Origin of the sequence: Tepidibacter sp. Z1-5 (genome assembly GCF_037844525.1) — a bacterium.
GTDB lineage: Bacteria > Bacillota > Clostridia > Peptostreptococcales > Peptostreptococcaceae > Tepidibacter_A.
On the sequence record NZ_JBBMMD010000038.1, the window covers coordinates 1 to 57,671 of the forward strand.

General features: G+C 28.4%; 44 protein-coding genes and 1 riboswitch (1 of these 45 running past the window's edge). Of the genes, 3 read left to right on the forward strand and 41 right to left on the reverse strand.

Annotated features, from left to right (window positions below):
• Positions 1–553: 553 nt before the first annotated feature.
• The 4 genes from WJW32_RS09745 to WJW32_RS09760 form a co-directional block, all read right to left on the reverse strand.
• On the reverse strand, positions 554–1,387 hold the full coding sequence (locus tag WJW32_RS09745; RefSeq protein ID WP_340257774.1) for a L,D-transpeptidase: 834 nt from the start codon (positions 1,385–1,387) through the stop codon (positions 554–556).
• An 82-nt stretch (positions 1,388–1,469) separates the two neighbouring features.
• On the reverse strand, positions 1,470–2,708 hold the full coding sequence (locus WJW32_RS09750; protein WP_340257775.1) for a DEAD/DEAH box helicase: 1,239 nt from the start codon (positions 2,706–2,708) through the stop codon (positions 1,470–1,472).
• A 192-nt stretch (positions 2,709–2,900) separates the two neighbouring features.
• Entirely contained in the window at positions 2,901–4,337 is a 1,437-nt protein-coding gene (locus WJW32_RS09755; protein ID WP_340257777.1) for a HAMP domain-containing sensor histidine kinase, read from the reverse strand.
• A complete protein-coding gene (locus WJW32_RS09760) occupies positions 4,337–5,014 on the reverse strand; it encodes a response regulator transcription factor (RefSeq protein ID WP_340257779.1) in 678 nt (225 codons plus the stop codon). The genes WJW32_RS09755 and WJW32_RS09760 overlap by 1 nt, the downstream gene beginning before the upstream one ends.
• 216 nt (positions 5,015–5,230) lie before the next feature.
• Between WJW32_RS09760 and WJW32_RS09765 the strand changes: the two genes are divergently transcribed.
• Positions 5,231–6,277 carry a YkvI family membrane protein gene (locus WJW32_RS09765; RefSeq protein WP_340257780.1) on the forward strand — a complete coding sequence of 349 codons (1,047 nt, stop codon included), beginning with the start codon at positions 5,231–5,233 and terminating at the stop codon, positions 6,275–6,277.
• Here the strand turns inward: WJW32_RS09765 and WJW32_RS09770 are convergent.
• From WJW32_RS09770 to WJW32_RS09905, 28 genes are all read right to left on the reverse strand, one after another.
• The gene (locus tag WJW32_RS09770; RefSeq protein WP_340257782.1) at positions 6,270–7,214 is read right to left on the reverse strand and encodes a DMT family transporter; all 945 of its coding nucleotides are present in this window, start codon (positions 7,212–7,214) and stop codon (positions 6,270–6,272) included. The genes WJW32_RS09765 and WJW32_RS09770 overlap by 8 nt on opposite strands.
• Before the next feature lie 322 nt (positions 7,215–7,536).
• Positions 7,537–9,012 carry a 4Fe-4S dicluster domain-containing protein gene (locus tag WJW32_RS09775; protein WP_340257783.1) on the reverse strand — a complete coding sequence of 492 codons (1,476 nt, stop codon included), beginning with the start codon at positions 9,010–9,012 and terminating at the stop codon, positions 7,537–7,539.
• Positions 9,013–9,192: 180 nt separating this feature from the next.
• Positions 9,193–10,545, reverse strand: coding sequence for a glucose-6-phosphate isomerase (locus tag WJW32_RS09780; protein ID WP_340257785.1), 1,353 nt, complete (start codon positions 10,543–10,545; stop codon positions 9,193–9,195).
• Positions 10,546–10,637: 92 nt separating this feature from the next.
• Positions 10,638–11,471: a carbon-nitrogen hydrolase family protein gene (locus WJW32_RS09785; RefSeq protein WP_340257787.1), complete on the reverse strand. Its 834-nt coding sequence runs from the start codon at positions 11,469–11,471 to the stop codon at positions 10,638–10,640.
• Between the two features lie 287 nt (positions 11,472–11,758).
• On the reverse strand, positions 11,759–13,387 hold the full coding sequence (locus WJW32_RS09790; RefSeq protein WP_340257789.1) for a Na/Pi cotransporter family protein: 1,629 nt from the start codon (positions 13,385–13,387) through the stop codon (positions 11,759–11,761).
• Between the two features lie 123 nt (positions 13,388–13,510).
• Positions 13,511–15,109, reverse strand: a complete 1,599-nt coding sequence (locus WJW32_RS09795) for an NAD(P)/FAD-dependent oxidoreductase (protein ID WP_340257790.1) — start codon at positions 15,107–15,109, stop codon at positions 13,511–13,513.
• A gap of 135 nt (positions 15,110–15,244) precedes the next feature.
• Positions 15,245–15,421, reverse strand: coding sequence for a Spo0E family sporulation regulatory protein-aspartic acid phosphatase (locus tag WJW32_RS09800; protein ID WP_340257792.1), 177 nt, complete (start codon positions 15,419–15,421; stop codon positions 15,245–15,247).
• 61 nt (positions 15,422–15,482) lie between these two features.
• The gene (locus tag WJW32_RS09805) at positions 15,483–15,809 is read right to left on the reverse strand and encodes a hypothetical protein (RefSeq protein WP_340257794.1); all 327 of its coding nucleotides are present in this window, start codon (positions 15,807–15,809) and stop codon (positions 15,483–15,485) included.
• Between the two features lie 211 nt (positions 15,810–16,020).
• A complete protein-coding gene (locus WJW32_RS09810) occupies positions 16,021–18,003 on the reverse strand; it encodes a methyl-accepting chemotaxis protein (protein WP_340257796.1) in 1,983 nt (660 codons plus the stop codon).
• 82 nt (positions 18,004–18,085) lie between these two features.
• On the reverse strand, positions 18,086–18,463 hold the full coding sequence (locus WJW32_RS09815) for a hypothetical protein (RefSeq protein ID WP_340257798.1): 378 nt from the start codon (positions 18,461–18,463) through the stop codon (positions 18,086–18,088).
• Between the two features lie 81 nt (positions 18,464–18,544).
• Positions 18,545–19,642, reverse strand: a complete 1,098-nt coding sequence (locus WJW32_RS09820; RefSeq protein ID WP_340257800.1) for a YecA family protein — start codon at positions 19,640–19,642, stop codon at positions 18,545–18,547.
• Positions 19,643–19,887: 245 nt separating this feature from the next.
• Positions 19,888–23,787, reverse strand: coding sequence for a carboxypeptidase regulatory-like domain-containing protein (locus WJW32_RS09825; RefSeq protein WP_340257802.1), 3,900 nt, complete (start codon positions 23,785–23,787; stop codon positions 19,888–19,890).
• A gap of 338 nt (positions 23,788–24,125) precedes the next feature.
• Complete coding sequence (locus WJW32_RS09830; RefSeq protein ID WP_340257804.1) at positions 24,126–24,671, reverse strand: PilW family protein; 546 nt, start codon at positions 24,669–24,671, stop codon at positions 24,126–24,128.
• Between the two features lie 14 nt (positions 24,672–24,685).
• Positions 24,686–26,842 carry a pilus assembly PilX N-terminal domain-containing protein gene (locus WJW32_RS09835; RefSeq protein ID WP_340257806.1) on the reverse strand — a complete coding sequence of 719 codons (2,157 nt, stop codon included), beginning with the start codon at positions 26,840–26,842 and terminating at the stop codon, positions 24,686–24,688.
• Positions 26,843–26,853: 11 nt separating this feature from the next.
• Positions 26,854–27,240 (reverse strand): type IV pilus modification PilV family protein, encoded by a 387-nt coding sequence (locus tag WJW32_RS09840; protein WP_340257808.1) that lies wholly within the window; start codon positions 27,238–27,240, stop codon positions 26,854–26,856.
• Complete coding sequence (locus tag WJW32_RS09845) at positions 27,237–28,466, reverse strand: hypothetical protein (RefSeq protein WP_340257810.1); 1,230 nt, start codon at positions 28,464–28,466, stop codon at positions 27,237–27,239. The genes WJW32_RS09840 and WJW32_RS09845 overlap by 4 nt, the downstream gene beginning before the upstream one ends.
• On the reverse strand, positions 28,466–29,026 hold the full coding sequence (locus tag WJW32_RS09850; protein ID WP_340257812.1) for a PilN domain-containing protein: 561 nt from the start codon (positions 29,024–29,026) through the stop codon (positions 28,466–28,468). Before WJW32_RS09850 ends, WJW32_RS09845 begins: the two co-directional genes overlap by 1 nt.
• A gap of 10 nt (positions 29,027–29,036) precedes the next feature.
• A complete protein-coding gene (gene pilM, locus WJW32_RS09855) occupies positions 29,037–30,095 on the reverse strand; it encodes a type IV pilus assembly protein PilM (protein WP_340257814.1) in 1,059 nt (352 codons plus the stop codon).
• A gap of 18 nt (positions 30,096–30,113) precedes the next feature.
• Positions 30,114–30,860, reverse strand: coding sequence for a prepilin peptidase (locus WJW32_RS09860; protein ID WP_340257816.1), 747 nt, complete (start codon positions 30,858–30,860; stop codon positions 30,114–30,116).
• 76 nt (positions 30,861–30,936) lie between these two features.
• Positions 30,937–31,371 carry a type II secretion system protein gene (locus WJW32_RS09865; protein WP_340257818.1) on the reverse strand — a complete coding sequence of 145 codons (435 nt, stop codon included), beginning with the start codon at positions 31,369–31,371 and terminating at the stop codon, positions 30,937–30,939.
• A 313-nt stretch (positions 31,372–31,684) separates the two neighbouring features.
• Positions 31,685–31,768, reverse strand: a riboswitch (cyclic di-GMP riboswitch).
• The gene (locus WJW32_RS09870; RefSeq protein ID WP_340257820.1) at positions 31,765–32,982 is read right to left on the reverse strand and encodes a type II secretion system F family protein; all 1,218 of its coding nucleotides are present in this window, start codon (positions 32,980–32,982) and stop codon (positions 31,765–31,767) included. Its footprint overlaps the riboswitch before it by 4 nt.
• Before the next feature lie 3 nt (positions 32,983–32,985).
• Entirely contained in the window at positions 32,986–34,035 is a 1,050-nt protein-coding gene (locus WJW32_RS09875; protein ID WP_340257822.1) for a type IV pilus twitching motility protein PilT, read from the reverse strand.
• 9 nt (positions 34,036–34,044) lie between these two features.
• Complete coding sequence (locus tag WJW32_RS09880; protein WP_340257824.1) at positions 34,045–35,727, reverse strand: GspE/PulE family protein; 1,683 nt, start codon at positions 35,725–35,727, stop codon at positions 34,045–34,047.
• 19 nt (positions 35,728–35,746) lie between these two features.
• Positions 35,747–36,430, reverse strand: coding sequence for a DUF881 domain-containing protein (locus WJW32_RS09885; RefSeq protein WP_340257826.1), 684 nt, complete (start codon positions 36,428–36,430; stop codon positions 35,747–35,749).
• 142 nt (positions 36,431–36,572) lie between these two features.
• The gene (locus WJW32_RS09890; protein WP_340257827.1) at positions 36,573–38,597 is read right to left on the reverse strand and encodes a methyl-accepting chemotaxis protein; all 2,025 of its coding nucleotides are present in this window, start codon (positions 38,595–38,597) and stop codon (positions 36,573–36,575) included.
• A 200-nt stretch (positions 38,598–38,797) separates the two neighbouring features.
• Positions 38,798–40,807, reverse strand: a complete 2,010-nt coding sequence (locus WJW32_RS09895; RefSeq protein WP_340257829.1) for a methyl-accepting chemotaxis protein — start codon at positions 40,805–40,807, stop codon at positions 38,798–38,800.
• A gap of 127 nt (positions 40,808–40,934) precedes the next feature.
• Positions 40,935–42,734, reverse strand: coding sequence for a heme NO-binding domain-containing protein (locus tag WJW32_RS09900; RefSeq protein WP_340257831.1), 1,800 nt, complete (start codon positions 42,732–42,734; stop codon positions 40,935–40,937).
• Positions 42,735–42,749: 15 nt separating this feature from the next.
• Positions 42,750–42,941, reverse strand: coding sequence for a hypothetical protein (locus WJW32_RS09905; RefSeq protein WP_340257833.1), 192 nt, complete (start codon positions 42,939–42,941; stop codon positions 42,750–42,752).
• A gap of 229 nt (positions 42,942–43,170) precedes the next feature.
• On the opposite strand from WJW32_RS09905, the gene WJW32_RS09910 reads away from it, so the two are divergent.
• On the forward strand, positions 43,171–43,653 hold the full coding sequence (locus tag WJW32_RS09910) for a hypothetical protein (RefSeq protein ID WP_340257835.1): 483 nt from the start codon (positions 43,171–43,173) through the stop codon (positions 43,651–43,653).
• A 118-nt stretch (positions 43,654–43,771) separates the two neighbouring features.
• Here WJW32_RS09910 and WJW32_RS09915 read toward each other — a convergent pair whose 3' ends face one another.
• The 3 genes from WJW32_RS09915 to WJW32_RS09925 all read right to left on the reverse strand — a co-directional run bounded on the left by WJW32_RS09915 (position 43,772) and on the right by WJW32_RS09925 (position 45,986).
• A complete protein-coding gene (locus tag WJW32_RS09915; RefSeq protein ID WP_340257837.1) occupies positions 43,772–44,422 on the reverse strand; it encodes a hypothetical protein in 651 nt (216 codons plus the stop codon).
• A 264-nt stretch (positions 44,423–44,686) separates the two neighbouring features.
• Positions 44,687–45,586: an Rpn family recombination-promoting nuclease/putative transposase gene (locus tag WJW32_RS09920; RefSeq protein WP_340257839.1), complete on the reverse strand. Its 900-nt coding sequence runs from the start codon at positions 45,584–45,586 to the stop codon at positions 44,687–44,689.
• Between the two features lie 229 nt (positions 45,587–45,815).
• Complete coding sequence (locus WJW32_RS09925; protein ID WP_340257841.1) at positions 45,816–45,986, reverse strand: hypothetical protein; 171 nt, start codon at positions 45,984–45,986, stop codon at positions 45,816–45,818.
• Positions 45,987–46,116: 130 nt separating this feature from the next.
• On the opposite strand from WJW32_RS09925, the gene WJW32_RS09930 reads away from it, so the two are divergent.
• Positions 46,117–47,751: a recombinase family protein gene (locus tag WJW32_RS09930; RefSeq protein ID WP_340257843.1), complete on the forward strand. Its 1,635-nt coding sequence runs from the start codon at positions 46,117–46,119 to the stop codon at positions 47,749–47,751.
• A 258-nt stretch (positions 47,752–48,009) separates the two neighbouring features.
• Here the strand turns inward: WJW32_RS09930 and WJW32_RS09935 are convergent, their stop codons facing one another.
• The 6 genes from WJW32_RS09935 to lon all read right to left on the reverse strand — a co-directional run.
• Positions 48,010–51,615: a DUF5057 domain-containing protein gene (locus WJW32_RS09935; protein WP_340257845.1), complete on the reverse strand. Its 3,606-nt coding sequence runs from the start codon at positions 51,613–51,615 to the stop codon at positions 48,010–48,012.
• Positions 51,616–52,026: 411 nt separating this feature from the next.
• The gene (locus WJW32_RS09940) at positions 52,027–53,724 is read right to left on the reverse strand and encodes a methyl-accepting chemotaxis protein (RefSeq protein ID WP_340257847.1); all 1,698 of its coding nucleotides are present in this window, start codon (positions 53,722–53,724) and stop codon (positions 52,027–52,029) included.
• A 179-nt stretch (positions 53,725–53,903) separates the two neighbouring features.
• Entirely contained in the window at positions 53,904–54,197 is a 294-nt protein-coding gene (locus tag WJW32_RS09945) for a hypothetical protein (RefSeq protein ID WP_340257849.1), read from the reverse strand.
• 130 nt (positions 54,198–54,327) lie between these two features.
• Positions 54,328–55,650, reverse strand: a complete 1,323-nt coding sequence (locus WJW32_RS09950; RefSeq protein ID WP_340257851.1) for an APC family permease — start codon at positions 55,648–55,650, stop codon at positions 54,328–54,330.
• Between the two features lie 146 nt (positions 55,651–55,796).
• Entirely contained in the window at positions 55,797–56,405 is a 609-nt protein-coding gene (gene yihA, locus WJW32_RS09955; RefSeq protein ID WP_340257853.1) for a ribosome biogenesis GTP-binding protein YihA/YsxC, read from the reverse strand.
• A gap of 1 nt (position 56,406) precedes the next feature.
• A protein-coding gene (gene lon, locus WJW32_RS09960; RefSeq protein ID WP_340257855.1) for an endopeptidase La crosses the window boundary here: on the reverse strand, positions 56,407–57,671 show its 3' portion. Its footprint extends 1,081 nt past the window's final position; the window shows 1,265 of its 2,346 coding nt (coding positions 1,082–2,346); its start codon lies beyond the right edge, outside the window — the gene reads right to left on this strand; it ends in the stop codon at positions 56,407–56,409.

Below are 57,671 nucleotides of genomic sequence, written 5' to 3' on the forward strand. Positions count from 1 at the left end.
AACTATTATAATCCTATTCCTAACAGTGTTTGGAATCTCATATACCCTAGCAGTTTTATCTGCTTGAGCATAATCTGATATGTCTATAGTTTTTGCAATGTTTTTGCTGTTTTAGAAGAGTATCCTTTTATAATGAATTTTAATTTTAATATAGAGGATACCATATCTATTATTTCCTCAGTTCCATATCCGCTATCTCCGCGTATGATTAACTTACCTATTTTCAATTGTTATCTATATTTTTCCAAAGAAGAATTTAGAAGGTCTTTGAATCTATGTGAGCAATGAACATTTCCAGAATTGAGATATATTTGTAGCATTCATTCGCCTTAAAAGAATATTAATTTGAGATTGGTCAGGGAAACTATCCATGTTAAATAAATTTGCTGATAGTTTTTCAGTTCCGAGCTTTTCATNTTTTATTCTATGGTAAAAATAGGGGATGAAGTTTTAATTTTTAATAACCAACAGACCCTAAAAAAATAACCCAGATTTCGTTTGTACGAAATCTAGGTAGCTAATTTTGATTAATATTTTATGCCTTTAAATTATTCTAACTTACATGAACAGCAGTTTTATCAGGTATATAATCATATATCCACTTTGCATCCTCAACACTAAGTCTTACACATCCATGAGATAAAGATTTTCCAAGTCTTGAATCTACTACTCTTGTTCCTTTTGAATCAAATAATATTGAATGAAAATAATAATTCCCGTAGAAGTTGACCTTGTATTTAGCTTTTACCTTTCCATTATACGAAGTTAGCCATGGGGCCCTCCCCTTAACAGTAAAATCACCCTTAACAGTCGGAGTAGAGTCTTTACCATCTGTACAAACCATCTTCTTTTCAAGCTTCCACTCTTTAGATTTACCTTTGAATATATATACCATATTTTTCGCAGTATCTACCCATATAAGTCTATCCGTTTGACTACTTAAATTCTTAGTATTATTTACATAGGCTTGTACATTTTCTATATCTATTTCTTCTGCTGTTTTAACCTTAGGAGGCTCTATAGGAGTCTCTATTTTTATTTTGTCTACCACACTTACCTTTTGAGATTCACAAGTTACAACATTTCCATCTCCATCTTTAATACTAACCCCTACATAATAAGTACCTTCAGATGTAACAGGATATTCAAATACATTGCTTTCACTATAATCTTTTGTATAAATAACACATGAGTCCTTTAATATACTCCACTTATATTGCATATTACTTCCTTCAGATAAGGCCTTAAACCTTAGTAAATTTCCTGTAAACTCTGTCTGTTTTTCAGTAACAATTTGAGCATTCGTGATAGGTTGTCCATAAGATGTTGAAGACAAAAAAAATATAAATACCAATAAATACAATACACATGATTTGAATTTAATCATTTCATTTCTCCCCTTCGTGAAAAAATCTATATTGTAAATATATGACATTTATATTTTTTTTATACCTGCTTTATTATTTTATTTATCTTTTAGGTCTTTTATTTTTATTAAATCCGCTACCTTTTTTCTTGAAGCCAGTGCCTTTTTTATGAAACTCTTTTTTCTTAGGTTTAAATGCTTTTTTAACCTCTACAAAAGAATTTTCACTACCTTCTTTTTCATATCTTTGTTTTTGTATCTTCATCTCTATTCCCTGCTCTATATCCGCAAGTAAATTTTGATCCTTAGGAGCAATGAAAGTAATAGCAACTCCATCTTTACCAGCACGACCAGTTCTTCCTATACGATGTATATAGCTCTCTGCATCCTCTGGTACATCATAATTAAATACATAACTCATCCCATCTATATCAAGCCCTCTAGCAGCTATATCAGTTGCTACTAAAAACTGTAATTTAAGATCTCTAAACTTCTTCATTACTCTTTGACGTTTTGGTTGAGTTAAATCACCATGAAGTTCGTCTGAATCATATCCTCTTTCATTTAAAGCTTCATTAAGGATTTGAGCACGACGCTTTGTACGACAGAATATTATAGCCATAAAAGGCTTATGCTCATCTATTGCATGGCAAAGTGCATCTTGCTTTAATCTGTCAGTAGTCTCAATAACTATCTGTTGTATTTCATCTAAAGTTACCTTTTGACTTTCAACCTTAATAAATTCAGGTTTTTTCATATATTTTCCTGATAAAGACTTTACTTTCTTAGTTAAAGTCGCTGAGAAAAATAATGTTTGTCTTGACTTGTTACTGTTATTGATTATTTCTTCAATCTCATGTATGAATCCCATATCTAATATTTGATCCGCCTCATCAAGTACAAGTGTTTTTAAATTTTTAAAGTTTATAGTCTTTCTTCTAAGATGATCTGCTAATCTTCCAGGAGTACCTATTACTAAATGAATGCCTCCCTTTAGCTTGTTAATTTGCTTTTCAACATCTTGTCCACCGTAAGCCGCAAGTATATTAATATTCTTTGCTTCTTGTAATTTTTTAGCTTCATTAGTAATCTGAATAGCAAGCTCTCTTGTAGGTGTAACTATTAAAGCTTGTACAGTACCTTTATTAGGATCCATCTTTTCTAATATAGGAAGTAAAAATGCTAGTGTCTTACCCGTTCCAGTTTGTGCTTGAGCCATAACATCCTTGCTTTTTAATATAACAGGTATAGTTTGTGCTTGAATAGGAGTAGGCTCCGTTATTCTGTTTTCTTGTAATACATTTTGTAACTCTTTACTTATTCCAAGATTTGAAAATTTCATAATAAATATCATTCCTCTTTTAATTTATATTTAAGTTCTTTTTTTATCAACGCTGATATCCCAATTTTTTTACATAGGATTTATTAAATATACTAAAGTAATTTATTTTATTCAAATTAACTTTAATATATAAATATAAACCCTATGTATGTTTTCAATGCCAAATTTTATTTTAACACATATTCACTTAGTTTATAAGCATTTATCTACATTAAACCAAAACTTAACTCCATTTTCGACATTTAAAACACCATATTCATTGTTGTGAAGCTCTTGAATTGCCCTAACTATAGATAGCCCAAGACCATATCCTCCATATTCTCTAGTCCTTGCCTTATCTACTTTATAAAAACTAGTCCATATCTTATCTATATCATTCTTAAATATAGGTTTTCCTGAATTAAATATAGATACACCTATTTTATCATTATTTTCGTATATACTTATTTTTATAATATTATTATCATCAACATAATCTATTGCATTATTAATAAAATTAACTAAAATCTGTTCTATTCTAATATTGTCTGCAAAAACATTTCCCATATAGTTTTTATCCAGTCTTAGATCTATATTCTTTTTATCAAATATGTTTTTATACTTAATAATAGTTTGATCTACCAAATCACATATCTTAAATTTCGTTTTTTCCAATTTGAAATATCCAGATTCTATCTGAGAAAGATTCAAAAGATCTTTAACCAATATATCCATCTTTTTAGCCTCATCTATTATTACATCACAGTAAAACTCCTTATCCTCCTCGTTGTCCATAACATTTTCCTTTAATCCTTCTGAGTATCCTTGTATTAAAGATATCGGGGTTTTAAGTTCATGTGATACACTAGATATAAATTCTTTCCTCATATTATCTATTTTTTTCTTTCTCTCTATATCCTCTTCAAGTTTTTGATTTTCTTGATACAGATTAGATATAGCCCTATCCAGTTCACCTGATAGATAATTTATATTATTTGCAAGCTGACCCACCTCATCGTCCGTATCAACTATGCATTTTTTAGAAAAATCTAAGTTTGCCATATTCTTAGTTATATCATTCAAATGAAGTACAGGTTCTGTAAACTTTTTGGAAAATATTAACGCCCATATCATTCCTATTATTATAGCCAATAGTCCCGTAAATATCATAAATTTATTAGCTATATTAGCGCTTTCAGATATAGCTATCATAGGAATTTTAAGTATTAATATGTCTTCATTATTTAAAATACTTGTAAGAGCTAAAAAATCTATATTTAGTTTTGAATCAGATTCTAGTGTGAATACATACTTTCTATTAATATTCATTATGCCCTTTGTATGCATAGAATTAAATGCTCTTTTTGCATACATTCCAACTGATGTATACTTAACATGTCTATTTGGACTTATTATAGCTATATTTGCGCCTATTGTATTTCTAATAATTTCAAGATCTATATATATATCTTCTATATTTCCAGTATATATAGAGTCTATTTCTTTACTAGCATTTATTAAAATATTTTTCTTTTGCTTTATATAGTATTTTTCTAAGTAAGTTGAATTAAGTCCCCATAAAAGAACTACAAATATAACCACTATACTGGTTATCCCTATGAATAATTTTGTTTTTATAGATTTTTTCACTATTTCTCTACCTCAAATCTATAGCCTATACCTCTTACCGTATGAATCAAATCACTTTGATTTTCAAGCTTTATTCTTAGTCTATTTATGTGAGTATCAACAGTTCTAAGTTCTCCAAAATAATCATATCCCCATACGTTATTAAGTATTTGCTCTCTACTAAGTGCAACCCCTTTATTATTTATCATATATAACAATAATTCATATTCTTTAGGACTTAACTCTGCGACCTCATCTTCTACATAAACTACTTTAGCATTATCATCGATTTTTAACTTTCCAAATACTTGAATATCTTCTTTTTCTTCTTTACTTCTTCTAAAAAGTGCATTTACCCTTGCTACAAGTATTTTAGGACTAAATGGTTTTTTTACATATTCATCAGCTCCCATTTCAAATCCAAATAATTCATCAAATTCCTCACTTCTAGCTGTAAGCATTATTATAGGTACTCTAGATGTTTTTCTTATATTCCTACAAACCATCCACCCATCGTATTTTGGCATCATAACATCTAGTATAACTACATCTATATCCTTTTCTTTTTCAAATAAATCAAGAGCTTCCTCGCCGTCATTAGCTTCTATTATAGAATATCCTTCTTTTTTTAAAAAATCTGATACTAACTTTCTCATTCTCTTTTCATCATCAGCTATTAATACTTTTTTAATATTCATAATATCCTCCTACAATTACAGTAAAACCAAATAACTTTTAGTTTTGGATAAATCTCTTATATAAATTATAACCTATAGTGCGTAGTATTAATATCTTTCTATTGAGCTCAAATATAAATATTATTGAAACACCTTCTATTTTTTGTTAATATTTTGCAATTATACTATTTTCTATACATACACTTAATATAAAAGCTTATATTACGGAGGGATACTATGAAAAACAACTCATATATCAAAATCGCAAGTATTTATGTGGGTACCATAATAGGTGCAGGATTTGCTTCAGGACAAGAGATTATGAACTTTTTTGGAAAGTTTGGAGTAAATGGTCTAATAGGTATAATAATCGCAACTGCTTTATTCTGTTTAATAGGAAGTATAATACTCGTAACTGCTCATACTAATGGAATAGCTAGTTATAATGAACTTTTAGAAAAGATATTCGGAAAAAGAATAAGTAAGATAATAGATTTTTTGATAATACTATTTCTAATAGCTGGCTATTGCATAATGTTAGCTGGAAGCGGTGCTATATTTGAGGAACAATACAATATAAATGCTAATATAGGTATACTATTTATGGCAGTAGCTACATTTATAACATTTATTTTCAGTGTAAAAGGTTTATCTGCTGTAAATACCGTAATAGTTCCGTTCTTATTGATATCAATAGTTTATATAGGGGCAAATGTTATTTTGCATGAAGATATCTGTATAAATACCTTAAAACAAATTAATACAACTGGAAATTACAAATTCATAATATCATCCGTAACTTACGTTGGATATAACATGATACCCGCTTTAGTAATACTTACATCTGTTGGTTCTCTAGTTGATAGTAAAAAAACTGCTATAAAAGGAGGAGTACTTGGTGGATTATTTCTTGGAATACTAGCTTTATTCATACTAATGCCATCTCTTATACTTTACAATGATATCTCTACCTTAGAACTTCCAATGTTAAATATATCAAGTTATTCAGATTCCAGAGGAAAATATTTATATTCTATAATACTTTGGTTTGCAATGTTTACAACTGCAATAGGAAATGGATTTGGAATTATAACTAGGGTAAAACCTATATTTAATCTAGAGCAAAAAAAACTATGCTTTTTATTTTGCTTACTATCTATATTTTTAGCCAAATTTGGATTCTCAAATTTGATTATGGTTCTATACCCTGTATTCGGATATATAAGCTTTTTGATAATAATATGTGCTTTCTTAAAGTTTGTATTTAAAAGGAACGCTATTTAAGCGTTCCTTTTTCTATTGTTTCTTCATCTATCTTTTCTTTTTTCTTAATATTAAGTATAACTATAGATCCTATAACCATAAACATACCTATTACCTGAAAGATTTCAAGGACTTCATTGAATACAAAGTATGCTACAATTGCTGCTACCACAAGTTCTAACGACACTATTATACTGCACACACTTGCTTCTATGTACTCAACCGCCTTTACATAAGATCCATTGGCTATTATAGTATTAAAAAAACCTATTACTATAATATTTTTTATTATAAAGTACATGTTATTTGTATTTTTAAATATACTTACAGTATTTTTAAAGTCTACAAAAAATATTAAAAATAAACTTCCAAATAAAAATGAATATGCCAAAAGACAATCTTTATCATATTTTTCATCAACTATTTTAGCAAGTATTCCTTGAAGTGCAAATGAAAATCCAGATATGAGTCCAAATACTACTCCCTTTAAGCTAAGTGAAAAATTACCGAATTCATATCCCTTTGCTATCATAAAACAGCCGAATAAATTTAATACTATAGCTATTATTTTGTTTTTATTTATATCTTCTCCAAATATAAAATGAGATAAAATTACTACCCAAATGGGACATGTAAACATCAAAACAGTTCCTATAGACACTGAAACATAATTTATGGATATATTGTATGATATAAATGTTAATGCAAATGCACTTATCCCATAAATCACAAAAAATATTATTCCTTTTGAATCAACCTTCAAGCTATTCGGTTTTTTCTTTAAACAGTATAAAAAATAGAATACTGCTGCAATTAGTGTTCTAAAAAAAGAAACTGCAAACGGATCAAAATTTAAATTTCCTAAATTTCTAGTAGGCACACCCATGTACCCCCAAAACACAGCCGCTATAATGACTAGTACAAATCCTTTTTTCTTGTTTTTATCTATATTCTCCATACTCCCTCACCTCATATTATGTTTTTGTGCACTATGATTATAACACCATTAAGGTATTTTGTGGAAAATTTTTCCCTAATCAAATTAATATAATACCAAAGAACTAATCAAAATTACCAATAAAACTAACTGGTTAGATACTGTCAACTTTCAAACAAGGATGTTTTTTGTAATAGTTATATTAATATTATTAGCTATATTATCTATAGTCAAAGAATCTAAAAAAAGATAAATAAAATTATAAAAAGAATAAGAACTAAATTAATATTCAGAATATTAATTTAGTTCTTATTCTTTTTATGTAAAACCAAAACCTTATTTTCTATTTTGTATAAGACTTTTTAAATTCTCTATCTAAGTTAACTTCACTAATATTTATATTTCTTATCGAATCATTGATTCCATATTTTACAGAACTTTGTCCATATTTTTCTACTTCCATTTTGTCCTTAGGGCTCTTATTCATCACTCCTGCGCCTCCAATACAACCTCCACTACATGCCATTCCTTCTATGAAATTTGCATTTAATTTATTTATATTGGCTATTTTTAAAGCTTTATCACACTCTTTTATTCCATCGCAAATTATTGGATTAAATTCAACATCTAATTTTTCTTCTTTAATTACTTGTTTTACAGCTTCTACCAGGCCACCTGTTCTAGCAAATATTCTTCCATAAAAAGAAGCATCTTCTAAAATTTCTTCTTCACTCTCATTAACATCTATATTCGCAGCATCTAACATAGCTTGTAATTCTTCAAATGTCAAAACATAATCTGTACTCCCTTTTACATCATCCTGCATAATTTCCATTTTTTTAGCAGTACACGGTCCTATAAAAATTACTTTAGCCTTAGCATCTTCATTTTTTATAATTCTTGACATAGCAATCATCGGAGAAACCGAATCCGAAATTTTATCTATAATATTTGGATAATTTTTAGTAATATATGAAACAAAAGCAGGACAACACGAACTAGTCATCAATCCATTTTTATCAATAGTATGAGCAAATTCGTTCCCTTCATGTAAAGCTACAGCATCTGCTCCAACAGCTGCTTCTAAAACATAATCAAACCCTAATTTTTTTATCGAATTAAATATTTTTCCAACCCCAACATCTTTTAATTGACTAGAAATAGCAGGTGCAACAACAGCATAAACATGAAAATTTTCTTCTTTTGATTTTTTTAGTATATTAATAACATCTACTATAAATGATTTATCCATAATTGCTCCAAAAGGACATGTGTATGTGCATGCACCACACTGTATACACTTATCATTATCGATAACTGCTTTTTTATTTTCATCAATAGACAATGCATTAGCACCACAAGATTTTCTACAAGGTCTCATTACATCCGAAATTGCATTATAAGGACATACATTTTTGCACTTTCCACATTCAATACACTTATTATTATCTATATATGCTCTGTGTTCAACATGATAAATAGCTCCTACAGGGCATACCTCTGAACATTTATGAGCAAGACACCCTCTACATGCTTCAGTAACTGTGAATCTATTTACAGGACACTCTTCACAAGCGCTATTTATAACCTCAATAATATTCTTATTTTTCTTATTTCCTCCCATTGCAAGTTTTACTCTTTCTTTTACTATTTCTTTTTCTTTATAAATACAACATCTTGTTATTGATTTAGGACCTTTAACTATTTTTTTATAAATAGTTCTATATTCTTTATCTAGGGTTCCTTTTATAGCAAGTGTTGCTACTTCTTTTAATATCTCATGTTTTATTATTTGAACTTGACTTTCAAATTTTTTCATTTTTATCCTCCTTTTATTACCATGTATAAATATCAATTATTTTAGTATAATTACATACTATCTAGTTATAATTATACTCCAGCCAACAAATTCTTTCAAATTTTTCTATAAATTAAAAATTATGTAAAAAAATAAAAGGTGCAATATTAACATTGCACCTTTTACCCCAAAATTATATTTCTATTTATTTAATCTTTTTTCTAATTCTTCTTTTTCTTTTTCATATCCAGGTTTGCCTAAAAGTGCAAACATGTTTCTCTTATAAGCTTCAACTCCTGGTTGATCAAAAGGATTAACTCCTAATATATATCCACTTATAGCACACGCCTTCTCAAAGAAGTACACTAAATATCCATAATTGTACTCATCAAGCTTAGGTATGTTTATGACTAAGTTAGGAACATTCCCATCAGCATGCGCAAGTACAGTTCCTTCAAAAGCCTTCTTATTTACAAAATCTATAGTCTTTCCTGATAAATAGTTAAGTCCATCTAAATCTTTATCATCTTCTTTTATAGTAGCTTCTCTTTTTGGAGTTTCTACATTAAATACCGTCTCAAATAAATCTCTTCTTCCATCTTGTACATATTGTCCCATAGAATGTAGGTCTGTTGAAAAATCAACTGAAGCTGGGAATATACCTTTTTGGTCTTTTCCTTCACTTTCTCCATAAAGTTGCTTCCACCATTCACCTATAAAGTGAAGTGCTGGTTCATAGTTTACCATAAGCTCTATATTTTTTCCTTTTCTGTGAAGAATATTTCTAACAGCAGCATATTGGTAACAATTATTATCTGCTAAGTTTTCATTGTCATAGTCAACACGAGCATCATTTGCACCTTTCATAATTTCATCTACATTTATTCCAGCTGCAGCTATTGGTAAAAGTCCTACTGCTGTTAATACAGAGAAACGTCCACCTACATCGTCTGGAATTACAAAAGTTTCATATCCTTCATTTTGTGCAAGTTGTCTTAATGCTCCTTTTTTAGTATCAGTTGTTGCAAATATTCTCTTTTTAGCTTCTTCTTTTCCATATTTATTCTCTAAATATTCTTTAAATATTCTAAAGCTTATAGCAGGCTCTGTTGTAGTACCAGATTTCGATATAACGTTTACAGATACATCCTTATCCTTTATAACATCCATTAAATCCATTATATATGTAGAACTTATATTATTACCTACAAAATATATTTCAGGATACTGTCTATCTTCCTTAGTTAAATTATTTCTAAAGGAATGGCCTAACATTTCAATAGCCGCTCTAGCCCCTAAATAAGATCCACCTATTCCTATTACTAGTAGTACATCTGAATTTTCTTTTATTCTGTTTGCTGCCTTTTTTATTCTATCAAATTCTTCTTTATCGTAATTCTGAGGAAGGTCTACCCATCCTAAGAATTCATTTCCCGGTCCTTTTTTAGTGTGTAACAAATCATGAGCCATTTTTATACTAGGCTGCATAAAATCGATTTCTTCTTGTCTTACAAAATCAAGTGCATTATTATAACCAAAACTTATTTTCTTCATATTGATACTCCCTTCGTAAATATTAATTCAAATTACATTATAATTATATATTAAATTCACAAAAATTTCTAATATAATTTATATCTTTTATTTTATTCTTTTGTATTAATATCATATACATCCAATCTTCTGTGTTTTAAAAGAGGTAATTCTGCCCTTACCTTATCTAAATACTTTAAATCTATATCAGAATACAATATATCTTCACTCTCATCTAATTGCCCTATAATTTCTCCAAATGGATTACAGACAGTACTATGTCCGTAAGCTAGATATGTCTCATCATAATTTCTCGCTGGACTTGCGGCTGCAAAATATATTTGATTATCTACAGATCTATTTCTGATTATAATATCCCAGTGAGCAGGCCCTGTAATATTGTTAAAAGCAGCTGGAACTATTACAAGTTTTACATCATTTTGAACCATAATTCTAAATATTTCTGGAAATCTCATATCATAACATATAGCAATCCCTACTTTACAATACTCTGTATCAAACATAGTTATGTTTTCTCCGTAAGAGAATGTATCAGATTCCTTCATATACACTCCACCCTTTATGTCTATATCAAATAAATGCATTTTTCTATGTTTAGTTATAATATTTCCATCTTTGCCTATAACATATGAAGTATTGTAATATTTATCTCCATCTTTTTCAGGAATAGAACCCGCCACTATATATACATTGTGTCTTTTTGCTATTTTTGATATAGATTTAAGCGTAATACTACTAGCTTCTTCTTCAGCATATTCTTTGAATACATCATTTCTATAAGGGCATATAAACATCTCACCTAAAGAAATAATATTTGCACCATTACTAGCTGCCTCTTCTATAAATTCTAAAGCTTTTTTTAAGTTGCAATCCTTGTCATCCTTTACCATAGTTTGACATAAAGCTATTTTAAAATTTTTAGACATATAAACTCCCCCTCTTATTTTATCTATAAAATTTTTTATTATGTATTCAATTAATTATAAACTAAAAAATGACGCTCATTGAAATGTTAGCTACTTTTTTGTTAATATTTTTCTATAAATCATTAGATTGTGATGTTTAAATATCCGTCAAGAAACTTCTTTGTCTGACCTTAAGGGAGTTTAAGAAGTTTTAGAATATCTAATAAGACACAATCTTTAATTTTATAAAAATATTGACTAAGTAGCGGTATTTCAATGAGCGTCATTTTTGACTTAACCACTATATCTTAATGTTGTTTTACAGTTTGAGCATCCACTACAGCTCTTGCTATATTAGATGAGTGATCTCCGATTCTTTCCATATTACTGATTATTTCCAAAAATATTATACCACTTTCTGGATTACATAAGCTATTATTCAATCTATATATATGCGTTGTTCTGCATGTTCTTTCCATTATATCTATTTGTTCTTCCATAGATATTACTTTGAACGCTAAATCTATATCATTAGTTTTCATACATTTTAACGAATTGCTATACGCTTCCATAACCTTATCAAACATGTTTTTAAGTTCTTCTATAGCTTCCTTAGAAAAAGGTATATCCTTTTCTATTCCATCAACAACTAACTCTGCAATATTATCAGCATGATCTCCTACTCTTTCAATATCATTTACAGTATTAAATAGTCCATCTACTATCTCTCTATTGTCTCTAGATATCGCTTTATTAGATAATTTAATTAAGTAATCTATAATTTCTCTTTGTAGAGCATTTATCTTTTTTTCTTTTTTAAATGTTTTTTTAGCTTCTTCTTTAGACCAGTTGAAAAGTCCATTCATAGCATTGTCTAAAGATTTTTTAGCTATATTCCCCATATGTAGACATTCTCTGATAGTATTTACAAGTGCTATAGATGGTGTTTCAAGTATTCTACTATCTAAATACTTAGTAACTTTATCGTTATTTTCATCTTCCGTCTCAGGTAATAACTTCATAGCGAACTTGACTATAAGTGGAGCAAACGGGAATAAAATAACAACATTTATAACGTTGAATAATGTATGTACATTTGCTATTTGTCTTGTTACATCAGTTGCATTCATTTTAGTTACAAGTGCAATTGTCGGTTTACTTAATATAATTGCGAATATTAGTGTTCCTAATATATTAAAAGTTAAGTGCATAATAGCTGCTCTTTTAGCATTTTTTGTTGCCCCTATACTCGATAGTATAGCAGTTATACACGTTCCTATGTTTTGTCCATATAATATAGGAAGTGCAGATGATAATGGTAATAATCCTTCTGATGAAAGTGCCAATAATATACCCATAGCAGCACTACTACTTTGAAGTATCACAGTCATTCCAAATCCCATAAAAACTCCTAAAAATGTGTTGCTTCCAAATCCAACTAGCATTTCTCTAAAAGCTGGGAACTCTCTTAAAGGCTTCACAGCATCCTTCATAAAGTCCATACCTATAAATAATATACCAAATCCTATTAATATTTCGGCTAATTGTTTGTTTTTTTCTTTAGATGCAAATAAATATATCACCATACCTATACCAACTGCGGCAGGTGCTAGCTGCGTTAACTCAAATGATACAAGCTGTGCTGTAACAGTAGTACCTATATTTGCCCCCATTATAACACCTATAGCTTGACTTAATTGCATTATACCCGCATTAACAAATCCAACTACCATAACAGTCGTTGCACTACTACTTTGTATAATACCTGTAACAAATACACCAACCAGTACTCCCATAAATCTATTACTAGTTAACATTTCTATTATTTTCTTCAGTTTCTCTCCAGCTGCTTTTTGAAGACCTTCTCCCATTAAATTCATTCCATACAAAAATAAACCTAATCCACCAAGTATACCTAGTGCTATATTTATAGCCATTATTAGTCCTCCTTGAATTTGTAATCTGTGTTTTTTACTGTCTAATTGTATCAAATTTTGAAAGGAGAAATGTTAAATCTACGTTAAAAATATTAATTTTGTATTAAAAATGTTAACTTTATATTAATTTTTTTGATATTTACTTATTATACTCTCAGCTACTTTGATTCCATCAACCGCAGCAGATACTATTCCTCCAGCATATCCAGCCCCTTCTCCAGCAGGATAAAGTCCATTTATGTTTACAGATTCAAAATTTTGTTCATCTCTTACTATTCTTATAGGGGATGATGATCTCGTTTCAACTCCTGTAAGTACCGCATCATTTAGTGCAAATCCATCTAGCTTTTTGTCAAGATTTATCAACCCTTCCTTCATTGCTTCAACTACAAAATTCGGAAGACACTTTCTTAGATCTGTTAATGTATATCCTGGCTTATAAGAAGGCTTTACACTTTTTATCTCAGTAGATTCTCTATCATTTAAAAAATCACCTACCAATTGAACTGGTGCTTTATAGTTTTTCCCTCCTAATTCAAATGCAAGCCTTTCATATTTTTGTTGGAAGTATACTCCTTCTAATGGATGATTGCTTCCAAAATCTTCAGGACCTACATTTACTAAAAGAGCACTATTTGCATTTTCCTTATTTCTTGAATGTTCACTCATTCCATTTGTGACAAGCTCTCCTTTAGATGACGATGATGCAATAACACTTCCACCAGGGCACATGCAAAATGTATATGTAGTTCTTCCTTCCTCGGTATGGTAAATAAGTCTATAATCGGCTGCTCCAAGTCTTGGATGATCGTAAAATTCTTTATACTGAGATTTATTTATCATTACCTGTTTATGTTCAATTCTTGCACCTATAGCAAATGGCTTTTGAATTATTTTTACATTTCTATTATTTAAAACCTCATAAGTATCTCTAGCACTATGTCCTATTGCTAATATAGCTATGCTAGTATCTATTATATATTCATCATTTACTTTAACACCAACTATCGCTTCGTTCTCAACTATAACATCTGTAACCTTCGAATTAAATCTAACCTCTCCACCAAGTTCTATTATTCTTTGTCTCATATTTTTTACAACTTCTTTTAATATATCTGTTCCCACATGTGGTTTATGAGAGTATAGTATTTCATCTGGTGCTCCTGATATAACTAATTCTTCAAGAACTTTTCTACATCTTAGATCTTTTATTCTAGTAGTCAATTTACCATCTGAAAAAGTACCAGCTCCTCCTTCTCCAAATTGAACGTTGGAGTCTTCATTTATTTTTCCCGTGTTCCAAAATAAACTTACATCTTCACTTCTTTTGTCAACATCCATTCCTCTTTCTAAAACTATAGGATTATAACCTCTTTGAGCAAGTATCAATGCTGCAAATAACCCAGCAGGTCCCATTCCTATTATAACAGGTCTTTCCTTTAATTCTTCATTTCCCATTTTCACATCTTTATACTGTAATTGTGGACTTAATCTCACATCGTTGCTCTTTACCTTTTTTAGTATATTATTTTCTTGTTTAACTTTAACATCTACTGTATATATAAAATTTATTTTTCCTATTTTTCTAGCATCTATTGACTCTTTAAATATTGTATATTCTATTAATTCTTCTTCTCTTATTCTGAGTTTTTTTAATATTTTCTTTTTAATATTATTTATATCCTCATCTATATCCATCTTTATATTCGATATTCTTATCATATTTATTGTCCTTTCTCATGTGTTTTTATTATTTTAAATTTTCAAAATTGAAAGTCCTATTTATAAATACCAGCCATATATTTATAAATAGGACTTTCAATTTTTATATGTAAATATGTCATGTTTTCGTTTATTTCATGATAATACACTATCCTTCTTTAATTTAACATAATTATCCAATAAAACATCCAATTCTTGACTTAAATCTATTATATCTTTATTAACAAGTTTAAAATTGTTGTTTTCTATCAATTTATTCAGTCTTTCTCTCATTACTTCTATATTCATCTGTAAATCCTTCATTTTTTCCATACAACCCCGCCCCCCTTTATAAATTTACACCATGATGAAGTAAAAATCAACAACATTCATTTTATTTATTTAGACTGAAAATTACATTTATAGACGATTCTTTTATGTTTATTAAGGGAATTTCTTGTATTATGAATTTTTTTATCTTTTCTTCAATATCTTGACGTGGTATTTTTACATTTTTACATAAATTCTCAACGACAGCATATCCTACTGTTTCGTCAATTCCTCTGTCCTTATACACAGGATTTATATTTAATTGTATAAATTTTAGATCACATATAAATTTCTCTTCATTCCCAAGTTCGATTACATCATCGTACTCAAATATTTTGTACTCATATATATTTTCATACGGTTGTATTTCTTCTATTCCTATAAAATCCATTTTGTTCACTCCTATTCATTATAAAAATTCGCTTCATGCTAACGTATGGCTTATGTAGCCAACGAGTCCTAATAGGCTTCGTTGCTCAAAGACAGTTGCAAATTTAGCTTTTTAATAAAACACTATATGTAGTTTATATCATATATATTATTATTTGCAAATAATCAAAAAGTCATGTTATTATTTTTTAATAATAACATGACTTTTTTATCTATCTTATTTTAAATTCCTTTATATTGTTAGTCAAATCATCAATGCTAGAATTAAGATTTTTAGCTAAACTATTCAATTTTTCTATATCTATTACTTGTTGCTCTGCATATGCAGATACTTGTTGCGTAGACGCCGCTGTTTCTTCCGTTACATATGCTATTTTTTCCATAGAGTCTACAAATTCTACCTTTCTTATATTTATATTGTTCAACATTTCTTTTATATCAATAGTTTTTTCTATCATTGAAAAAGTAATATCATCTATAACCTTAAATAGTTTTTCTGTTTTTTCTACAACTTCATTCTGCTCATCAATTATATAAGATGCATCATTCATAATCTTACTTGTCTCATTAGTCTCTATTTGAATGTTGTTTACTATTTCTGCAATTTCTTTTACTTGTTGGGTAGTAGCTTCTGATAATTTTCTGACCTCATCAGCTACAACTGCAAACCCTCTACCATGCTCACCAGCTCTTGCAGCCTCTATTGTTGCATTTAAAGCTAATAAGTTTGTCTGCTGTGCTATTTGTGTTATAGTTTCACTTATATTATTTATTTGCATAGATTTTGATAGTTGCTCTTTAAACTGGTTTTCAATACTTTTAACTATGTTTAATGTGTCTATATTTTTCTTTTTCAACAATACTATAGTCTGAATACCCATTTCATTAGAACTTTTAACTTTATCAGAATTAACAGCCATCTCTTCAGCTATATTAGATGCCTTATCTAGGAAGTTTCCAAGTTCCTTAATCTTTGATAACGATCCCTCCGTTTCACTAGCTTGCGAAGTTGCTCCTCTTGCTATTTCATCTATAGCTTGAGCTACTTCATTTACAGACATTGCCGTTGTTGAAGATATGTCTACTAAATCGGTAGATATACTATGTGTACTATTTGATATATGTTCAACATTTTTTATTAAATTTTTAATTTTTTCTATCATATTATTAAGACCTTTGGATATTAATTTTATTTCTGTCTTTGTCTTCAATTTATTTTTTATAGTAAAGTTACCCTTTCCAACTTCATCCATAGTCTCTACTATTTTATTTATAGGTTTAGTTATTCCAAATGATATATATATACTTATTATAATAGATACTATAGTTGTTAATATTCCTACGATTAAAGATATCTGGTAAATAGAATGAGTCTCACTTTCCATTATTTTTTTATCAAATACATTTATTATCTGCCACCCTATTGTATCGTTGTTATAAAATGTTATGTATTTTTTCCCTTTAAACATTTCTTTATCATCTTTTGATTCATACTCTATGCTTCCCTTTTTCTTATCATATATTTGTGCTCCCCATAGAGTTTGCTTTAAATCAACTCCAAGCTTAGATTCATCTTTATAAAATGCTATCTTGCCTTCATGATCTCCTATTATAATATCTGTCCCATTTCCTAAGTCTATGCTTTTTGTCAACTCCCCTATGCTATCAAGTAATATATCTACTGCCAAAACTCCTTTTACATTATCGTTACCATCGTATAATTTCACTGATAATGTTATTACATTTTTGTTTGTAATAGCATCTACATAAGTTTTTGACCAAACAGGCTTATCACTAGACATAGCGTCTATATACCATCCTCTTGTAGTAGGGTCAAATCCTTCTGGTAATTCAACATCAGGATAAGTCTTCATAACTTTATCAGGGCTTCCTATATAAACCATTAATATATCCTTATTATTATGACTAAATTCTTTGAATACTTCTAATACACCCTCGTCAGAAGTTTTTCTAACAGCTTGATTTAGCCCTTGAAATATCTTATACTTATTGTCTATTTCTAAATTTAAATTATCATTTAATTGTCTTATAGCAGTTCGACTCTTACTTAGTTCACTTTGAGTTATTATTTGAGCTGCTTTATCATATGAGAAATATCCAACTAGTATCATCGGAAGTAATATTAATAATACAGAAACAGAAATAAGCCTAACACTTATCTTATTGAAGTTCATCTAACTCCCCCCTTTAGTTACTATAATTATACCACTTTTGGTTAATTTTGAATATTCTGTTATTGCTAAATAAAAAAGAGGATTAACCTCTTTTAGTAGTTAATCCTCTTATAAATTTCATATTATCAAATAATTTTTCTACAAAGCTTTCAGCTTCTTCGTTATCTAATAAGAATATTTCAGTATTAGACTCTAAATCTTTTCCTTTTGATTCACAGTACTCTCTAGCTTTCTCAAGTAAAGCTTTTTTATCTTCTTGTGATAAAGTGTAATCTTTAAAATCTACTATTATGTATTCTTTTATTTTTTCATTTTCATTCTCATAAAAGCCTATTTCCATGTGATATATCATCCCAAATAAGTTTTCAAATGTTTCTTCTCCTCTATAAATAGGTACAGCAGGGTTTGATTTTATATAACTAGTTGAAACAGCTATTTCTTTTCCTAAAGTTAGACTCATTATTATCCCTCTTTCTACATATTTATCAAAACAATTACCATATATGAGTATTATATCACAGTGCTTATAATACAATCTATATTATATTTTATGGATTGATTTTATTTCTTTATATCTTTTACCTAGAGTACTTGGACTTACTTTGTATTTTTTAGCTATAGCACTTTGAGTTACATTTACACCATCTTCTTTTTTAGCATGGTATTCAACTGCTGAAGCCCATCCATTTTCAGTTCCTTTTACTTCATTATTATTCTTATACTCTTCCCATATAGTTAAAGCCACTTCTAAATAAGCATCTTCTATATTTTCTTTTATAAGATTTTTAACTTCACACTCTTCTTGTGAATCGTCTGTTTTTTTAGTATCTGCTTGTTTTTCTATATTATTCTCTTCTATATTATTCTCTTCTATATTTTTTTCTTCTGCATTAGAAGCTTTTTTCTTCTCTTTTAAATATGTTCCTATTTCAGGATCTATTAGTTGTTGTATATACTTGTAGAATATATTTGTATTATATATTAAGAATGTTTCCATATGTTTATAAACATCTTTATTCTTTTCATATATATTGTTAATATCCGCTACTATAACATCCTTAATTTTTTCAGATATAGATAGTACAGTATCTATAAACTTGTTAACTTCTACAACATTAGCCATTCTACCTATTATTAATTCTCCAACTTTTAAATCCTTTAATACATTGATATCTTCTATGTACATTTCTTTATCAAGTATTAAGTCTTTAAGTACAGCTTTATCTTCTTCTATGTTTAATATTTTATATATAGTTATATAAGACTTTAATTTGCTCTTTAATATATTCTTTTCTATTACATTTAATTTATTTTTATTTTCTTCAAAGAATGATATAGCTATAGTTTTATTATCGCTAGTTATATAATCTTGAAGATAGTATGTATTAAAGAATGAATTGAATTTAGAATTTATTTCTTTATCGTCTACTATATAGAATTTATGTTGTGCATTAATATATTCATCATAGAATTTATCTTTTCTAGAATAAGCATATAATTTTTGAGTTATACTTATATCGTGCTTTTGTGAAAAATCAACTTTTTGTTTTAGCATAGAATTTTTTTTATCTTTATTTAAACAGCATTTTTTATATTTTTTCCCACTATTACATGGACATAAATCATTTCTTCCTACCAAGTTGTGTTTCCTCCTTCATATTTTATTCATTTGTTTTTGTTAATATACAATATTGTATTATATCATTGTTTGTTAAAACATTCTACAAAATCACTTTATATTTTTGTTATATTATTAATATTCCTTAGTATATATTTCTATAAGTGAATGTTAATATCCTTTTATTGTTTACTGTAGATAAAAAAGAATAAAGAGTAGACATGGATTTTGTCTACTCTTTATTTTTTTAAATATTATGTTACAATTCACTCTAAATTAGGCAATGGTACAATTTTGATTTTATGTGTTGCTTTTTCTGAATTCACTTTTATATCAACCTCCGCAGAACCTATAGATGAGTCTTTAAGTGCCTCTACATTGTATATAACCGTATAATTCTTTCTTTGTTTTATCTTTGAAGTTTCAATTTTTATTATTTTTCCTTCTGTTGTAATATTAATATTAGAAAGTGAATTGCTAAAATCAATGTTATTTTCATCTATGCCTTCATATATTTTTACTTTGTCTTTAGATATATTTATTGTATCTTTATCTTTATCTTGAATTTCTAAAACTATATCCTGATTTTTAACATTTTCAATTTCTGCACCTAGACCTATTTCGAATCCTTTTACCAAATCAATCTCATTATTTAGTTGGAATTGTCCATTTATAAACATTCCTGTTGTTATTTCAACTTTACTTTCTGCTGTAATTATATCTACCTCATCTATATTCTTAGATACTGTACTTTTATCTACATCTTCATAAATTATTGTTGCATTTTCTAAATTATAAGTTCCTTCCTCTTCTGCTGAAGCTATTACTTTAATTTCAAATTTTTTATCTTCAATAGATGGTACATACTTAGTTTTATCTGCACTTAATTTATAAGTAATAGAACCAATATTCCAAGTTATCGTATTATCTATAGCAGTAACTCCGCTCGGAAGGTTATCTTTATCTATTTTTATTCCTTCAGGTAAAGTTTCTGTAAATGTAATATTATTAATTACATTTTCATCTGATAAATTTGAAATAGATGAATCTATATTTTCAATGTCTTTAGGTTTTATGTTATAAGTTATCTCAAACTTTTCATCAACCTCAACATTATTCTTACTTATTGTTCTATCAAACTTAAATTCTGCTTGTTTTCTTTTAACAACAGTTATATTAATTGGATTAAATTCCTGTTCTCTATTTGCTTTTCCATCAAAATCAGTAAAAGTCACTTTTGATTTACCGTCTTCACTCAAAACATAATTTCCTGGTTTTGTAGTGCTTAAATTAACCTCAACTTTTATTGAACCTCCTGAATATTTATACACAGTTTCACCATTTTTTATAACTTTAGTATATTCTATACTAGGAATATATTTTATAATTTTTTGCCCTGAAATAAAGTCATTTTTCACATATTCAGGATACTCGTCTGTTATTTGTATATTAGTTAAAGATATCTTATCCTTATATTCTTCGTCTTTCTTGTAAGTGCCTATAGCTGGTATTTCTGATGGTGGTTCAATTATATATTCTATCGTAAAATCATTGTTTTCTAGTACTTTATCTCCTTCAATAATACGCTTAGATATTGTAAGTTCTGTTTTTGCTTCAACTGTAAATGCTCCATATATACCTTCTCTAGTAACCTTACCATCTTTTCCTGTTCTAAACGCAATATAGTAATCACCTGTTTCAGATGGGAATTTAACTCCCTTATTTCCAGTGAATATAGTTTTAGTATATTCTCCAGGCGAATTATCTTTAGATGGATAGAACCAGTTTGCTTCAACTTTTTGAGAACTATCATTAACTAATCCATTGTCACTATAAACCATTTCAAATTGAGCTCTTCCACCCCAATTGAAATACTCTAGATAAATAGGATAATATTTATCTGCTTTTAAATTATATTTATTTGCTTTAGTTCCAAAAGTTGAACTTTGTACTTTTAGCATATCTACAAAAGCCGTTGTTTCTCCATCAACCGTTATATAACCTTTACATCCATCGTCTGATTTTACTCCAAAACCATATTCACCATCTTTTGGAACTTTGATGTACCCCCAGAATTTTGATGCTTCTTTATAGTCTAAATTTTCATTTCCGCTAGACCAAGCCACATCCATATTATTCATGAATATAGAATTCGTATCCCATCTTTTACTTTTAGTTCCATCTTTCTTTGTATATTCTTCCCATTTACCATATTCTGATGAATTTGATGAATATGTTGCAGGTTTATAAGTTGTTCCATCAAACGGAGCTTTAAAAACCAAATCTGGCTTATTCCAATCTGATTCATTCTGCATAGCCTTCATATGGCTTACATCATAGCTTCTTTTATTTAAATAACCTTGCTTTTCTTTAATTACATCTTCATTAATAGTTTCTTTATTTAAGTCAATGTCAATCCATCCATCCGGTGGCATATCTTGAGGTTTTTCTGATGTTTTTATAAATTGATATTCAAAGAAATTTACATCTTCTCCTTTAACATTTATATCAGCATAAGCATCTCCTTGAAGTATTATAGATAAATCTTTTTTATTAACTGTTTTATATGGATTTTGAGAATTAATATCAAGTTCATCTCTAACTCCGGAAGTATCTCTCACTTTTATATTAACTTGTGGTAAATTTTTATTTATATTATTAACAACAGCTATAGCAGTTCCTGTATTCCCTGCTATATCTCTAAATTCAAATGTAAAGCTTCCGTTTTCTGTGAATGTATAAGTCAATAAACCATTATTATTAGTAACTGTAACATTCTCACTTGGTACAAGTGTTGCTATAACACTTTCGATCGTCGGATCTGTTGTGCTATAATTAATCGTTGCTGTTGGAGGCGTCTTATCTATATTATTTATCTCTAATCTTCCTATATCTGATTCATTTTCATACCCCTCATATACATCTTTTCCTCTTGCTTCAATAGTGTTATTTTCAGTTATCGCAACTGGACCATTATATGTTTGCCATAATCCATCTTTACCAACTCTATATTCTTTTATCTTAGGATTATCTTGATAGTTAATAGTTACTGTTACATTCCCATTAGTTGGTGTTTGAGGTGTGTATCTAAAAGTAGGTGTACTAAGCTTTGTAATCTCTTTCAATCTAAAGTTCACATTGGTATATCCTCCCCCTACAACTACATTTTTTGCTATAGTTTGAGATCTATACCCTGGTTTAAAAGCTGTAATCTGTGCCTGACCTGCCGGAATACCTTCTAATCTATATCTACCATCGTTATCTGTAAATGCAATTGCAATACCTTCTCCTGCTGATACCTTTGCTCCCGCTAATATATTTCCATTGGTATCACTTACTTGCCCTTCTATTGTAGCTGTGCTAGAGAATTCCTTAAAGTTAATCAGTAATTTTACAAAGTCAATTGCATAGCCATCTCCTGTTCTACCATTCCTATCATCATCTATTTTTACAGATAAACTTCCATTTGATACCAACCCCAAGTATCTATCTGGAATTTTAAAAGTAATCATTTTCCCTCTTGGTCCAGATTGATCTAGGGCATTGATTATCTTTTGTAGTTCTGGAATCTCTATATCATTTAACCAAACCTTATAATTAATATTTCCACCACTAATTCCTTTTGCATTTCCAGGCTGAATATCGTCTACAAACATTTGCAAAACAGCACTTCTAACAACCATTCCATTTAAGTAATTATCATAATTTAAATTTATTGATTGTACTTTATTAGGTTTTATATAGATTTTATTCTTTTTTCTACCAACATAGTTACCATTTCTACTTGTTTTTTCAGTATATCCATCTCTATTAACTCCAGTAGACTTATACCTGCTATTATAATCGTATCCAGATACTACCATAATTTTATCTAATCCATCTGGTTCATCATTTGGTGTAGCCCACGGAAAACTATGAACAGATGTGTCTTTTCCAGAGAAAGGATTGAAGTTCAAATCCCAACCAAATCCAAAATTATCAATATCACCTGCTCTGATCATTAATTGAGCTTCATCAGTATCTCTCTTAACAGCTTTCTCTAAGCTCCAATCACCATTTTTATCATCATATTGAGCATAAGAAGTTTTCGGAAAGATTATAAATAAACTTATTATTATATTAAAAATTAAAATAACACTTGTTATTTTATTAAGCTTTCTTTTCACATATGCCCCCCCCCTTAAATAAAATTAGTATTAAAATAAATCTTTCAAATTACATTTTCATCCATTTATTTAATTATATGTAAAAGAAATTGCAAATACAATAAATGAATAAAAAAAACTCAGAGATTTAAATCTCTGAGTTTTTTTATTCATTTTTAATTATTCTAATTGTAAGCGTAAAGAATAGACGGATACGTATCTGTAACTTTCATTGTAATTCTTGACACTCCATCTATTTGTGCATAAGATGAAAAAACTCCTAATTGACTTAATGTAAGTATAAATACTCATGCTAAACTAAGTATTCTTTTCTTTTTCATAAATGCTCTCACCCTTTCTTATTTTGGGTAATTTCTAAAATAAACTTCATCTTCGATAGTAACATTATATTTATCTCTTCCTATTTTTTCACCATTAATTATCACTCTAATTCCTTTACAATCTTTATAACTATTAGAAATAGGCTCTATTTCAAAAGATTTTATATTTATATTTTGTGTTAGAGGTGAGTTTCCGAAGTACAATGTTTTATATTGAGATTTATCTAATTCTGGATACTCTTTAAATTCAAAAACTAAATCCTTTGTTCCATTTTCAAATTCAATATGCTTTACCTCATTTTTTTTATCATCTTCTAATATACATGAATTATCTTTACCTTTTATACTATTTATACCCTGACTTCCTCTAGCTTTATCTATAAATATATTCATAGCATTTTGAATTTCATCTTGAACCGTTATTTGATTATCTGCCCTAAAGAATGTTTTATAGTTTGATATAAAAAATAAATTTATTGCTCCAATTACTATTGAAGTTATAGCTAATACAATTAGTAATTCTATTAATGTAAATCCTTTTTTATTTTTTAAGATATATCTCATTTTGCAACCTTTCTTTATTTTATCTTTTCCCACTCACTAACTTTTATAAATTTTGATAATGAAATTTGATCTTTACTCTCTTTTAAATTGCATAAAACCTTTATTTTTTTCTTTCCCTCTTGATCAAATAAATTTTTTAATTCTTCATCTTGAGATAATTTATTTAGTATATAACTATTTAATTTATTTCTTCCATAATCATTACTAAATTTTTTAGATTTATCATCTTGTATACAAATATTTCCTTTAGCAATTATAATTCCTTCAAAATCAACATTTCCTGATATATTAATATCTCCACCTGCTATTATTATTCCTTTTATTTTTTTATTTCCACCATTTAATGTATATCCTTTATTTAAATCAATATAAATTATTTCTCTATAATCTTCTTTTTCATCTTCTTTTTCATCATGGCTTTTAGGCTTTAACATTTTATCTATAGCTATTTTAGGAAAAGTATAGTTTTCATTACTGTCTAAAATTGTTTTTATATCTTCTTGTGGATTTCCCATTGCATTCACATAATAATCATACTCTATTTGATTCTTCTTAAACCTAGAATCATAAGTAGTTGGATTATCCTTATCACCCTTAATATTTTCTTTATCTATATATGCTCCAATACTATATTTAACATCTTCAATATTTATCTTGCCATTACCAAGATTTAAAATATTGTTTCCTGCATTAGCTTCACTTATTAACATTAAGTATTTTTTTCTTTGTTTGTATAAAGGATTAGAGTCATTCTCCACTTTATCCATCAAAAGCAATGGTGAAAAATACTCGAATTTAATAATATTTGGATCATATTTTGCATGTATATTCTCGTCATAATATACATCTGAATAAGCTTTATAATTTCCTTTTACAGATACACTTTCTCCAGTTTGATAGTATTCATCTCCAATCTCTATATATGAAGTTCCTGCTATAAATGTTCCTTTATATTGGGGATCATACCACTTACCATTTCCTTTTCCAGTTATTTCAATAGTAGAACTATCCGTTCCTATACTATCATTATTTATAACTATACCACTGCTTTTGTCATGAGTTGTCTTTTCATTACTTCCATCATTAAATCCATAATAACTACCATCAATATTTATAGTTGCATCTTTTCCATTTAGTTCTATATCATCATAGGTATTTACATCTCCATTTATAGTTATATTAGAACCTGTATTTCCATCAGGAATAGACAAACTATTGCAAAATATTTCTCCATTATTTACAACATTTATAGTGGAATTATCTTCTCCAGTTTGAAGATATGCTCCTGTTATTATTTTTCCATCTACATTTAAATTTCCTGACTTATTGTCATATCCTACTTTAATTCCTTTAGTTTTAATATTAGGATTTTCTTCATTTCCATATGCATATATGTCACCTTTTACTTCTACTTGTTCTCCTTTTACTTTTATATCTTTATCTGATAATAAGGCTTTTGTCCAAAGCACATTTTCCGTAAATTCTTCTATTTTTTTATTTGAATAATCTTTATAATAATCAGGTATTTCTATAGAAAATTTACTTTTAACTCTTTTTTCAATACTATCTTTGACACTAGTGGATTCTAGAACGAGTTCAAATATATTATTACCTTCACTTATATTATCAGATTTACTATATGGAGTTTCACTATTTATACTTACAGAAGATGTATGAAAACTTTGAGAATCTTTTAATTTTATAAGATGATTATTTATATAATCTTTGTAACCTTGTTTATCATCATAGCCTTCTGCAAACCAAAACTGCATATCCTTCTTAAATTCTTCTTCATTATTTATACTTCCATCCCTATTTACATGTGTACTGATTTCTTTAATTTCTTCATATTTGGTGTCCCGCATATCTTTATCTTCGATTTCACTCATTTCATTTACAAGTTGTTCTATTTTATTTAGTTTTTCATCTACTCTTTTTTTACCTTCCGTAACACCTTTTTGTACTACATCTTCTATAACAGCATAGGCTTCTTCAAGTCCTGATTCAGCTAAATAAAAAGATTGTTTTGATTTCATATCAATTTTTTTCATTCTTAAATTCATGATACTTGCGGATAATATAGCAGTACCTAAAATACTAAGTACTGAAAATGTCATTAATACCATTATTAAGGTAGACCCTTTTTTATTATTTAAAGTTTTTCTTATCATAATATCTACCCCTAATCTATTTTTCTTAATCCTACTAGCTCAACTAAATCATGATTATCATTTTTCTTTTTAACTTTTATTGTAATCTTAACAAGCTTGTTATTTTGTTCATATTCCTGAACTATTTTTTTTATTTCAAAACTCTTATAATTATCATCTTCTATTATTTCTTCATCTGGAAGCACTATATTTTCCGAATCCGAATTATCCAAATCAGAAAATTTAACCCGCTCCATATACTTTTGTGCTAACTGATTTGCAATCATCTGGTTTTCTGAACTCTTATTTACTTTTATTGTATTTACAAAAAAAGACGATAATGGAACCAAAATGATTCCAAGTATCGCTAAACTGACAATAAGTTCAACCAATGTCAAGCCCTTATTAGATTTTATCATTTTATCACCTTAACAGATCCATGCTTATTAACTACTTTTACTCTAGGATTTTTAGTATCTTCATAATCAACATTTACATTTAATTTTAAATTTGTTTTGTTAATTAAAGATAGATTTATACCACTAGTATCTTCAGTGCTATTCCTTTTATTACTTATAATATTAAGATTTACAGTAGTTCCCTGTGGATCAAATTCTATCATATCATTTTCATAATCTTTAGGATAAGATTCTCCTTGTGTTTTATATTTGTAATAATATTTTTTATCAACTTGAATTATTTGGAATTCTACATTTTCAAAGTTTTGATTATCTGCGTATACATAGCTTCTACCTAACTTATCCATAGCCCTTCCCATTATCACAGTAGGTAAATCTGAAGATATAGGCTTTACAGTCATAATAAAGTCATTATTTACAACATTATCATTTTCATTATATTCAGAATATCCACTAAAAGGAACAAACGGATCATCTTTTCCATATCCATTATCAAAATCCCACGTTAAATACTCTTCGTCCTGTTCATGAATTTTGGGAACAGAGTAAAAATCTAATGCAATACTTCCTGTTATGCTATTTTCCTTAGTTACAATTCCTTCTTCATCTGTATTGTTTTCTTTGGATTTAGATACTGAAATATTATTTATAAGTATCTTTTTATCGTAGGTTTCTATTCTTTCTAAAAAACTGATTAAATCTTTATATTTACCTTTATAACTAATTGTTGCAGTCATTTTTTCAGTTTCGTTTGAATTTTCTTCTTGATCTTCATTATTTGCTTCATCATTCTTTACTTTTTTATTACCTTTATATTCTTCTGATAGACTTTTGATTAAATAATCTTTATCTTTTTTTTCTTCTTTTTTTACATCAATTTCATTAATATCTATCTCAGAAAAACTAATCGAATTCCCTTCTAAGTTCGATTCTTTAAGCATTTCATCTAGAATCACTATTATTTTTTCTTGATTTATACTTGGGAATAAAGGTTTTGTCATAGACTTTATCTTAGCATTTATAATTTTAAAGTTTTTATATACTGGATTGTTCTTAGATATTTCTAATTTGACTCTTTCAACCTCAGCTTTTTTATCTATTACCTCTTGCTCAATATTATCAAGCTTTGTAAAATGTGGGCTTAATATAAATTTATAATATCCTCCTATAATAAGCATTAACCCTAACACTATTAACATAATTTTTTCTCTTTTACTTAATTTCACTACCTTTCACCGCCTTTCAAGGTGCACTTTAAGGCAAATGTGAAGTTCTCAGATTCATCCGATTCTTTGCTTATATTAGATATATGTACAGAATTAAATATATCTAATTGCTTTAAATTATATTCAAGCTCTCCTATAGATGTTCTATTCATTCCTACTCCCTGTATATTTACATTTATTCCATCTACACTCATAGACTTTAAAAATAAATCTGTAGGTAGTTTTGAAGATATCCTATCCATTAACATAGTATTGATTTTATCTGCCTTATTCATTTCTATGTTAATATCACTTACTTCATTATAGTATTTTTTCATGATTTCTGTTTTTGTTTTTTTCTCATTCACTTTAGCTAGCTCTTTAACTACTTTTTCTGAATTTAAATAATCTTCATACTTTGATTTTTCTTTTTCTAATTTTTTAATTTTCATATTTGTATATACCGTAAATCCACCCATAGATATAATTAATATAATTATGCTTGAAATTATTAATATATTATTATTCTTTGATTTTTTATTTTGATTTATATATGGTGAAAAAAAGTTAAAATCTCTCATAACCATCTACCTACTTTCGTATAATTGATCCTATGCAGTTTAAATATTGATTCAGATTTATATCTTCTGCTTCTTTACCAAGCTTTATATTAGACATTTTTTCTATTTTTACAGCTTCAATATTTAATTCTTTTTTAAAGTGATCTTCTAATCCTTTAATCTCCGATCCTCCACCATATAAATATATTTCTTCTATTTTATTTTCTCTTTTTGTATTTTCATAATATCTAAATAATCTTCTAATTTCTTGTATCCAATTATTAACAGAGTCTTTTACTACATCATTTAACATTTCTAATGAAATAAGACTATTGTTATTGTTTAAATTAGAATTTTCTATTTTTCTTTTTTCAGCTTCTTCTAAAGATATATTAAGCATATTTGCAATATTTATATCTATTTCATTACTTCCAACAGGTATAACTCTACTAAATTCTAATATCCCGTTAGAAATCATATTTAAATTCATGTGATTATGTCCTATATCTATAACAGCAACAGTTTTATCTAAACTGGAATTTTCATCATTAATAGTAACCTTAGATTTACATAATTTAGATACAGCATTTGAATTCATATCTAAAGCTACAGGAGTTAAATTTAATTCTTTTATCAACTTCAAATAATCTTCTGCTATTGTTTTCGGAAGTGCCGCAACAATTATTCTTCCTTTTTTAATATCTTCTTCCATAAAAGTCTCTAAGATTTTGTATTCTATTATATAATCATCAAACATAATAGGTAAATACTGTTCTATCTCAAACTTTACCATTGTATCCATTTCTTCTTCTTTTTTAGCAACAGGTAGTGTTATTTCTCTATTGATGATTGATGTACTCTGAACTGTACAAATTGTCTTTTTAGTTTTTATTTTTTCACTATGTATATATTTATTTATCACTGACTTTAAATTTTCTATATCAAATATCTTTCCATCTCTATACGAGTTAGAGGGAGTTTCTATTTCCATAGCTTTTTCAACTGATACATTATTTTTACTTTGTTTTCCTACTACTATTCTTATATTTTTACTTCCTATATCTATAGACAACACTTTATCATTAAACAAGTTATTCCCCCCATTAATCTAGCTTATTGTTTTGAGTATATACCAATTTATGATTTCATCTCCATAACAGATTGTTATAAAAGCTGCCATGGCTATAAAAGGCCCAAATGGAATGAAATCTTTTCTACTTTTTATTTTAAGATATATTAATATCAATGAAACAACTGCCCCTATAATAAAAGATAACAAAGTTATTAAAAGAATATATTTATATCCCAAACTAAATCCTAACATCCCCATGAGCTTAATATCACCACCACCCATAGCGTTAGTTATTAATGCAATAATTAAAAACAATCCCCCACCTATAATTAGTCCTATTAATCCATTCAAAGAATCACCTTTAAAATTATGTACTATATGTATAATAAAACTCGATATAATTCCAAATATTACAATTTCATCAGGTATAATCTGATGATCATAATCTATAAAGCTTATAACTATAAGAATACTTGAAAGAATTGCATATTTTATAAATAAAATGGACATACTAAATTTTAGATATAATATTAAATAAATTAAAGCATTTAGTAATTCAACAGTAGGATATCTCCTAGATATTTTTTCACTACAATATCTACATTTACCTCTTGTCCATATAAAGCTTATTACTGGGATTAAGTCGATGGGCTTTAGATTAGTACTGCATCTTGGACAGTGAGATGGTGGAAATGAAATTGATTCTTTTATTGGTATTCTATATATACATACATTTAAAAATGAGCCTATAAGAAGGCCTAGGGTTAAAATTATGAAGTTCATAAGTTTCTCCTTTAAAAATAATAGGAAGTGATTAGCCATGGGCTAATCACTATTATAAAATATTAATATTGTTATATTAATTTGCAAATATTCCTGCTGGTGTTGGGAAAGCAACATTTGCAGCTGTTCCATCAGTTACAGTAATATCTCCAGCAGTGCTTATCGTAACTACAAAATTCGCACCTGCATTAGACATCTGTGGTGTAGGTACAGTTTGAAGATAATTTTCTAACTCCGCTTGATCCCCAGCAGGGCTAGCTGCACCTACTGTAATAGTAGATGCTGTTGCTGCAGGTACATCTATTTCTCCCTGTGCTATCAATACAGCAACTGAATCTGCTATTGTTTTAGCATTAGTAATATCAGCCTGTCTTCTTGCATCATTTGTTATCCCTCCAAGCCTTGGCATTGCTAAAGCTGCTAAAATTCCTAATATTGCAATAACTATAATTAACTCTATTAAAGTAAAACCTTTTTTATTCTTTAATTTCTTTTGAATAGCTCTTAACATATTTTCACCTCCTTTCAAATAAAATTATTATATTTTCATCTACCACAACTCCTAAAAATGAGACTTATTAAAATGTTAGCTACTTTTGGGTTAATATTTTACTATGATACTTAGGTTGAGACGTTGAAATATATGTTAAAAACTTCTTTTGTCTGACCGTAAGGGAGTTTAAGAAGTTTTAATATATTTCATAAGGCTCAGCCTTAGTATTATTAAAACATTGACTAAGTAGCGGTATTTTAATAAGGTTCATTTTTCGATTAACCTCTCTCTAGATAAAACTAAAGCCAAATAATCAAACAATTTCTGCTCAATACTTGGCGGTCGGTTGCACCACTAACTCCATATCTTCCAGGTGCCCAACTACAGAAAATACTTCACAGTTCCCATATATTATTGTATCGTATTCATCATATCAAACATAGGCATTATCATAGCTATAACTATAAATCCAACTATACCACCCATAACAACAATCATAATCGGCTCAATCAACGTCGTTATTTGCCCCAATGCTGTTTCTAGTTCTTCATCATAAAAATCAGCTGTCTTCTCAAGTATTTCATCAAGCGAGCCTGATTCTTCTCCTATTTTTATCATAGAAGTAACCATCGGTGGAAATACTCCTATCTTCTCAAGAGGACTTGCAAGGTCTATACCTTTTCTAACCTCTTCTTTAGCTTCAAGTATTCCTTTTTCTACAATTATATTTCCTACAATCTTTGCTACAATCTCAAGTGCCTGTATTAAAGGTACTCCACTTGATAATAATGTAGATAATGTTCTTGTAAATCTTGATGTAATTATCTTTTGTGTTACTCCTTTAACTATAGGTATTCTGAAATTTATAATCCCTATTAACATTTTCCCACTTTCACTTTTAGCATACTTTATTATACCATATATTCCGACAAAAAGTGTCAACAAATAAATATACCAATAGTTTTTTATACCATTACTTATGCTAAGAAGTATTCTAGTTGGAAGAGGTAGTTCAACTCCACTACTTTCAAACATTCCTACAAAAGTCGGCATAACAAATGTTAATAAAAATGTTACTACCCCAACTGCTACTATACTTAATATTATAGGATATGCCATAGCACCCTTTATCTTGTTATTAATTTTATTTTCTTTTTCATAATGAAAAGACATTCTTTCCATTATTACATCTAAGTTACCACTTACTTCCCCGGCTTCTACCATATTAATAAGTAGTTCTGGGAATACATCCTTTTGTTTTTTAAGACTTTCGGAGAATGTAAGTCCCTTTTGAACATCATCATGAACATCTCCAATAACTTTTGCTAATTTTTTATTTTCAGTTTGAAGTTTCAAAATATCTAAACAACTTATTATTGTAATACCTGCATTTAATAGTGTATAAAACTGTCTACAAAAAATCGCTATATCCTTCGTTTTTATTTTTTTAAAATAATCTCCAATTCTTATCTCTTTACTTCCTTTATCTTCTTCTACTTTCATAGGATAGTAATTATTTTGCCTTAGCATTGACAAAACTTCTTCTTTTGAATTCGCTGTATACTTTCCCTCAATCTTCTTACCCGATTTATCTATAGCACTGTATTTATAATTGGGCAATATATTCACCCCCTATATATATCTACTGACCATATCCTTATCTACTGCATAAGTTAATAATGATTCTTTCGATATAATTCCTTTCAAATATAAGTTCCTTAGTTCATTATCCATAGTCTGCATTCCAAATTTTGTCCCTGTTTGTATGGATGTTTGTATTTGATGTGTTTTACCTTCTCTTATAAGATTTCTTATTGCCGTAGTTGCTATCATCACCTCAAGAGCTGCAATCCTTCCACTGCCATCCTCTTTTTGAATCAATTGTTGAGATACAACCCCTTCAAGAACTGCAGATAATTGTACTAATATTTGATCCTGTTGATGTGATGGAAAAACATCTATTATTCTATCTATAGTTTTAGCAGCACCTATAGTATGAAGTGTTGAAAATACTAAGTGTCCTGTTTCTGCTGCTGTTAGAGCTATTGATATTGTTTCTAAATCTCTCATCTCTCCAACTAATATTACATCAGGATCCTGTCTTAAAGATGCTCTTAAAGCATCTGAAAACGACTTAGAATCGGTACCTATTTCTCTTTGATTAACTATACTTTTATCATGTCTGTGAAGATATTCTATAGGATCTTCTAATGTCAATATGTGAGCACTTTTGTTTTTATTTATGTAATCAATAATTGATGCTAGTGTTGTTGACTTTCCACTACCTGTAGGTCCTGTTACAAGTACAAGACCTCTTTGTTTTTTAGCTAGTTCTTTTATAACAGGTGGAAGACCTAATTTTTCCATACTTGGTATTTCTAAAGCTACAGATCTTATAGCCATGCAATATGTTCCTCTTTGTTTAAATATATTTACTCTGAATCTTCCTAATTTATGATATGAAACTGATGTATCTAATTCTCCTCTCTCTTCTAATTTTTGAAATTTTTCTTCATCTAATATTTGCTTTACTAAATTCAAATTATCATCTGGTAACAATATCTCTTCACCATACTTACTAAGTTCTCCATTTATCCTCATAACAGGTTGAAATCCAACCGTTATATGAAGATCTGATGCACCTAATTCTATTGTTTTTTGAAGTAAATCATATATATTCATATCTATCACCTAATTATTATTATTGTATGCAACTGTCATAAATTCTTCAAATGTAGTTGTTCCATTGAGTACAAGTTCTTTACAATTATCTCTAAGATTAACCATGCCCTCATCCATTGCTACTTTTCTTAATTTATCTATACCTTCATTATTATCTATTGATTCTCTTATATTTTTACTCATATTCATTATTTCATGAATTGAAGTTCTTCCTTTGTACCCTGTATTATAGCATTGTGCACACCCTTCACCTCTATAAAGGTTAGTGTTATCTCCTATATTAAGTATCTCTTTTTCTTTTTCACTAGGAGTATATGCTTTTCTGCAGTTAATACATATTTTTCTAACAAGTCTTTGAGCTATCGAGCCAACTACAGATGCTGATATAAGGTACGGTTGTATTCCCATATCTATAAGTCTAGTTATTGTAGATGGAGCATCATTAGTATGCATTGTGCTTATAACAAGATGTCCTGTTATTGCTGCTCTTGCTGCAATTTGAGCAGTTTCTGCATCTCTTATTTCTCCTATCATTACAATATCCGGGTCTTGTCTAAGTATTGATCTAAGTCCATTTGCAAAAGTTAATCCCGCTTTATTATTTACTTGAACCTGATTTATACCATGAAGCTTATATTCTACAGGGTCCTCTACTGTAATTATATTCTTATTTATTTGATTTAATTCTCTTAATATTGTATATAATGTAGTAGTTTTACCACTTCCTGTAGGACCAGTAATTAATATAATCCCATTAGGATTATCAATCAATTTATAAAATCTCCCTAAATTCCCCTCAGTAAAACCTAGCTGACTCTTTGAAAGTAAGAATGAACTTCTGTCCAAAAGTCTTATAACTATTTTTTCTCCAAATACAGTGGGTAGCACCGATATACGAAGATCTACTTCTTTTCCATCTATACTGATCTCTATTCTACCATCTTGCGGAACTCTTTTTTCTGCAATATCCATTTTTCCCATTATTTTTATTCTTGTGACTATTGCTGAATGAGTAGTTTTTGCAGAATTCATAATTTCCTGAAGCTGTCCGTCTACTCTAAATCTTATTCGAACATTTTCTTCGAATGGTTCAATATGTATATCACTTGCTTTCGCTTTTATTGCCTGCTTTATTATAGAATTTACAAGCCTAACAACAGGGGCATTATTTATATCATTTAATATTGCTTCATCTAAATCATTTATGTTATCTACCTCATATTGTTTTTTAAAATCTTCTATTGCCTTTTCAGCTATTTCTTTTCCATAACATCTATCTATTGCATTTAATATATCATGTTGTGAGCATATACAAGGCTCAATATCCATACTTGTAGCTATTTTGACATCATCTATTGCAAATATATTAAGAGGATCTACCATAGCTACCATAAGCTTACCTCTTTGTTTTCTTATAGGAATTAACTTATACCTTCTTGCTAAGCTTTCTGATATTAATAACGGAACTTCTTCATCTATTACAAAGTTCTCTAAATTAATATGTGGTATTCCCAATTGAAACTCTAGTATTTCTATCATATCTTGTTCTGTTATGATGTTATTGTCTATTAATATTTGCCCTAATTTTTTTTTAGAACTTTTTTGTTCTTCTAAAGCTTTTTCCAATTGTTCTTGCGTTATCTTTCCTGCCGATATTAGAATTTCTCCTAATTTAATTTTTTTGTATTCCATAACCAAGTCTCCTTGTTATTTAATCTATATTTATCTGCTTTAACTCTTTTTCTCGTGGCATTCCTTCAATAATTAACATATCATGTGACTTAATATCTATATCCAATCCATAGCTTCTCATATACTCGATTTCTGCATTTGGATCATTTACATACTTATTTAAAGTATCAGTATTTCCTATAATCTTTATTTCATAAGGCTGAACTATAGGCGTAAAATTTACGTTTATATGTCTTCCTGCTAAAGCAATAGCACTATATTGACTAACTCTTTGATTATTTATGGATATAACTTCTCCACCATGCTTTTTTATTTGATTGATCAATCTGACAAAAAAATTATTTGTTTCCATCAAATCTCCTAAATTTATATCTTCTTTTGTATCTATTTTTATTATCATACCCGAGCCTTGAACATCCTTATATCCTAAAGTCATTTTTAGATTATCTATATTTTCTTTCATACTTTTCCCTAATGGGTCATCTATTTTATTTTCTTCTAATATCTCCAGTTGATTGTTTAACTGCTCCTTCTTAACTATTAACTTTTTATTTTCCTGTTTAACTCTATTCACCTTATCTATTATCTGTTTATCAAAGAAAGAAAGTTCTCCAACTGTATTGTAATTACTTTTAAATTGAATTCCAACTCCCATTCCCAACACTAAAGAAAGTATTAATATATGTATATAGGATTTTTTCATAATTTTAACTCCTCAAATTTGATTTACTATTCAATATTATAATACATCAAATTCTCTTTAATTTATACAAAAACTTAACAAAATTAACACATTATAATAAAAAACTTGTAAGTATATAAATATACTCACAAGTTCTTTTATATTAATTTAGTTTAAATTGTTTTGTTACTTCCTCAAGTTCTATAGCCATATTTGATAATTGTTCAGCAGATCTTGTTATTTCATTTATTGTAGCAGATTGCTCTTGACTAGAAGCTGCTACCTCTTCTGTATTAGCAACCGCATCCATTGAGATACCTTCTATTTCTCTAGCAAATTCCATAACCTTCTGAGATTTTTCAGTCGAATTCCCTATATTTTCGCTAGTTATAAGTAGCTTTTCCTTTGTTAAATCAAATCCATCTAGTATATGTACTAAATAATCTGATACCTCTGTTACTATAGCTTCTCCTTTTTGTGTTTCTTCAGCCCCTTTATTTATGGCTACACTAGCTCTTTGAGTATTTTCTTGAGTAGCTATTATTAAATCCTTTATCTTATCAGATGATTTCATAGATTCCTCTGCAAGCTTTCTTATTTCATCTGCAACAACAGCGAACCCTCTTCCACTCTCTCCAGCTCTAGCCGCTTCAATAGCAGCGTTTAAAGCTAATAAGTTAGTTTGATCTGCTATATTGTTTATAACCTCTAATATATCTCCTATCTCTTTTGACGCTTTATCCAAACCAGTCATAACATCAGATGTATACCCAACACTTTCTTTTATAACATCCATTTGTGTTATCATGTCCTTCATCTTTTCTCTACCTTGAAGCGCTAATTTACTAGTTTCATTAGCATTGTCAACCACATCTACAATCTCATTTTTTATGTAATCCATAGATGTTCCAACTTCTTGTATATTATTCAATACATTATTAGTAGCCAAAGATTGTTGTTCTGAACCCTGAGCTATATCTTGAGTTGATAAAGCTATCTGTTCAGAAACCATAGCTGCTTGCTCTGTTGAAGCTAATAATTCTTGCGAAAAAGATGATACACTAAGCGTAACCTCTTGGATTTTATTAGTTATTCCGCTCAAATTATCTATCATATTATTAAATCCTTCAGTTAATACTCCAATTTCATCATTAGATTTTATATCTATTTTTTCAGTTAAATCTCCATCTGATACTTTTTTAGATACTCGAACTACTTTTTGAATAGGATCTATCATTTTTCCAAGCATAAATATTATTATAAATGAACTCAGAACAAATGTTATTATAGCTACAATTATAGATTTTATCATTGTACTTCTAATAGCAGCATGTACATTTGTCATAGATATACCTATATCTACCGCACCTATATGCTCTCCATTATTATATACAGGCATCAATACATCGTACACTGGTATAGTATCTTTATACATAAACTCCGATGTATATTGCTCTCCATTTTTAGCAGCTTGTATACTTCCCTCATCGGATAGTTGCATTCCTATTCTATCTTTTTCACTATGTGCCGTAGCCTTTAAGTTTTTATCTATAAAAAGTGCAAATACTATGTTATCTTGTTTTACAATTTTATCTATTCCATTTTGTACATCCATAGATTTTTGTATTTTTTCGATATTATTGGCTATTATACCAACTTGAACTATGCCTCCGTTTGATAATCTAGTCGCTCCATATTTATAATAGTCATCAGAAACCTCACTTTTTCTTATATCCTCTACAACTCTATCTGTGCTTCCATCAAGTAAAGGTTTAACTGCATGAGTATCAGGATATTTATAACCTATATTTTCAATTAAATTTGAGTATATTATAACCCCATCCTCATTAGTTACATCAATTTCAGAAACTCCTGTCTTTTCACATACTTGTTTTAAATATTCATTTGATATATCATTCTTGCTTCCAATTATATAAGCCACTGATACTATTGTATTTCCTAACAATTTATCAATCTGTTCTGTTGCATTACTATTTCGTTCTAATTGAGAAGTTATTTCTTTTACTAACCCTAGTCCATCTTCTTTCAACTGTTTTTTCATAGATTCATCTATTGTTTGAATAGACAAATAGGTACTTATAGTTAATATTGTCATTATAACTAATAATATAATTGCTGTTATCTTTGTTTTAATTGAATTCAAGTTAAAATTAAATTTAATTTTCATAAATCCTCCTTCAATCTTATTATTTTAGTACATTTTTTAACAAATTCATTCATTTTACTCCATTATTATAACACATTTCTCCATTTTATTTATTTTTTACTTATTCAAATTATACATATTTTTACTTAAATTTTCAAAACAGTACTATAGTCATACTAAAAAAACACCCTTTTAGGACTTTTGTCCCAAAAGAGTGTTTTTTAAACTCTAAATTGCTCAACCATAAGTTCAAGTTCTCTAGTCCTACAAGAAAGTTCTTGTACTGAAGCTGATATTTCTTGTATACTTGCTGATTGTTGTTCACTAGATGCAGCAACTTCTTCAGTGCTAGCAACCGAATCCATTGCTATAGCTTCTATTTCATGTGTCACACTTTCTATATTTTTAACTTTTTCATTTGATAGATTGATACTTTTATTAGTCTTGTATAATTTTTGTTTTGTTATTTCAAATCCATTTAATATACCTTTTAAGTAATCCCCTACTTGAGTTACTATAATTTCTCCTTTATTTGTTTCTTCTAATCCTTGTTGTATAACTTCAATAGCCCTCTTAGTATTTTCTTGATTTGATAATATTAACGTTTGTATCTTATCTGCTGATTTAGTTGACTCATCTGCAAGTTTTCTTATTTCATCAGAAACCACAGCAAATCCTCTGCCACTTTCTCCTGCTCTGGCTGCCTCTATAGCTGCATTTAAAGCCAACAGATTCGTTTCATCTGCTATATTATTTATAACCTGTAATATCCCTTCAATTTCTTTTGAAGCTTTTTCAAGATCCTCCATCACACTAGATGTATATCCAACATTTTCTTTTATTGTATTCATTTGATTCACCATATCTACCATTTTTTCTCTTCCTCGAATAGCTAATTCACTTGTATGATCAGCATTATCTACGATATCTTTAACCTCATTCTTTATATTATCCATCCCACTTGCAACTTCTTTTATATTGTTTAATACCTTTTCAGTAGATTGAGATTGTTTTTCTGAACCAGATGCTATACTTTGAGTAGATATAGCTATTTGTTCCGATACAACCGTAGCTTGTTCAGTTGATAAAAGAAGTTCTTGAGAAAAATCTGTTATATTAGATGTAGTTTCTTTTATTTTTGTAGTCATAGTTCTTAAGTTATTGGTCATCTTATTAAAGCTAGATGCAAGCATTCCTATCTCATTACTACTATTTATATCTATAACTTTAGTCAAATCTCCATCTGCTACCTCATTAGATACTTTCATAACTTTGTTTAATGGTTTTAACAGTCTATTTAACAATAAAATTATTATTCCCGCACTAAGTACAAATGCAATACAAGCTACTATAATAGTATTCATAACCATCTGTTTCTTTACACTTTCTAAATTCTTCATAGATATTCCTATGTCAACAGCGCCTATATGTTTCCCTTTATTATAAAGAGGTACTAATACATCATATACCCAAAGTCCTGGTTTATACTCAAACTCCGAAGCGTGTTCATTTCCGTTTTTTGCGGCTTCCTCGCTTCCTTTATCAGTGAATACTTCTCCTATTATTTCTTTATCACTATGAGCTATAGCTGTCAATTTTTTGTCTATTATAGTTATATATTCTATTCCTTCTTGTTTTGCTATTTTTTCTATTATTTTCTGATTAGACACCGAATCTTTTATATATTCTATTTCATTGGCTAGTATACCTATTTGAAGTATATTTCCATTTTCAAGCTTTATAGCTGAATACTTGTAATAATCATTTGAAACTGAGCTTTTTCTTATTTTTTCCACAATTTGATGTTCACTACCATTAATTAACTTAGAAACAACATGATCCTTTGGATATACAAATCCTAAATTTTCATCTAAATTAGAATATATTATAACACCATCTTGATTTGCTAAGTTTATTTCAGAAACATTGCTGCTTTTAGCCAATTCAACTAAATAATCATTAGATATCAATTCACTCTTGGCAATTATATTACAAATAGACATCATATTGTTTTCCAATAATTTATCTATACTATTTATAGTTTCATTATTATTTTCTATTTGTAATATTATCTCTTTAGCAAGCTGCGTTCCATCTTGTTGTAATTGCTGTTTAATAGATTTTTGTGTAGTTCTTATAGATACAAAACTTAACATTGCTATTATTATAAGTACTATTATTAATAAAGCGCTTATAAATTTAAACTTTATAGAACTGCATTTGATTTTCAATTAAATCCCCCCCAATTCCCATTTAATTATCTATATTCTAACATTCTTTGTATTAATTGTCATTGTTTGAGATTTATTATAATTGAACCTAAAAAAATACACCTTTTATATAAAAGGTGTATTTTCTTTATATTTTATATATATTTATATCTTCACCAAAATTATCTACAATTTCATTAAATTCAGAAACACTCTTAGTAAGATTCTTTATTTCTTCTGTATAAGTTGTTACACTAGAGCTCACTTCTTGAGATGATGCTGAATTTTCTTCTGCTATTGCTGCTAATGATTCCATATTTTCAAAAATTGACGATATAGAATCCGTCTCTTTTTGAAGATGTTCAGATGTTTTTATCATTTTCTTAGCTACATCCTTTATTTTATTGTTAGCAATACTACTCTCTGATACAGCCATATTTAATTTATGGTTTTCTTCTTCAAGAACCTCAAACTCAGTTCCAACATCCAATACCAACTTTTCTATTTCTCCCATAAACATAGATAAATTAGAATTTATATTACTTACTGCGTCTTGAGATTGCTCTGCAAGTTTTCTAACCTCTTCTGCTACAACAGCAAATCCTTTTCCCATTTCCCCAGCCCTTGCAGCCTCTATAGAAGCATTAAGTGCCAATAGATTAGTCTGATATGCAATTGACGCCACTATAGATACTATATCAGTTATATTCTCTGCTTTCTTTTGAAGATTAACACTATTTTCCTTAACCATTTCAAAGCTTTTTAATATGTCATTTAATTTATCAGTAGTTGATTTAACATGAACATATCCTTGTTCTATTCTCTCAACAGACTTTTCTAACTCTTCTTTATTCTCATTCTCCATCTCAGATATATTTTTTATACCCATTATATTATCATTTAATAAGCTCACCGCATTCTCAGTTTCTTCGGCTTGAGTTATAGCTGCCGTTGCAACTTGTTCAACAATTCCAGATATTTCTTCTGAAGTATAGTCCATCTTATTAGCTATAGAAGTCAACGTTTTGCTAAAAGTATTCATTTCATCAGTAACACCTTTAAAGCCTACAAAATCTTTTCTTATTATGTCCTTGTACTCATTAAATATATCATATACATCTTCATACATATCATTTGATATGATTTTTCCACCTTCTGCATAGTTATGCTCCTTAAGATTTTCAAATTCATCTAATATAAATTGCATAGGCTTATTCATAATTTTAGATCCTACTGTAAAACTTAGAAATGCTATAAAAGGATATATATATGTTCCTATATTTTTAAACATTATATTAACAGGCATGCTAAGCAATATAAATATTAAAAGAGATAACAAAGAGGTTTTTATATGTATATCTTTTATAAATCCAAAAGACATCAATTTATTTATTTTATAAGTCTTTTTAAAATGTATATTTTCTTGAAATACTATCTTAATTTTAATCTCAGATGAACTTTTTTCAACTTCTTCTATCTGTATTTTTTCATTATAATACTTTGCTGCTCCTTCAAGTAATCCTAAGAAGTAATCAAACATACCTCTCTTTGATCTATAAACAAATATAGCTTCATTCTTTGATATGGGTGTTAAATCAAGTCCTGGTGGCTTAGCTCCTGGGATTCTCTTTACAACTATTTTATGTACATCGTTCATAGACTTTAAAAACTGATATAATGTATCATGTCTAAAAAAAGCTGGATAGTCATTAGTAAAAGTAACAATATTATCTATACCTATGCTCTTCCATATACTTTTTTCATCTAAATTAACCTCTTTAGCTATATTCTTAACTATATTAAATACAATAGAATCATCAACATCTTCAATAGGTGAAAATGTCTTTGTGCTGCTCACATTGCAATCCTGCATCGCTTTATCCACAATATCGTCATTATACATTTTTCTGCATGTCTTAAGCCAAGTTGATACAACCGTCCCCTTCATACAATATCCCTCCATTTACTCCGAATCATTTATATAATCTTCAAGTTCTTTTACTCTTTTCTCGAGTAAAACTATCCTTACTAGTAATTCATCTTTATTTTCCTCTTTATTTTTTAAAAACTTTATTGCATAATACCCAACCGCAACAGGAATAATCATTATTATCAATAATATAATTATGTTTATACCGCTAAACAATAATGCCATACCATTTTTCTCCTATTCAAACTGTATTTTGAATATAATTTTATCATTTTTTTAGCAAATTGTATATCTTATAATCCTTTTATTAAACTTAATTATATTTTTATACAATTATGTGTGATTTTTTCATTTTTTGAAATATAATAAATATAATAAGTATTATAAACGTTTTATATATTTAGAGTTATAAATTTAAATACATAATTTTATTATTTAAAAGGAGGCTTTTATTATGAAACAAGCTTATCTTAAAACAGAAATGTCCCAACACGAGATGATTCTAAATCAAATGGGCGGTCATGTAAAGATAATAAAAGGTATAATGTGTTATGTTAAATTCAATGTAAAAGATATTGATGTTGAATACGTATATCATATAAATAACGTAAACAACTACTTTCTGCAAAGAATTTCGCCATATCCTATGAATATAGGAACATACGCAAATAAAGATGAGATACTAACTGTTATAAAACACGATATAACACAGTTTGAAAATGCATCAAATTCTACAATTTTTGAAAAATTTATAAATACAAACAAAAGATTTGCCGATACAGGAAGGCATTTTGAGGATTTGTACCTTTACTACAACATCCCCCACGAAATGTTCAAAAAATTAAATGATAGTTTAGATGAAATAGACGATTATATTAAAAATCATACAATTCAAAGTAAGAGAATCTATTTTGAAAAAGATCCAGATACTCTATAACAAAGTCTTTCTTTGAAAATTTTTTAATGTAGGCTTTTTTGAAATTCGTAACAAAAATTTATAATTATCTACTCATTATAGAAAAATACCTCCTTACTAATCTAAGGAGGTATTTTTCCTATTTAAACTCAAGTATTCTTTCTTTTATCTTAACCTTTAATTTTTCTATCTTATCGAAATCCATATTAGTGATATAATATTTTTCCATTAAATCATGTTCTTTTTTAGCTCTTTTTATATTCTCTATACCATCTTCTAATAGTTTTTCTATCAATTCCTTATCATATGCTAACTCATCTTTATACTTATCCAATATATCATGATTTACACACTTATCTAAATCAACTAACTTATGATTATTTTCTTTAAACATCTCGCTTACAGTAAGAGCTACATCGATATCTTTAATCCATATAGTCTCAATTTTGTCTTTGATTAAAGGCGTATGATAAACTTCTACATCAAGACCTTTCAGTATAGCATTTTTATATACTTTCTCAAGTAGTGTAGATTTTCCCGTTCCCATATCTCCTTTTATATAATACACATTAGTTGCATCATTAAATAATGTATCAGTATGTTCTATAACACCATTAGGAGTTATGGCAGTTCCAAATAAATGTCTTTCGTATCCCGCCTTTTCTTTAAACTCCACATTTCCTAATATCTCATCAAGTAACTCTAAAGTTATGCCATTAACCTTTCCAAAATCCATGGCTTCTTTATACTTAACAACTACGTCTTTAAGTATACTCTCTGCCGCCTTCAAAAACTTGTATGATCTTGTGAATAATCTTCCAACTTCTTTATTAGTATTTAGTATGTCTTCTCTATTTTCCTTTATCTTTTCAAGATCCCAATACTCCCCTAGATTTATAATTTCATCTACTGCACCGGGATTTTTAGGGTCTACTATGTGAGGAGCAGTTGCATCTCATATGTAAAAGCAAATTTTACCACTAATTATGCCAACTGCGCTAACCCTATAATATACTATTTATATAATCAAACTTCATTTAATTTTGTGATTTATCTAATTATTTTTTTCTAATATTTCCTTTATATTAATTATTTCTCCTTCAGATAATTTTGTAGCCTCTTTTACCAAAGATATATCCATACCAAGCTTTAATAAATTCTTAGCAGTTTCCATTATGCCTTGCTGTAATCCTTGTTCTAATCCTTGTTGTATCCCTTGCTGTATACCTTGCTGTATACCTTGTTGTATTCCTTCCGTTTTAGCTTTGTTAAGTGCACTGACCTTGTCTTTTAAGATTTTAGATCTCATCTCGTATATCATTCTTTGTTCATCATCATTACTAATCCTTACAAGTTCATCTTTTGCTTCTTTTATTTCTTCTATACTCATCTCTAATTTTCTAACCTTTTCACTTTCAGGATTCTTTAAAAATTCAGTCCAAGCAACCAACATATCCTTTTCATCACTATTTTCCTCAAGCTTTGGTATTTCTATAAAATGTATCTCCATTATGTCCGTTAGTTCTTCGTTAGTTTCCTTTTCTTTTAATAAGTATCCATTATGAAATCTACTATTTTTAAGGTATTTGAAATTTAAGATATTTATACATATAGTTCTTGATAAAGTAGAATAATTATCACCTTCACCAAGTTGTTCTTCATACAACTTGCTCCAATAATAAAGGCTTCTTTTTATCATGTTGTATTCATTCTTTAACTGTATCTCTATATTTATTATTTCATTATTACTTGTTGTAGCCTTTACATCAAGTCTTGAAAATTTATCTTCTACAAAGTGTTTTTCTAAATCTGTATTTTGTATTTCAACATCTTTTATTAAATGCTTTGGTTTAAGTATCGCATTTAAAAATGATATTAGTATTTTGGGATGTTTACTTGATCCGAATATATTTTTAAATACGAAATCTATTTTAGGGTCTAATAAGCCTTTCATAAACACACCTCCAATTTATCTATTTATTAATATTATATACTATAAGTATGTATCTTCGTATAAAAACACTTCATATTTCAATAAGTGTTTGTAATTATATGAGGATGTTGACTTTATAAAATATGAAGAATATCAAACAAAACAAGATATCTATACATTAAAAAGAAATTTACATACATTTAAACAAGGATAATTTAAAAGACTGAAAAATTTATCAGTCTTTTTTGTTTTAAAGAGATTTTTTTAATCTTTCTAAAATCTCATCATATATATACCCCCTATTTCCTTCTGGAAATTTATTCATTCTATCTACAATAATTTGGACCAAACTATCTTCCATTAATTCTCTAACTTTTTCTTTATCTTCATAATTTAATACAACCTCAATATTCTTACTCATATAACTCACTCCTATCTCTAAAAGCTATTAATAAAAACACTTGTCCTATTCAACTAATCATAAAAAACTAATCATATTTTTCTAAGTTTCGTAATATTTCATTTAATATAAGTTTTTTATATCAAATGAGGTGATTAACCTGTATAAAGTTGCTATTTATTCTCGCAAGTCAAAACTTACCGAAAAAGGAGATTCTATCCAAAATCAAATAGATTTATGTAAGCAGCATATTAATAATAAATTTAATACTTGTGAGTTTATTATTTATGAAGATGAAGGCTATTCAGGAGGAAATTCTAATAGACCAAAATTTCAATTGATGATTGAAGATGCAAAAAAAAATAAGTTCGATATATTAATATGCTATAGATTAGACCGTGTAAGTAGAAATATATGTGATTTTTCTGGTATTATAGAACTTCTTAATAACCATAATATATCTTTTATCTCTGTTAAAGAACAGTTCGATACTTCAACTCCAATGGGAAGAGCTATGATGTATATAGCGTCTGTTTTCGCTCAACTAGAGAGGGAAACTATAGCAGAAAGAATTAGAGATAACATGCTAGCTCTTTCAAGATCAGGAAGATGGCTAGGAGGTCAAACTCCTACTGGATTTAAGAGTGAATCTATAGTTTACTATGATCTAGATATGAATAAAAAGAAAATGTATAAGCTATCCCCTATAGAAGATGAATTAAATATGGTTAAGAATTTATATAATAAATATATTGAATTAAAAAGCTTAAGTAAACTAGAAAGCTTTACACTACAGAATAATATAAAAACAAAGAATAATAAAAATTTTGATAAGAGCTCTCTTAAATCAATACTTACTAATGCCGTATATGTTGTAGCTGATGAATTGGTATATGATTACTTTAAGGAAAATGATTGTGATATAGCTTCTCCTAAATCAGACTTTAATGGGAAATATTCAATACTTACCTACAATAAACAAACTAAAAATAAAAAAAGTTCAACTATAAGAAGAGATAAATCAGATTGGATTATTGCTATAGGAAAACATAAGGGTGTAATTCCATCTAATGATTGGGTCAAAGTTCAGTATTTATTAGAAGAAAACTCAAAAAAAGCTCCTCGTTTAAACACAGGCAGCGTTGGTTTGATAACACCTTTATTGATATGTAAAGAATGTGGCTCAAAAATGAGAGTAAGTGTATATAGAAGAAAAGCAGGTACCTACTATTATTACAGATGTCTGATGAAAGAAAGGTCAAAAGGTACTAGGTGTAATGTAGCTAATTTGCTAGGCTCTATGGCTGATGAAATGGTTATAGATAAGATAAAGAATATATCACTAAACCAAAGTAACCTCTATAACAAATTAAATCATCATAAACAGAGTATTAATAGTGTTTACAAAGAAAATGTAAATAAAAAAGATGACTTAGAAAAAGAGTTGAAATTATATGAACACAATATATCTAACCTAACCTTACAAATCTCACAAAATCAAAATTCTTCAGCCAGTAAGTACCTGATTAATCAAATTGAGGAGTTTGATAAGAAAATAAATCAAATAAAAAAAGAACTTGCTTCTATAACAGAAAACAAAGAGATTACATTATTGAAAAAAATCAATATAGATTCATATGTACAGTTATTAACAGATTTTTCATCTAATGTTGATATTCTAAGCTTCGAAGAAAAAAAACGATTTTTAAATGAATTAATAGATAAGATAACTTGGGATGGTAAAAAACTAGAAATATATTTACCCAAGAGTAAAAACACAAAATAAGAAATCAACCGGAGTATGTAATTAAATGTGTGTAAACTTCATATTTAAGTTTAAATTTTAAAATATTGTTTTAAGTGTATCTCAGGGTTATGTTTTTCTCTGAAAAACTAGTCCTTTTAATATTATTTACTTTTATTCAGCATAAAAAGTGTGCACCTTCCTTTATAGTAACAATTTTAAATCTTACATTATCACCATTTTGAGGAATTTTGCACACTTTAAATTATATATCCAACTAGTCTATCTGCTCATGCACCTTTACTCTAATATAGGTACTTCCACTACTTTCAAATCATAATTATTTTCTTCTAAATTATTTATTTTAACAGTACTTCTTAAAACAGAACTAACTGAAGCCTTTTGATCTATATTATATTCTAAAATATAGTGATTTTCAAAAGTAGTGCTTTCAGGTATTTGAATTTTTAATTTCTTTTGACCTGATATACTTCTTAGATCTACAATAGTCTTAATTTCTTTTACTGATTTGTTTAAAAGACTTTTGAAATCTTCTTTTCCATCACTATCATACTGAACTTCATATACCTTAATATCACCACTTACTGGAGAAAGTATATCACTGTTACTGTCAACTTTATAAAGAGTAAATTCAGCCTTGTCAACATACTGATCTAAAGTTAATCTAATGTCTGGATTTTTATCATAGATTTTAAAATCAATTGCTGAATCAACTGAAAAACCTTCTGCTATATATAAATTTTTCTGTATTTCTTTATTTACAAACATTCCATGCTTGAATATACGAGCACTTTGACCTAATTTAAATTCTACGGTTTGCTTAGGATTATCAAAATTCAACTCAAAATTTCTAGTATTACTGCCGTTAGCAATAAATCCACTTGGATATTGTACTGAAACTTCATATTGTCCTGAAGGACAAGCTTCTAATGATATAAATCCATCTGTATCAGTATTAAAGCTTCCATATGGTTTCCCATCTTTAGTGACCGTTACTGCAGCCGTTCCAAAAGATGTTTCATCATTATTCAATACTTTAACATCAATTATTCCTAACCTTACTGAAATAGGATAGCTATAATCAACCTTTTGAGTTTCTAAATTACTAAAGTTAGAAATCTTATAGCTTAAAATATTATTCACAATATGATTTCCTTTTTCTTTCAATTTAAACTTAAAGCTGTTCTTTTGCACCTCGGGCTTTGGATCTGGACTAAATATAATATCTTTTAAACTCCAACTATCACTGCCATCTATTTGTATAGCATTTTGATCATAGTTCATAGAAAAGTTTATATCTTTAATTCCAGTATCTAAATTGTCACTTGTTTTTTTCGTAGCAGCTTGTAATTCAACTGAAGCTATATCCCCAACTAAATATTTTTGTTCCTTATCAATACTTAGATTCAATGCAGGAATTTCTAGATACTTCAGTGTACGTCTTTCTTCAGCTATAGCTCCCTTAGAATCTTTAACTACAATCTTAATTGTAAATCTCTCTTTATTTCCTATTAAGCTTTGTAATTGTTCTTTAGTTATTACTACATTTACTGGTTTATTATTCTCAATATTTCTATCTTGAACTGAATAATTTTTAACCTTTTTATCATTTATATATACATCGCCACTTAAAAGGTTCCCATCTATATCATCTGCAATAAAACTAAATTTAAGTTTTTCTTGAGATTTAGATATGATTTTATCTTCCTCAATATTTATAACTCTTAAAGTTGGCGCATGATTTGCACCTTTTGATGCTTTAAATATAGTATTAAGAAATAATCTTTGTTCTTCTTCTCCTCCAGGCTTACTGTGACCAGTACCTGAATAAGTTATATTGCCTTTTGAAAAAGTATAATAATAATTTCTAGGATGATATCGTCTAGAATAAAGAGTATACCAAGGCACAACATCCTCATCTTCTAAATCTAACTGCCAATATTGGTCATGAGTTTCTGCAATTACTAGTTTTTCTTTCAGTTTATAAGGATATTCTGTTATTAAACCTTTATTAAATTGATAAGTTAATTTTGTCCCCCATGCTCCCCAATCAATATCTGCATTTCTTCCCCTCATTTTAGTTTTTCCTGATAATGTACGAATATTATTAAATCCTATATCATCTTTGAAATTTTCTGTTATATTCGGAGCAAAATCCAAATCTCTACCATCTTTTGACATTATTCCTGTTGTATCATGAGTAAACATTACACTTTGACCAGTATTGATAAATTCTCTTACACCATCAATAGCAGGTTGATTATATAAATCTTTCCAGTTGTACTTATCTGCAAATCCAAATATAATCATATCATAATTACCGTTCAATTGAGTTTCTCTTCCATCGGGAAGTTTATTTGGATAGTATTGATTAAATAGACTTACAGGCATTTCTGTTACATCAACATCATAAACATCAGTATTTAAAGGTGGTTCGAATTGCTTATTATTTTTTATACTCAACAAATTCGTTTTATTAGTAAACTGATGATGAACAGGAATAATCTGTAATACTCTAATCTTAATCTTGTCTCCTTTATAAGCAGGATAACCTATTTTATAAGCCTTAGCTTTTGTTATATCATCCTCAACCTCAAGCTTCCACGGCATTAATCCAGTAAATTTTTCAGATAAACGGTAATCTAGTATAAACCCTTTCCCGTTTAATTTTGGTTCTGATTTCTTAACCATTTCATCTTGTTTAAATAATCCATCACCATTTATATCTAAATACAGTTTTACTGTCATAGAGTTAGGATTATTATCTGTTATATTCAAATTTTCTAAATTATATTTAAATTTCATAACTTTAGTATCATTATAACTATCAGGATCTTGATGATCTCCACCATATTCTTTTGGTTTATCTATAATTCTAAAAATAGGTTTTTTTGTACAACTATTATATAAATCTTTTATGTTTTCTTTTGCTATATTTGAAGTAAGATGAACATTCTTTCTTCCTGTATTTGTTTTTAAATTGTTATATAGTTTTGTATTTTTTAATGAGTTAGTTGAAAATATGTTATCTTTTATAATAATAAGTTGCCCTGAATCTATAAATTCAATAAGCTCTTTTGCTCTTTTATCTGTAATATCATTATTTCCATCCCCACCCTCATTTTCAGTATACGTTGGGGTTCCATTATTTCCTATATAAATCATATCGTATTTACCATTTATTTTATCTACCTTACCTATAAACTCACGTATTGACATTTGTTCAATATTAATTTTTTCAGAAATCATAGTGAACATATTTGGGGTTAATTCAAATTTTCTATTAGGCTGAATTTCTAGAACATTAAACTTTTTAGTATTTGCAGTAATCACACGAGCATCTGCCCAATCTGACCAGTCAAAATAATTATCATCAACATCATCTACAACTAACTTCAATTCTTTTATTCCACGAACATCAAGATCAATATCTTCATGTTGTGTACCACATCTAAATACTCCACTTTCATAAATTTTGTTTTCATCTCCATATACACTAAATCTAATTGATCCCCTTGGATTTCCCCATTTGTCTCTTCCTGCCCCATCATCTAATCCTATTGTTGCTTTAAATCTTTTGCATTCACTATTTAAATCATATATAATTGTTGAATTAGCATGTGTCCCTATTCCTTTTTCATAAGTTTTTCCGTTTAATTTAATTGGATTTCCTATAATATTTTTATTTTTCTGTACAGTCCTACTTCCTGTAGTTGCAGATTTCCAATTCATATCACTTAAATAGGTTATAATTTCATCATCAGAACCAACGGATAAGTTATGAGTGTTATCACTTAAAGGTTCAGTTTCTCCATAGATTTGCATATTTGAAGTACAAGACAAAATCATTATAAATACTAAAGCTAAAGAAAATAATCTTTTCATTTATATCCCCCCGATTATATTATAAATTCAATATATATATGTTCATTATATTCTAAGTATTGTTGTATTAATTATACACCTATTCCCCAACACTTTCTAACAAAAAAAGTATATTTTTCTATTTTATAATATTTTTTCCATTTACACATTTCTAATATTGACAACCGTATGTATAATCTTGAAAAAGGTCAAGAACAAATAATGAAAAAATTAGATGCTACACATGATTAGATTGTTAACAATACAGGAAGTATAAAGAATATAAATATAACCCTTAGTAAGCTTAGTGAAGACGTTGATTTTCTAAAATATGAAGAACATCAAACAAATCAAGATATCCACATATTAAAGAGAAACTTTCATAAATTTAAACTGCAAACAAAAGACTGCCAAAAATCGACAGTCTTTTGTTTACAATTTAAATTTATTTATCTGTACTTCCATATCTTTTGTCATACTATTTAAGTTTTGTATTGTATCTGCAACTGTATCTATAGATGCACTCATTTCTTCAGAAGACGCTGCAATTTGTTCAGAGGATGCAGACACTTCTTGTGCAATAGAAGAAGAGTTTTCTATTTTTTTTATGATGTTGTTCTTTTCTTTCTCTATACTTGTAGATGAAACATTAACTGCTTCAATTTTGGGAATTACTTCTTCTACAGATTTAATTATTTGTTTAAACGAATCAATTCCAATATGTATAACTGTGCCTTGATTAGTTACTTCATTATTCATTACATCACTAATTTCAATCATACTTTGTGTACTATCTATTATATTTTTAACCAAATCATTTATATTTTTTGATGACTCCTTACTTTGAATTGCAAGCTTTCTTATTTCATCTGCAACTACTGCAAATCCCCTTCCTGATTCTCCTGCTCTAGCAGCTTCTATAGCAGCATTTAAAGCAAGTAAATTAGTTTGATCCGCTATATTGTTTATAACAATTGTTATTTCATTTATTTTATTTATATTATCACCCAAATCTGAAATTTTTGTTATAAAATCATTAAATGAATCACTTACTTTACTTACTGATTCTATTAAGGAGTTCATATTGTTATTGCTTTCATTAGCCATAGAATCGATACTTCTTGTATTATACTCTATATCATTTATAGATTGTACTATATGTTCTAATTCATTTCCAAACTCATTTAATGCTGACATAATATCTATTAAATCTTCTGCTTGTTCTGAAGTTCCAGTTGCTACATCTTGTATTGACATTGTAACATTTTCAGATGCAGATGCCATCTCATGTGAAACATTTGTTAAATTATCAGAACTCTGATGTACATTTTGAGATGTATTTTTTATACTGTGAATAAGATTAGCTATATTTTTTGTCATATTATTAAGTTCATCTGAAATAATCTTTATTTCATCTGATGAACTCACATTACAAACCGAACTAAAATCTCCAGAAGAAATTCTTTTAAGAAATTTTAAAATTTCTTTAATATTTTTATCAATAGAATTTGTAAAAATCATAGAAATAATAATTGCAATTAATAATACTATAATTGTAATTATTATTATTGTAAACATCAACTTATTGATCTGTTTGTTAACATTACTTTTTTCTACCCCTACAAATAGTATAGCTATGTTTTTTCCGTTTTGATCTTTTATTGGAATATATTTAGATGCATAAATTTTATCTAAAACATTTGCTTCTCCTGTAAATACTTCATTCTCATTTAAAACTTTATTTGCAACTTCTTCAGATATTTTTGTTCCAATTGCTCTTTCTCCATTTACTACAACATTAGTAGATACTCTTGTATCTCCTAGTGTTATTGTAGCTATTGAATCTGTGGATTTTTTTATTTCATCTACAAATTCAGTATCTCCATTTATTAATTTTTTCCCTTTATATAATTTATCTTCTTTTACTTCCCAATCACCAGGATATTTTTCTTCAATCAATTTATTTCCTAACTCTATATTAGAATTCAATTGTTTGTAAATATTATCATTTACAACTTTTTTTATCTCCGAAAACACTATGAATACGATAGTTGTACTTAATAAAAGCAATAACGAAATAACAATTAATAATATCTTTTCTTTAAATCCTAATCTAATATCTTTTTTCATAAGCTCCCCCCCAATTAATCCTTCCTTTAAACTTAATAATACAGGTTTTAATTATTTATACCCCACTTTATTAAATTCTAACATATTTTAATATCATGTCCAAACTTTATATCCAATATGAAAATTTCTATTATTTAAATGATTATGATTCTTTTTACTTACCTACTCAATTTCATAGTTTACCATTTTATAGAATTAGCAGTTGCATCAACCATGGCAACTTTAAGTGCAGGTATAACAATACCATCTATAGAATTATTATCTGATGAACAGTGATGATACTCAACATCATATCCAAGTCTTAGCATTTCACTTCCTATATTTTTCATCATAGAAGATTTACCTACGCCCGGTCCACCTTTTATGCAGAATATATGTTTTGCATCCTTTTGCTCAATCATATAATCATAGTAAGAAAAAAAACCATCTGCTGTGTTTCCCCCAGGAAACACTCTCTTAATTTTAGCTGTCATATTATCTCCCTCTTTCAATTAACATTCATTCTCATAACTCTAACCTACTTTTATTTTATTAATTTTAGTCATAATTTGTGCTTGTACAAATTACAAAAAACCTGCATCATAAGATACAGGTTTTTTGTCTTTAATCCAAATTATTAAATTTATGTTTTCTAGCCATATATACAGGTATTCCCAAAACAGTTATTCCTATACCTAGAACTGCATTCATAGGTTGAGAGATTATAGTATTCACTATAATGTATACACCTCCAAGTATAGCTATAATAGGTATTATAGGATACATAGGTACCTTATACGATCTTTCAATATCTGGTTTTCTTTTTCTAAGAATAAATACTGCAACAAATATCATAACGTAGAATAACCATATTATAAAGACTGTTAAATCTATTAATGGTCCAAAATTTCCAGTCATTATATATATAATAGAAAAAAGTGACATTAATATAGTTGAATTCAAAGGCACATTTGACTTGTTCAGTTTAGCTAAACTCTTACTAAACGGTAATTTATTCTCAACAGCCATTATATAAGGAACTCTAGATCCCGTTAACACAAATGCGTTTAGTGTTCCAAATATCGATATCATTATACCTGCTGTTATTAGTTTTCCTCCACCTGCACCGAATATAACATTAGCAACCTCATTTGCTGGTGCTGGAGTTGATGCTAATACATCTGCTGGTAAAACAAGTAGATATGCTATATTTATTAGAACATATACACCCATTATAACGAATAATCCTCCAACTATTGCTATCGGTAAATCTTTCTTTGGATTTTTCATCTCACCAGCTATATTCCCTACGCTTATCCATCCATCATACGCAAACATTATAGCCGCTAGCGCAGAACCAAGTGCTGTTACTAATGGCTTAGACTCTGGAACTACTGGTAAAAGTCTTGCTACACCACCATCACCTTTTATAAGTCCTACAATTATAATTGCAAATAAAGGTATTAATTTACCTACTGTAGCTAGTGTTTGAATAATACCACCGGTCTTTGATCCAAGCGAATTCATAAGAGTTAAAAAAGCTACAACACCTATAGCTACGGGTATTAACATATTATTACTAAGTCCTAATAAAGATATAACTTGTGTTGAAAACATTATTGCAAGTGCAGCCATTATAGCTGGTATATATACTAAAGTTTGAGCCCATCCTAAAAGATAACCCCATATATCTCCGTATACTTCCTTTAAATAAGTTACCATACCACCTGTTTTAGGTATTATTGTAGATATTTCTGCCGTTGTAAGTCCTGCTGAAATAGATATAAATCCTCCAAGTATCCAAGCTATTATTCCAAGTCCAGGTGTTGTCGTAGCCGAAAAAACTTGTGTAGGCATAAAAAACACCCCGGACCCCATTACCATTCCTACTACTATAGATAAGGCCGAGACTAGACCAATGCTCTTCTTAAGTTGATTATCCTGCATATGCACACTCCTTTTTACATTCTAAATATTGGGTAAAATCCGACAAATAATTTAGAAATTATTGTACCACAGGCAACAAATTAATACAAGTATTAATTGTATTCAATATTTTCTTAAAAAAAATAAGACCTTGGAATTCCAAGGTCTTAATCTAAAGTTATTTCATATCCATGTTCACTGTAAGTATTAGTAATATCATCCCATAAAATATCAAATCCTGTCTTTTTAAGTGAAGATACAGGTATTATTTTTTCATCTTTAAGTCCTAGTTTTTTTCTTATAACACTCATATGTTTTTGATACTTACCTCTAGCTATCTTATCAGCCTTAGTAGCAACAACAGTACAATCATAACCAAAATATTTTACCCAATCGTACATTGCCTTATCATCATTAGTAGGTTCATGTCTTATATCTACAAGAAGATATATACGACAAAGTTCGTCTCTCTCCTTTAAATATCTTTCCATTATTTTGCCCCAACTAGCCTTTTCAGTTTTTGAAACTTTTGCATATCCGTATCCAGGCAAATCTACAAAGAAAAACTCTTCATTTATTAAGTAAAAATTTATAGTTCTCGTTTTTCCTGGAGTTTGACTTACTCTTGCAAAATTTCTTCTGTTTAAAAGTGAGTTTATGCTAGAGGATTTTCCTACATTAGACCTTCCTACAAATGCTACTTCCGGAATTCCTTCTGCTGGATACTGATCTCTATTTACTGCACTCATCACTATCTCTGATGACCTTATTTTCAAACTATTCACCGTCCTTAATTAGAGCATGCTCTAATACTTCGTCCATGCTCTTTACGAACACAAACTCTATCTTTTTCTTTACGTTTTCTGGTATATCATCCATATCTTTTTCATTATCTATTGGCAATAATATTTTTTTAATTCCAGCTCTATTAGCTGCAAGTACCTTTTCCTTTATTCCTCCAACCGGAAGTACCCTTCCTCTTAAAGTTATTTCTCCAGTCATAGCTACAAGATTATTGACAGGAATATTAGATAAAGCAGATATAACAGCAGTTGCCATAGTTATTCCAGCAGATGGTCCATCTTTTGGTATCGCTCCTTCTGGTATATGAATATGAATATCTTGTTCTTTATAGAAATTTTCATCTATATTAAACTGTTCATACTTAGATCTTATATAAGATATTCCTGTTCTTGCAGATTCTTTCATAACATCTCCAAGTTGACCCGTTAAAACAAGTTGTCCTTTTCCCTTCATAGGAGTTACCTCAATAGATAGAGTCTCTCCTCCAACACTTGTCCAAGCAAGACCTCTAACTATCCCAACTTCAGGATTTTCCTTTATTGGTTCATAGCTATATATCTTCTTTCCTAAATACTTCTCTAAATTGTTCTTATTTACTCTAAGACTCTTTAATTCTCTATTTTCTACATATCTTTTAGCAGCTTTTCTACACACCTTGCCTATAGTTCTTTCAAGATTTCTAACTCCAGATTCTCTAGTGTAATAAGTTATTATATCTCTTATAGTTTCATCTGATATTTTAAGAAAATCTTCTTTTAATCCATGCTCCTTTATTTGCTTTGGAAGTAAATATTTTTTAGATATTTTAAGTTTTTCTTCCTCTGTATATCCAGCTACTTGTATAACTTCCATTCTATCAAGTAAAGGTCTAGGTATTGTGTTTAAACTGTTAGCAGTAGTTATGAATAAAACCTTTGATAAATCAAATGGTATTTCTAGATAGTGATCTACAAACTCCTTATTTTGCTCAGGATCTAATGTCTCAAGCATAGCTGAAGCTGGATCTCCTCTAAAATCTGATGCCATCTTATCTATTTCATCAAATAAGAATACAGGATTCTTAGTTTTTGCTTCCTTCATAGCATTTATTATTCTTCCAGGTATAGCTCCAACATAAGTTCTTCTATGACCCCTTATCTCAGATTCATCTCTGACTCCACCTAAAGAAACCCTTACAAATTTTCTATCTAAAGACTTTGCTATTGACTTTGCTATTGATGTTTTACCTACTCCAGGAG

Bases quoted from the DNA above. Each gene is read 5' to 3' on its own strand.
- WJW32_RS09745 (WP_340257774.1), bottom strand. From the start codon at position 1,387: ATGATTAAATTCAAATCATGTGTATTGTATTTATTGGTATTTATATTT.
- WJW32_RS09750 (WP_340257775.1), bottom strand. From the start codon at position 2,708: ATGAAATTTTCAAATCTTGGAATAAGTAAAGAGTTACAAAATGTATTA.
- WJW32_RS09760 (WP_340257779.1), bottom strand. From the start codon at position 5,014: ATGAATATTAAAAAAGTATTAATAGCTGATGATGAAAAGAGAATGAGA.
- WJW32_RS09765 (WP_340257780.1), top strand. From the start codon at position 5,231: ATGAAAAACAACTCATATATCAAAATCGCAAGTATTTATGTGGGTACC.
- WJW32_RS09770 (WP_340257782.1), bottom strand. From the start codon at position 7,214: ATGGAGAATATAGATAAAAACAAGAAAAAAGGATTTGTACTAGTCATT.
- WJW32_RS09775 (WP_340257783.1), bottom strand. From the start codon at position 9,012: ATGAAAAAATTTGAAAGTCAAGTTCAAATAATAAAACATGAGATATTA.
- WJW32_RS09780 (WP_340257785.1), bottom strand. From the start codon at position 10,545: ATGAAGAAAATAAGTTTTGGTTATAATAATGCACTTGATTTTGTAAGA.
- WJW32_RS09785 (WP_340257787.1), bottom strand. From the start codon at position 11,471: ATGTCTAAAAATTTTAAAATAGCTTTATGTCAAACTATGGTAAAGGAT.
- WJW32_RS09790 (WP_340257789.1), bottom strand. From the start codon at position 13,387: ATGGCTATAAATATAGCACTAGGTATACTTGGTGGATTAGGTTTATTT.
- WJW32_RS09795 (WP_340257790.1), bottom strand. From the start codon at position 15,109: ATGATAAGAATATCGAATATAAAGATGGATATAGATGAGGATATAAAT.
- WJW32_RS09800 (WP_340257792.1), bottom strand. From the start codon at position 15,421: ATGGAAAAAATGAAGGATTTACAGATGAATATAGAAGTAATGAGAGAA.
- WJW32_RS09805 (WP_340257794.1), bottom strand. From the start codon at position 15,809: ATGGATTTTATAGGAATAGAAGAAATACAACCGTATGAAAATATATAT.
- WJW32_RS09810 (WP_340257796.1), bottom strand. From the start codon at position 18,003: ATGAACTTCAATAAGATAAGTGTTAGGCTTATTTCTGTTTCTGTATTA.
- WJW32_RS09815 (WP_340257798.1), bottom strand. From the start codon at position 18,463: ATGAGTCTAACTTTAGGAAAAGAAATAGCTGTTTCAACTAGTTATATA.
- WJW32_RS09830 (WP_340257804.1), bottom strand. From the start codon at position 24,671: ATGAGATATATCTTAAAAAATAAAAAAGGATTTACATTAATAGAATTA.
- WJW32_RS09835 (WP_340257806.1), bottom strand. From the start codon at position 26,842: ATGATAAGAAAAACTTTAAATAATAAAAAAGGGTCTACCTTAATAATG.
- WJW32_RS09840 (WP_340257808.1), bottom strand. From the start codon at position 27,240: ATGATAAAATCTAATAAGGGCTTGACATTGGTTGAACTTATTGTCAGT.
- WJW32_RS09850 (WP_340257812.1), bottom strand. From the start codon at position 29,026: ATGAGAGATTTTAACTTTTTTTCACCATATATAAATCAAAATAAAAAA.
- WJW32_RS09860 (WP_340257816.1), bottom strand. From the start codon at position 30,860: ATGAACTTCATAATTTTAACCCTAGGCCTTCTTATAGGCTCATTTTTA.
- WJW32_RS09865 (WP_340257818.1), bottom strand. From the start codon at position 31,371: ATGTTAAGAGCTATTCAAAAGAAATTAAAGAATAAAAAAGGTTTTACT.
- WJW32_RS09875 (WP_340257822.1), bottom strand. From the start codon at position 34,035: ATGAATATATATGATTTACTTCAAAAAACAATAGAATTAGGTGCATCA.
- WJW32_RS09880 (WP_340257824.1), bottom strand. From the start codon at position 35,727: ATGGAATACAAAAAAATTAAATTAGGAGAAATTCTAATATCGGCAGGA.
- WJW32_RS09885 (WP_340257826.1), bottom strand. From the start codon at position 36,430: ATGAAAAAATCCTATATACATATATTAATACTTTCTTTAGTGTTGGGA.
- WJW32_RS09890 (WP_340257827.1), bottom strand. From the start codon at position 38,597: ATGAAAATTAAATTTAATTTTAACTTGAATTCAATTAAAACAAAGATA.
- WJW32_RS09900 (WP_340257831.1), bottom strand. From the start codon at position 42,734: ATGAAGGGGACGGTTGTATCAACTTGGCTTAAGACATGCAGAAAAATG.
- WJW32_RS09905 (WP_340257833.1), bottom strand. From the start codon at position 42,941: ATGGCATTATTGTTTAGCGGTATAAACATAATTATATTATTGATAATA.
- WJW32_RS09910 (WP_340257835.1), top strand. From the start codon at position 43,171: ATGAAACAAGCTTATCTTAAAACAGAAATGTCCCAACACGAGATGATT.
- WJW32_RS09920 (WP_340257839.1), bottom strand. From the start codon at position 45,586: ATGAAAGGCTTATTAGACCCTAAAATAGATTTCGTATTTAAAAATATA.
- WJW32_RS09925 (WP_340257841.1), bottom strand. From the start codon at position 45,986: ATGAGTAAGAATATTGAGGTTGTATTAAATTATGAAGATAAAGAAAAA.
- WJW32_RS09935 (WP_340257845.1), bottom strand. From the start codon at position 51,615: ATGAAAAGATTATTTTCTTTAGCTTTAGTATTTATAATGATTTTGTCT.
- WJW32_RS09940 (WP_340257847.1), bottom strand. From the start codon at position 53,724: ATGAAAAAAGATATTAGATTAGGATTTAAAGAAAAGATATTATTAATT.
- WJW32_RS09945 (WP_340257849.1), bottom strand. From the start codon at position 54,197: ATGACAGCTAAAATTAAGAGAGTGTTTCCTGGGGGAAACACAGCAGAT.
- WJW32_RS09950 (WP_340257851.1), bottom strand. From the start codon at position 55,650: ATGCAGGATAATCAACTTAAGAAGAGCATTGGTCTAGTCTCGGCCTTA.